This is a genomic window from Amycolatopsis sp. NPDC051045 (assembly GCF_040682955.1).
Lineage (GTDB): Bacteria > Actinomycetota > Actinomycetes > Mycobacteriales > Pseudonocardiaceae > Amycolatopsis.
Genome location: NZ_JBFBCC010000022.1, coordinates 57137 through 114417 on the forward strand (window position 1 = coordinate 57137; position 57281 = coordinate 114417).

At 72.0% G+C, this 57281-nt stretch carries 46 protein-coding genes and 1 pseudogene (2 of these 47 running past the window's edge); 25 read left to right on the plus strand and 22 right to left on the minus strand.

Annotation, left to right across the window (positions count from 1 at the left end; translation table 11 throughout):
• Both AB0M80_RS35970 and AB0M80_RS35975 read left to right on the plus strand, forming a co-directional pair.
• On the plus strand, positions 1-1883 hold the 3' portion of the coding sequence (locus tag AB0M80_RS35970; RefSeq protein ID WP_364573871.1) for a DUF87 domain-containing protein. It extends 1222 nt beyond the left edge of the window; 1883 of the gene's 3105 nt are visible here — the last part of the coding sequence; its start codon lies off the left edge, out of view; it ends in the stop codon at positions 1881-1883.
• A 224-nt stretch (positions 1884-2107) separates the two neighbouring features.
• Positions 2108-2293, plus strand: a complete 186-nt coding sequence (locus AB0M80_RS35975; protein ID WP_364573873.1) for a hypothetical protein — start codon at positions 2108-2110, stop codon at positions 2291-2293.
• Positions 2294-2336: 43 nt separating this feature from the next.
• Here the strand turns inward: AB0M80_RS35975 and AB0M80_RS35980 are convergent, their stop codons facing one another.
• From AB0M80_RS35980 to AB0M80_RS35995, 4 genes are all read right to left on the minus strand, one after another.
• Positions 2337-2945 carry an Asp23/Gls24 family envelope stress response protein gene (locus AB0M80_RS35980; RefSeq protein ID WP_364573875.1) on the minus strand — a complete coding sequence of 203 codons (609 nt, stop codon included), beginning with the start codon at positions 2943-2945 and terminating at the stop codon, positions 2337-2339.
• A 185-nt stretch (positions 2946-3130) separates the two neighbouring features.
• Complete coding sequence (locus tag AB0M80_RS35985; RefSeq protein WP_364573877.1) at positions 3131-4360, minus strand: SGNH/GDSL hydrolase family protein; 1230 nt, start codon at positions 4358-4360, stop codon at positions 3131-3133.
• Positions 4357-6654, minus strand: a complete 2298-nt coding sequence (locus AB0M80_RS35990; RefSeq protein ID WP_364573879.1) for a glycoside hydrolase family 3 N-terminal domain-containing protein — start codon at positions 6652-6654, stop codon at positions 4357-4359. Before AB0M80_RS35990 ends, AB0M80_RS35985 begins: the two co-directional genes overlap by 4 nt.
• Positions 6655-6703: 49 nt before the next feature.
• Positions 6704-7714, minus strand: coding sequence for a LacI family DNA-binding transcriptional regulator (locus AB0M80_RS35995; RefSeq protein WP_364573881.1), 1011 nt, complete (start codon positions 7712-7714; stop codon positions 6704-6706).
• Positions 7715-7848: 134 nt separating this feature from the next.
• On the opposite strand from AB0M80_RS35995, the gene AB0M80_RS36000 reads away from it, so the two are divergent.
• The 4 genes from AB0M80_RS36000 to AB0M80_RS36015 are packed head-to-tail and all read left to right on the plus strand — an operon-like array spanning position 7849 to position 14011.
• Positions 7849-9144, plus strand: coding sequence for an extracellular solute-binding protein (locus tag AB0M80_RS36000; protein ID WP_364573883.1), 1296 nt, complete (start codon positions 7849-7851; stop codon positions 9142-9144).
• Positions 9141-10112 carry a sugar ABC transporter permease gene (locus AB0M80_RS36005; RefSeq protein ID WP_364573885.1) on the plus strand — a complete coding sequence of 324 codons (972 nt, stop codon included), beginning with the start codon at positions 9141-9143 and terminating at the stop codon, positions 10110-10112. Before AB0M80_RS36000 ends, AB0M80_RS36005 begins: the two co-directional genes overlap by 4 nt.
• The gene (locus AB0M80_RS36010) at positions 10112-10936 is read left to right on the plus strand and encodes a carbohydrate ABC transporter permease (RefSeq protein WP_364573887.1); all 825 of its coding nucleotides are present in this window, start codon (positions 10112-10114) and stop codon (positions 10934-10936) included. The genes AB0M80_RS36005 and AB0M80_RS36010 overlap by 1 nt, the downstream gene beginning before the upstream one ends.
• A 15-nt stretch (positions 10937-10951) precedes the next feature.
• Complete coding sequence (locus AB0M80_RS36015; RefSeq protein WP_364573888.1) at positions 10952-14011, plus strand: glycosyl hydrolase 115 family protein; 3060 nt, start codon at positions 10952-10954, stop codon at positions 14009-14011.
• Positions 14012-14286: 275 nt separating this feature from the next.
• Here AB0M80_RS36015 and AB0M80_RS36020 read toward each other — a convergent pair whose 3' ends face one another.
• Complete coding sequence (locus tag AB0M80_RS36020) at positions 14287-15357, minus strand: LacI family DNA-binding transcriptional regulator (RefSeq protein ID WP_364573889.1); 1071 nt, start codon at positions 15355-15357, stop codon at positions 14287-14289.
• A 113-nt stretch (positions 15358-15470) separates the two neighbouring features.
• Between AB0M80_RS36020 and AB0M80_RS36025 the strand changes: the two genes are divergently transcribed.
• Positions 15471-16454, plus strand: coding sequence for an endo-1,4-beta-xylanase (locus AB0M80_RS36025; RefSeq protein ID WP_364573890.1), 984 nt, complete (start codon positions 15471-15473; stop codon positions 16452-16454).
• Here AB0M80_RS36025 and AB0M80_RS36030 read toward each other — a convergent pair.
• The 7 genes from AB0M80_RS36030 to AB0M80_RS36060 form a co-directional block, all read right to left on the minus strand.
• Positions 16444-17118 (minus strand): polysaccharide deacetylase family protein, encoded by a 675-nt coding sequence (locus AB0M80_RS36030; protein ID WP_364573892.1) that lies wholly within the window; start codon positions 17116-17118, stop codon positions 16444-16446. The two genes, AB0M80_RS36025 and AB0M80_RS36030, sit on opposite strands and share 11 nt — an antisense overlap.
• Positions 17067-18005: an acyl-CoA desaturase gene (locus AB0M80_RS36035; protein ID WP_364573894.1), complete on the minus strand. Its 939-nt coding sequence runs from the start codon at positions 18003-18005 to the stop codon at positions 17067-17069. Before AB0M80_RS36035 ends, AB0M80_RS36030 begins: the two co-directional genes overlap by 52 nt.
• A 286-nt stretch (positions 18006-18291) precedes the next feature.
• Complete coding sequence (locus AB0M80_RS36040) at positions 18292-18495, minus strand: cold-shock protein (RefSeq protein ID WP_072479091.1); 204 nt, start codon at positions 18493-18495, stop codon at positions 18292-18294.
• Between the two features lie 99 nt (positions 18496-18594).
• Positions 18595-19860: a class I SAM-dependent methyltransferase gene (locus tag AB0M80_RS36045; RefSeq protein WP_364573897.1), complete on the minus strand. Its 1266-nt coding sequence runs from the start codon at positions 19858-19860 to the stop codon at positions 18595-18597.
• An 11-nt stretch (positions 19861-19871) separates the two neighbouring features.
• Positions 19872-21278: an FAD-binding oxidoreductase gene (locus tag AB0M80_RS36050; protein ID WP_364573899.1), complete on the minus strand. Its 1407-nt coding sequence runs from the start codon at positions 21276-21278 to the stop codon at positions 19872-19874.
• A 201-nt stretch (positions 21279-21479) separates the two neighbouring features.
• On the minus strand, positions 21480-22019 hold the full coding sequence (locus tag AB0M80_RS36055) for a hypothetical protein (protein ID WP_364573901.1): 540 nt from the start codon (positions 22017-22019) through the stop codon (positions 21480-21482).
• Entirely contained in the window at positions 22016-22453 is a 438-nt protein-coding gene (locus AB0M80_RS36060; RefSeq protein ID WP_364573903.1) for a DUF6292 family protein, read from the minus strand. The genes AB0M80_RS36055 and AB0M80_RS36060 overlap by 4 nt, the downstream gene beginning before the upstream one ends.
• A gap of 196 nt (positions 22454-22649) precedes the next feature.
• Here AB0M80_RS36060 and AB0M80_RS36065 point away from each other — a divergent pair, with 196 nt between their 5' ends.
• From AB0M80_RS36065 to AB0M80_RS36085, 5 genes are all read left to right on the plus strand, one after another.
• Entirely contained in the window at positions 22650-23090 is a 441-nt protein-coding gene (locus AB0M80_RS36065; RefSeq protein ID WP_364573905.1) for a DUF6292 family protein, read from the plus strand.
• Between the two features lie 22 nt (positions 23091-23112).
• Positions 23113-25185 (plus strand): prolyl oligopeptidase family serine peptidase, encoded by a 2073-nt coding sequence (locus tag AB0M80_RS36070; RefSeq protein WP_364573907.1) that lies wholly within the window; start codon positions 23113-23115, stop codon positions 25183-25185.
• Positions 25186-25214: 29 nt separating this feature from the next.
• Positions 25215-26186 carry a magnesium transporter CorA family protein gene (locus AB0M80_RS36075; protein WP_364573909.1) on the plus strand — a complete coding sequence of 324 codons (972 nt, stop codon included), beginning with the start codon at positions 25215-25217 and terminating at the stop codon, positions 26184-26186.
• Between the two features lie 330 nt (positions 26187-26516).
• Positions 26517-31082, plus strand: a complete 4566-nt coding sequence (locus AB0M80_RS36080; RefSeq protein ID WP_364573964.1) for a HAMP domain-containing protein — start codon at positions 26517-26519, stop codon at positions 31080-31082.
• Positions 31079-33475 carry a SpoIIE family protein phosphatase gene (locus AB0M80_RS36085; RefSeq protein ID WP_364573911.1) on the plus strand — a complete coding sequence of 799 codons (2397 nt, stop codon included), beginning with the start codon at positions 31079-31081 and terminating at the stop codon, positions 33473-33475. Before AB0M80_RS36080 ends, AB0M80_RS36085 begins: the two co-directional genes overlap by 4 nt.
• 21 nt (positions 33476-33496) lie before the next feature.
• Here AB0M80_RS36085 and AB0M80_RS36090 read toward each other — a convergent pair whose 3' ends face one another.
• A complete protein-coding gene (locus AB0M80_RS36090; RefSeq protein ID WP_364573913.1) occupies positions 33497-34594 on the minus strand; it encodes an ionic transporter y4hA in 1098 nt (365 codons plus the stop codon).
• Positions 34595-34645: 51 nt separating this feature from the next.
• On the minus strand, positions 34646-35560 hold the full coding sequence (locus tag AB0M80_RS36095; protein WP_364573915.1) for a LysR family transcriptional regulator: 915 nt from the start codon (positions 35558-35560) through the stop codon (positions 34646-34648).
• Positions 35561-35630: 70 nt separating this feature from the next.
• Between AB0M80_RS36095 and AB0M80_RS36100 the strand changes: the two genes are divergently transcribed.
• On the plus strand, positions 35631-37364 hold the full coding sequence (locus AB0M80_RS36100) for a pyruvate dehydrogenase (protein ID WP_364573917.1): 1734 nt from the start codon (positions 35631-35633) through the stop codon (positions 37362-37364).
• 27 nt (positions 37365-37391) lie between these two features.
• On the opposite strand, the gene AB0M80_RS36105 is transcribed toward AB0M80_RS36100, so the two are convergent.
• A complete protein-coding gene (locus AB0M80_RS36105; protein WP_364573919.1) occupies positions 37392-38231 on the minus strand; it encodes an urea carboxylase-associated family protein in 840 nt (279 codons plus the stop codon).
• A 156-nt stretch (positions 38232-38387) separates the two neighbouring features.
• Between AB0M80_RS36105 and AB0M80_RS36110 the strand changes: the two genes are divergently transcribed.
• Together AB0M80_RS36110 and AB0M80_RS36115 are read left to right on the plus strand one after the other, a co-directional pair.
• Positions 38388-39233, plus strand: a complete 846-nt coding sequence (locus tag AB0M80_RS36110; protein ID WP_364573920.1) for a hypothetical protein — start codon at positions 38388-38390, stop codon at positions 39231-39233.
• 94 nt (positions 39234-39327) lie between these two features.
• Positions 39328-39993 carry an HNH endonuclease family protein gene (locus tag AB0M80_RS36115; RefSeq protein ID WP_364573922.1) on the plus strand — a complete coding sequence of 222 codons (666 nt, stop codon included), beginning with the start codon at positions 39328-39330 and terminating at the stop codon, positions 39991-39993.
• Here AB0M80_RS36115 and AB0M80_RS36120 read toward each other — a convergent pair.
• On the minus strand, positions 39990-40766 hold the full coding sequence (locus AB0M80_RS36120; RefSeq protein ID WP_364573924.1) for a fructosamine kinase family protein: 777 nt from the start codon (positions 40764-40766) through the stop codon (positions 39990-39992). The genes AB0M80_RS36115 and AB0M80_RS36120 overlap by 4 nt on opposite strands.
• 54 nt (positions 40767-40820) lie before the next feature.
• Here AB0M80_RS36120 and AB0M80_RS36125 point away from each other — a divergent pair, with 54 nt between their 5' ends.
• Complete coding sequence (locus AB0M80_RS36125; protein WP_364573926.1) at positions 40821-41177, plus strand: MmcQ/YjbR family DNA-binding protein; 357 nt, start codon at positions 40821-40823, stop codon at positions 41175-41177.
• Here AB0M80_RS36125 and AB0M80_RS36130 read toward each other — a convergent pair.
• Complete coding sequence (locus AB0M80_RS36130; protein ID WP_364573928.1) at positions 41102-41965, minus strand: GNAT family N-acetyltransferase; 864 nt, start codon at positions 41963-41965, stop codon at positions 41102-41104. The genes AB0M80_RS36125 and AB0M80_RS36130 overlap by 76 nt on opposite strands.
• 45 nt (positions 41966-42010) lie before the next feature.
• Positions 42011-44082: pseudogene (locus tag AB0M80_RS36135) on the minus strand (putative Ig domain-containing protein).
• Between the two features lie 218 nt (positions 44083-44300).
• Between AB0M80_RS36135 and AB0M80_RS36140 the strand changes: the two are divergent.
• Positions 44301-45503: a phospholipase D-like domain-containing protein gene (locus AB0M80_RS36140; RefSeq protein WP_364573930.1), complete on the plus strand. Its 1203-nt coding sequence runs from the start codon at positions 44301-44303 to the stop codon at positions 45501-45503.
• Positions 45504-45548: 45 nt separating this feature from the next.
• Here AB0M80_RS36140 and AB0M80_RS36145 read toward each other — a convergent pair whose 3' ends face one another.
• Entirely contained in the window at positions 45549-48539 is a 2991-nt protein-coding gene (locus AB0M80_RS36145; RefSeq protein WP_364573931.1) for a BTAD domain-containing putative transcriptional regulator, read from the minus strand.
• Positions 48540-48598: 59 nt separating this feature from the next.
• Here AB0M80_RS36145 and AB0M80_RS36150 point away from each other — a divergent pair, with 59 nt between their 5' ends.
• On the plus strand, positions 48599-48730 hold the full coding sequence (locus AB0M80_RS36150; protein ID WP_364573933.1) for a hypothetical protein: 132 nt from the start codon (positions 48599-48601) through the stop codon (positions 48728-48730).
• A gap of 143 nt (positions 48731-48873) precedes the next feature.
• Positions 48874-49236 carry a DUF488 family protein gene (locus tag AB0M80_RS36155; protein ID WP_364573935.1) on the plus strand — a complete coding sequence of 121 codons (363 nt, stop codon included), beginning with the start codon at positions 48874-48876 and terminating at the stop codon, positions 49234-49236.
• Between the two features lie 223 nt (positions 49237-49459).
• Here AB0M80_RS36155 and AB0M80_RS36160 read toward each other — a convergent pair whose 3' ends face one another.
• The 3 genes from AB0M80_RS36160 to AB0M80_RS36170 form a co-directional block, all read right to left on the minus strand.
• Positions 49460-49747, minus strand: a complete 288-nt coding sequence (locus AB0M80_RS36160; protein WP_364573937.1) for a glycoside hydrolase family 2 TIM barrel-domain containing protein — start codon at positions 49745-49747, stop codon at positions 49460-49462.
• Positions 49693-50595: a sugar-binding domain-containing protein gene (locus AB0M80_RS36165; RefSeq protein WP_364573939.1), complete on the minus strand. Its 903-nt coding sequence runs from the start codon at positions 50593-50595 to the stop codon at positions 49693-49695. The genes AB0M80_RS36160 and AB0M80_RS36165 overlap by 55 nt, the downstream gene beginning before the upstream one ends.
• Positions 50596-50672: 77 nt before the next feature.
• Positions 50673-51677, minus strand: a complete 1005-nt coding sequence (locus tag AB0M80_RS36170; protein ID WP_364573941.1) for a LacI family DNA-binding transcriptional regulator — start codon at positions 51675-51677, stop codon at positions 50673-50675.
• Positions 51678-51870: 193 nt separating this feature from the next.
• On the opposite strand from AB0M80_RS36170, the gene AB0M80_RS36175 reads away from it, so the two are divergent.
• The 6 genes in view from AB0M80_RS36175 to rhaI are tightly spaced (at most 55 nt apart) and all read left to right on the plus strand, a layout consistent with a single transcriptional unit that may run on beyond the window.
• On the plus strand, positions 51871-53388 hold the full coding sequence (locus AB0M80_RS36175) for a sugar ABC transporter ATP-binding protein (protein WP_364573943.1): 1518 nt from the start codon (positions 51871-51873) through the stop codon (positions 53386-53388).
• Positions 53385-54443, plus strand: coding sequence for an ABC transporter permease (locus AB0M80_RS36180; RefSeq protein ID WP_364573945.1), 1059 nt, complete (start codon positions 53385-53387; stop codon positions 54441-54443). Before AB0M80_RS36175 ends, AB0M80_RS36180 begins: the two co-directional genes overlap by 4 nt.
• On the plus strand, positions 54436-55443 hold the full coding sequence (locus AB0M80_RS36185; protein WP_364573947.1) for an ABC transporter permease: 1008 nt from the start codon (positions 54436-54438) through the stop codon (positions 55441-55443). The genes AB0M80_RS36180 and AB0M80_RS36185 overlap by 8 nt, the downstream gene beginning before the upstream one ends.
• Positions 55444-55448: 5 nt before the next feature.
• Complete coding sequence (gene rhaS / locus AB0M80_RS36190) at positions 55449-56510, plus strand: rhamnose ABC transporter substrate-binding protein (protein WP_364573949.1); 1062 nt, start codon at positions 55449-55451, stop codon at positions 56508-56510.
• Between the two features lie 55 nt (positions 56511-56565).
• The gene (locus AB0M80_RS36195; RefSeq protein WP_364573951.1) at positions 56566-56910 is read left to right on the plus strand and encodes an L-rhamnose mutarotase; all 345 of its coding nucleotides are present in this window, start codon (positions 56566-56568) and stop codon (positions 56908-56910) included.
• Positions 56907-57281, plus strand: the 5' portion of a protein-coding gene (gene rhaI / locus AB0M80_RS36200) for an L-rhamnose isomerase (protein WP_364573953.1). Its footprint extends 801 nt past the window's final position; the window shows 375 of its 1176 coding nt (coding positions 1-375); the start codon lies at positions 56907-56909; the stop codon falls past the right edge of the window. The genes AB0M80_RS36195 and rhaI overlap by 4 nt, the downstream gene beginning before the upstream one ends.

Consider the following 57281-nt stretch of genomic DNA (forward strand, 5'->3'; position numbering starts at 1 on the left):
TCGCCGAGCTGGACAGGGAGTTCGAGAAGCTCAAGGCGGAAGCCGAACCCGGGAAGCTGCTCACCGAGAAGACCGTGGACAAGGTGATGCCGGATCTTCTTTCCGCCGCCTTGCGCTGCTGGGTCACCGAAGTCGGGGACGACGAGCTGGAATGGTCGTGCGAGCGCCAGAACGGGCGGAGCGAGGTGCACGCCTGGCTCACCCGGACGCTCGACGAGACCGCGGACCTCCAGGAGCATTGGGCGTTCCGGGCCATCGCGGCCCGGGATCCGCGGGCCGCGCTGAGCCGGTTCCGCAAGGCCCGGTCCGCGGCGGGGCAGCGTCAGGGGGCGGACAACCGGCACCTCGTCATCCTGCGGGACGGCTGGCGGGGCGGGGTCAAAACCCGCGAAGAGGTCGAGAAGTTCACGGCCGCGGGCGGCAAGACGGTCCCGCCCGACCCGGCCGACGTCCGGACCTTCTGGGCCTTGGAGAAGATGCTCGGCACCGGCGGCCGCGAGCTGCACGAGTGGCTGATCGACCGGCGGCCCGCGAGCCGGTCGGATCTGCTGTCCGCCGTCCTGCCCGAGAAGCCGTCCGGGCAGCCGATCGTGTCGCCCGAGAAGCCGTCGGGGCAGCCCGCCGAGACGACCCACCCGCCGCCCGCTGACGGGGAAATCACGCTCGGCACTGTTGTCGGCTCGGGGGAGCCGGTGCGGATCGGGCTCTCCGCGCTGCGCAAGCACGCCGCCGTTTTCGCCGGGTCCGGTTCGGGGAAGACCGTGCTGCTCCGGCGGATCGTCGAGGAGTGTGCGCTGCTGGGCGTCTCCGCCATCGTCCTGGACCCGAACAACGACCTCGCCCGGCTCGGGGATGCCTGGCCGGCGCCGCCGGATGGCTGGGGGCCCGGTGACGCCGCGCTGGCCGCGCGGTACCTGGCCGGGACCGATGTCGTCGTCTGGACGCCGGGGCGGGCGACCGGGCGGCCGTTGGCGTTCCGGCCGCTGCCGGACTTCGCCGGTGTGCTCGACGACACCGACGAGTTCACCGCCGCGGTCGAGGTGGCCGTGGCGACGCTGGCCCCGCAGGTCCGGCTCACCGGCACCACGGCGAAGGCCAACATCGGGCTGGCCGTGCTCCGGCAGGCGGTCGTCCACCACGCGCGGACCGGGTCCCGCAGCCTGCCGGAGCTGGTCGAGCTGATGTCGGACCTGCCCGAGGAGGTCAGCAACCTCAACGACGCCAAGCGGATCGCGGCGGACCTCGCCGAAGTCCTCAAAGCCGCGATGGTCAACGACCCCCTCTTCGCGGGCGGCGGCGAGCCGGTCGACCCGGGAACGTTGCTCACGCCGGCGTCCGGCAAGCGGGCTCGCGTCTCCGTGATCAGCTTCGTGGGCTTGCCGGCGGAGGAGCAGCGGCAGAACTTCGTCAACCAGCTGCAGATGGAGCTGTTCGCCTGGGTCAAACGCCACCCGGCGGGCGACCGGCCGCTGGGCGCGTTGTTCGTGATGGACGAAGCCCAGACCTTGGCGGCGTCGGGTTCGCTGACGGCGAGCACGCGCAGCACGATCGTGCTCGCCTCGCAGGCCCGCAAGTACGGTCTGGGCCTGCTGTTCGCCACCCAAGCGCCCAAGGGGCTGCACAACCAGGTGGTCGGCAACGCGATGACGCAGTTCTTCGGGCGGCTCAACAGCCCGGCCCAGATCGCGGCGGCCAACGAGCTGGCCCGCGCGAAGGGCAGCCCGGTCGCGGACATCTCGCGGCTGGAGCGGGCGCAGTTCTACGTGGCGGGGGAGGCGTTCGGCTTCCGCCAGGTGGCGACGCCCCTGTGCCTGTCCCACCACCCGGCCAGCCCGCTGCGGCTGGAGGAGGTGATCGCCCGGGCCCGCGAAACCGGGGAGTGAGCGCGGTCGATCCGGCCGGGGTTCGTTCGACGCGTCGGTGAAGCCACCCCGACCCGCGGAGCCCCACCATGATCCGCCTGTACATGACGATGTCCCTCGACGGCTTCGTGGCGGGCCCGGACGATCGTCCGGGGTAGGAGCTGGGGCGCGCGGGCGGCCGGCTGTTCGACTGGCTGGACGACCGCCACGGCGACGGCCCCAGCGGCCGGATCTTCCGTGAGGCGATGGCGACGGGAGCGTTGATCTCGGGCCGCCGGACGTTCGAGCTGGCGGGCCGCTGGGGCGGCGACCACCACGACGGGGTGCCGATCCACGTGCTGACCCACCGGACGGCGCCGCACCCGGCACGCAGCTGCCGGATCGGGACGTGCTGTACCTGCGGTACGCCGTCCGCCGCTGATCCGTCCTGACGAGAGGGCCGATGCCCGGCCCAGGGCCGGGCATCGGCGCAGGTCAGTCCGCTTCCGGGAAGTGGATGTCGGTGACGTGGACGTCCACGACCTCCACGTCGAGCCCCAGGTACTGCTCGACGGCCTCGATCACCGCGACGCGCATCTTCTCGCCCAGTGCCTTGATCGCGTGGCCGAACTCGACCACCACGGGGATGGTGATCCACGCGACGTCGTCGGCGAGTTCGACCTTGATGCCGTTTTCGTCGAGGCTGTACACGCCGTCGGCCTGGGCGGCGATCCGCACGACGATCTTGCCGACCACCCCGTCGGCGATCGTGGTGCTGCCGCGGGTGCCCGCGGCCGGCCGGGCCGCGACCGGCGCAGGAGTGTCCTCGACGGAGTTCGGGTCCGTGTCGTCCACTTCGGAGTCCTCGGCGACCGCAACCTCGTCGGTGCCGGTGACGTCGACCGTGTCTTCTTCGGACTCTTCAGCCTGGTCGCTTTCGACGGCGGTTTCCGTTGCGGATTCGTGCTCCGGCGCGGAATCCGCTTCCTCGACGACGATGATCGCCTCGGCGACCTCGGGTTCGGGCTCGACGGCGCCGTACCCGACCGAGTCGGGGTTTTCGTTCTCGGTACGGCCGAAGGCGCTGTTCATGACGTCGGACATGGTTTCCCTTTCCGGGAGCGACGACTACCTGTGGGGACAGCAGACGGCGACATGATAGGGGGCGGCCCGTGACCGGCGTCACGGGCCCCCGCCTTCGAGACTCGCTTGTGTCCCAACGGATATCGACGTGATCACCCGAAGGAAAACCGCGTCCTGGAATTGTCTTCTTTTTGGGGCTTGACGTTTTACCGGTCGTTCCGGAACAGGCTCGCCGGAACGCTCGAACCGAGCGCCTGATATCCCGCCGGGTTGAGGTGCAGGTGGTCGCCGACGTCGTAAGCCGGCAGCAGCCGGGACGGCGCCGCCGGGTCGCGGGTCACCTTGTCGAAGTCCAGCAGCGCGTCGAAGTGGCCCGGCTGGCGGATCCACGCGTTCACCTGCTGCCGCGCCGCTTCGCGCTCCGGCACGTCGTAGGCCGTGTTGCCGCCGAACGGGGTGATCGTCGCGCCGTACACGCTGATGTCCTGGGCGTGGGCGCGGACCAGGATCTGGTCGTACGCGTCGATCAGCCGCGCCGCCACGTCCGCCGCGCCCTCCGGGGTGGCCGTGCCGATGTCGTTCACACCCTCGAACACGATCGCCCACGAAACCCCGCTCGTGGCCAGCAGGTCGCGGTCCAGGCGGGCCAGCACGTTCGGGCCCAGGCCGTCCTGCAGGACGCGGTTGCCGCCGGCGGCCTGGTTCACCACCGACACGCCGTGGAGGCGCGCGGCCAGCACGTTCGGCCAGCGGTCGTTCCCGTTCGTCGTCGAGCCCCGGCCGTCGGAGATGGAGTCGCCGATCACCGCCACCGCGGACGCCGGGGACAGCACCTCGACGCCACTGAGGAAGTACCAGTGGTCGACCGGGGTCGCGCCCGGCAGGTCACCGTCGGAAACGTGGTTGCCCGCCAGCAGGTAGGACGTCGTGCGCGAACCGGGGTGCGAGGTGATCGACGTGGAAGCCTGCCCGTGGGCCAGGTACGCGGTCACGGTGATGTTCTCCAAGGGCCGCACCGGGAAGGGCAGCGGGTCCGACACCACCTGCGCGCCCTGCGGGACCACCGTCGACGGCTTGCCGTGGAAGGTCACCGGCACGACACTGCCTGCGACCACGGCGGAAACCCCGGCCGCGCCGGCGACCGGGCGCGCCACCGACACCGCGGTCAGGGGCAGCGGCGCCCCGCCGAAGGCGTTGGAAAACCGCAACCGGATCCGGGGCCCACCGGCCGTCACCTGCGCCGTCTCGCGCAGGGACGCGTTGTCGAGCACGCGATCGGTCCCCGTGAAGGGCGCCGGCGGCAGGTTGCCCGGCTCGGTCAGCTGGGGCATCGACGTCCACGTCGCCACCCAGTGCGCAGGCGCGGGGCGGGCGGACGCGCCCACGAAGAGAACGGTCAGGACGGCCAGGAAGAAGATCACCAGAGGGCGTCTCATAACGAGAACTCCGGGGTCAGGACCCGGTCGACGCCGACGAGACGGCGCGGCCCGGTCAGGGTGCAGTGCAGGGTCGTGACGATCTGCTCGCTCGAGGTTCCCACCCGCAGTTCGACGTCGCCCGGATCGACCTGGCGGAGCCCCGCGCGGCCGGTGTAGGACGTCAGGTCCGCGTGCAGGCCGATTTCCAGGACCGCGGTTTCGCCCGGAGCCAGGGAAACCCGGCGGGCCGCGATGAGCTGGCGCTCCGGGCGGGCCACCTCGGCCACCGGGTCGTGCAGGTAGACCTGGACGACTTCGGACGCCTCGCGCTGGTGGTCGTTGCGCAGCGTCACCCGCACCCGGCAGACGCCGTCGGTCGGCCAGAGCGAGCCCGTCGCGCTGACGTCCAGCCAGGTCGCCGGCGCGTAGGACAGCCCGTGCCCGAACGGGAACAGCGGCGAAGGATCCACTGTGGACACCTCGCTGCGCCGGCCGAGCGGTGCGGCCAGGTACGTCGAGGGCTGGCTCGCACCGGCCGCCGGGAAGCTCACCGGCAGCCGGCCGGCCGGGTTGATCCGTCCACTGAGGACGCCCTCGAGCGCGGCCGCGCCTTCCTCGCCGGGGTAGAACCCGCACACCACGGCGGCCAGCCGGGGCAGCTGCCGGGACAGCTCGTACGGACGTCCGGACAGCAGGACGAGGACCACCGGCTTGCCCGTGTCCAGCAGGGCGTCGAGCAGTTCCTCCTGGCGGCCCGGCAGCCGCAGGTCGGGCGCGTCGCAGCCTTCGCCGGACGTCCCGCCGCCGAACAGCCCGGCCCGGTCGCCCAGCACGGCCACGCACACCGACGCGTCCGCGCACGCCGACACGGCCTGCGCGATCCCGTCGTCATCGCCGCCCGTGACCGGGCAGCCCAGGGCGTAGGCGACGTCGTAGGACGAGCGCAGCGCTTCCAGCAACGTCGGCACCGAGACACCGAACGGGACGTCGGGGTGGTGCACGCCGACGTGCAGCGGGAAGGAGTAGCAGCCGAGCATCGCGCCGGGCGTGTCCGCGCGCGGGCCGGCCACGGCGATCTTCGCCCCGGGCGCGAGCGGGAGCGTCCCGTCGTTGTGCAGCAGCACGATCGAGCGCTCGGCCACCTCGCGGGCCAGCGCCCGCGACTCCGCGTCGTCGAGGTCGATCTCCTCGGGCACCTCCGGCGCCCACCCGGCGTCGAGCAGGCCCAGTTCGCACTTCTGCCGGAGTACCCGCTCGAGGGCGCGGTCGACGGCGGCGGCGTCGACCGCGCCCTCTTCCACCGCGGCGAGCAGCGGCTCGCCGTAGCAGTCCATGGTCGGCAGTTCCACGTCGATGCCCGCGGTGAGCGCTTGGCGGGCGGCGTCGGCGCGGTCGGCCGCGACGCCGTGCAGGCGGTGCAGGAACGCCACCGAGAAGTAGTCGGAGACCACCGTGCCGTCGAAGCCGTAGGTGTCCCGCAGCAGATCCGTCAACAGCGACGGGTCGGCGGCCCCCGGAACGCCGTCGATGTCGGTGTAGGTGTTCATCACCGACCGGGCGCCGGCGCGCAGCGCGTGCTCGAACGGCGGGAGCAGGACGTCGGCCATTTCGCGCGGGCCCACCGAAACCGGCGCCAGGTTGCGCCCGGCGCGCGAGGCGGAATACCCGACGAAGTGCTTGAGCGTGGCGACCACACCGGCCGACTCGAGGCCGGCGACGTAGGCGCTGCCGATCGTCCCGACCAGGTGGGGGTCCTCGCCGATGGTCTCCTCGACCCGCCCCCAGCGCAGGTCGCGGGCCACGTCGAGAACCGGCGCGAGCCCCTGGTGCACGCCCAGCCCGCGCATGGTCCGCCCGATGCGCGCAGCCATCCGGCGCACCAGGTCCGGGTCGAAGGTCGCGCCCCACGACAGCGGCGCCGGGTAGATCGTCGCCTGCCACGCGGCCAGCCCGGTCAGGCACTCCTCGTGCACCACCGCGGGGATCCCGAACCGGCTGCTGGTGATGATCTGCCGCTGGGTGCGCGCGAGGCTGCGTGCCCCGATCACCGGGTCGACCGGCCGGGTGCCGAAGGCGCGGGTCAGCTGCCCGATGCCGTGGCGGACCAGGTCGTCGAAGTCGACCGCCGCGTCGACGAAGTCGTGCTGGTGCGGCGCCATTTCGCCGCCGGTGTCGATGCCGACCCAGACCCCGTAGAGCTGGGCGAGCTTCTCGCGCAGGGTCATCCGGGCCATCAGGGCCCGGACGCGTTCGCCCGGGTCGGCCGCGGGGTCGCGCCACGGCTCTCCGGCCGTGGTGGGCTGCGTGGTCAAGGCTTTCCGCCCTTCGTCTGCGGAGGAGTTTTCGGGGGGAGGGGACGGCTCAGGGGAGTGCGCGGGTCGAGTGCCGCACCACCAGGCCGGTGTCGAGGGTGACGTGGGTCTTCCCGACCTCGTCACCGTTGATGAGCGCGATGAGCATGCGGATCGCCCGGTGGCCCATCTCGCGGATCGGCTGGTCCACAGTGGTCAGTGGCGGGGTGCAGAGCGCGGACTCGGGCACGTTGTCGAAACCCACCACGGACAGGTCGCCGGGCACCGACAGACCGAGCTCGCGGGCCGCGCCGACGGTCGCGATGGCCGAGATGTCGTTCGCGGCGAACACCGCGGTCGGCCGGTCCGGGCCGGTCAGCAGGTCGCGGGCCGAGGCCGCGGAGATCTCCGGATCGTAGGCGCCGTCGCGGATCAGGGCTTCGTCCGGCGTGATGCCCGCGGCCGTCAACGCCCGCAGGTACCCGGTTTTCCGCAGTTCGGCCGACTGCAGGTCGGGCCGGCCGGTGAGGAACGCGATCCGCCGGTGGCCCAGCTCCAGCAGGTGCTCGGTGGCCAGCTGCGCACCGCGCAGGTTGTCGGAGTCGATCGTGGGCAGGTGCGACGGCCCGGTGTGCGGGTCGACCGCGACGACCGGCGTGCCGGGCACGGCTTCCAGGGAGACGGCGGGCGTGACCAGCACGGCGCCGTCGACGAGGGTGCCGCTCAGCCGGGACAGGTAACGCTTTTCCCAGCCCACCGGGTCGCCGGTGCGCCCGCCCGCGGAGTAGACGACGAGCTCGAAGCCACTGCCGCGGATGGCGTCCGCGGCTCCCTTGAGCAGCTCGGTGGAGAACGGTTCGAGGTCGGCGACCAGGATGCCGATGACGTTCGTCCGGTGGTTTCTCAGGCTCTGCGCCACGAGGCTGGCCTCGTAGCCGAGTTCTTCGATCACGGCGCGGACCCGCGCGAGCGTCGCGGCGGAGACGCCGTAGCGCTCGTTGATCACCTTGGAAACCGTGGCCACCGAGACGCCGGCCCGGGCGGCGACGTCACGGATGGTCACCCTGGAACTGGGCTGCATCGGCTCAGACTAGCCATAGAAAACGTTATCGACAACGATTGACATCGCATTTGTCCCGGGAGCAGACTCTTCGCCAACCCGGGCGCTGAGTCGCCCCGTCCAACTCGGCCGAAGTCGTCAGGAGTGGACCCACGATGTTTGTGAAACGCCGGATCACCGTTCTCGCCGCCATGGCGGCCGTTGTCCCGCTCGCGCTGGCCGCGTGCAGCGGGGGGAACGAAACCCCCGCGCAGCCGAGTGGCCCGGTCACCCTGACCTGGTGGCACAACGGCACCACCGACCCGATCAAGTCGATCTGGGAGAAGGTCGTCACCGACTACCACCAGGCGCACCCCGACGTCACGATCAAGGCCCAGCCGCTGCAGAACGAGGACTTCAGCACCAAGGTGCCTCTCGGCCTGCAGTCGGCCGAGCCCCCGGACATCTACCAGTCCTGGGGCGCCGGTGACCTGGCTTCGCAGCTGACCTCGGGCAAGGTCGCCGACATCACCGACGCCACGAAGCCGTGGATCACCCAGACCACCGGCAAGTTCGGCGAGAACTGGCAGGTCGACGGCAAGCAGTACGGCGTGCCGTTCGAGCAGCACTTCGTCGGCTTCTGGTACCGCAAGGACCTGTTCCAGCAGGCGGGGATCACCACGCCGCCGAAGACCATGGACGAGCTGAACGCCGCCGTCACGCAGCTGAAGGCCAAGGGCATCGCGCCGGTCTCCGTCGGGGGCAAGGACCGCTGGCCGGATGCCTTCTACTACAACTACTTCGCCGTCCGCGAATGCTCCATCGACGTGCTCAAGCAGTCGGTGAAGGCGGTCAAGCTCGAAGACCCGTGCTGGACGAAGGCCGGGCAGGACCTCAAGAACTTCCTGGCCACGCAGCCGTTCCAGACCGGGTTCGCGGGCACCCCGGCCCAGCAGGGCGCGGGCAGTTCGGCCGGCCTGGTGGCCAACGGCAAGGCGGCGATGGAACTGCAGGGCGACTGGGAGCCCGGAACGATGTCGTCGCTGACCGAGGACAAGCAGCTGGACTCCAAGGTCGGCTGGTTCCCGTTCCCGTCCGTCGCGGGTGGTCAGGGTGACCCGAACGCGGTGCTCGGCGGCGGCGACGGCTTCGCCTGCACCACCCGCGCGTCGAAGGCGTGCGCGGACTTCCTGCAGTACCTGGGCAGCGAGCCGGTGCAGACACAGCTCGCCGCGCAGGGCGCCGGCCTGCCCGTGAACACCGTCGCCGCGAAGGCGCTGAAGACCGACACGCTGAAGGCCGTCTACGACTACGGCACGAAGGCGCCCTACCTGCAGATGTACTTCGACCGGGCGTTCCCGACGGCGGTCGGCGCCGCGCTGAACGACGCGGTGGCCAACATGTTCGCCGGCCAGGGCACCCCCGAAGGCATCGTGGCCGCCGTCAACCAGGCCGCGGCGGGCAACAAGTGACCACGGCGACGACCCCGGTGCGGACGGCGACGCGGCCGTCCGCACCGGCGGTCACCGCCCGGAAGCACCGGCCCGGCCTGCGCAAGCGGCTCGAGCTGACACTGCTGCTCGGGCCCGCCCTGCTGCTGTTCACCGGGTTCGTCCTGGTGCCGATCGGGATCGCCGCGTTCTACAGCCTGTTCAAGTGGAACGGCTTCGGCCCGCTGGACGACTTCATCGGCTTCGACAACTACGCCGATGCCTTCGGCGGCACGGTGTTCCAGAGCGCCATCGTCCACAACCTGATCATCGCCGGGCTGTCGATCGTGGTGCAGCTGCCGCTGTCGATCGGGCTGGCGCTGCTGCTCAACCGGAAGCTGCGGGGGCGCGCGGTGCTGCGCGCCCTGGTGTTCGCCCCGTACGTCCTCTCCGAGGCGATCACCGCGGTCATCTGGGCGCTGATGCTGCAGCCGAACGGCTTCGCCGACCAGGTGCTCAAGAGCGCCGGGCTCGGCGGGCTGATCCACAACTGGCTGGCCGACCCGGGCATCGTGCTCTACACGCTGTTCGCGGTGATCACCTGGAAGTACGTCGGCTTCGGCATCATCCTGCTGCTCGCCGGCCTGCAGGGCGTGCCTGCCGAACTGCGCGAAGCCGCGGCGCTCGATGGTGCTTCGGCGTGGCAGACCACCCGGCACGTCGTGTTGCCGCTGCTTGGGCCGACCATCCGGATCTGGATCTTCCTGTCGGTGATCGGCTCGCTCCAGCTGTTCGACGTCGTCTGGATCATGACGCTGGGCGGCCCGGCGAACGCGTCGACGACGATGGCGACCTACCTGATCGACCACGGCTTCAAGCGCTACGAGTTCGGGTTCGGCTCCGCGGTGGCGGTGATCCTGTTCGTCATCTGCTTCGTGTTCGCCCTGCTGTACCAGCGGTTCGCGCTCCGCCGTGACACCCAGGGCGCCCTGACGAGGATGGTGGGCTGATGCGCTCCGGCAAGTTCGGCCTGTCGATGGGCTACCTCGCGGCGATCGTGGTGGTCGGCGTGACCGTCGTGCCGCTGCTGTTCGTGGCGCTGGGCGGGTTCCGCACCAACGCGCAGATCAACACCGACCCGGCCGGGCTGCCGGGGCCGTGGGTGTTCGACAACTACGCCTCGGTGCTCGGTTCGAGCGCGTTCTGGACGTTCCTCGGCAACAGCGCGCTGATCGCGGTGATCGCCACCGCACTGGCCGTCGGGCTCGGCTCGATGGCCGGGTATGCGCTTTCGCGCTACCAGTTCAAGGGCCGGGAGGCGTTCTACACGCTGTTCACGCTCGGCCTGCTCTTCCCGATCGGCGTCGCGACGCTGCCGCTGTACCTGTGGCTGCGCCAGCTCGGCCTGCTCGAAAGCTTCTGGGGCGTGGCGATCCCGGAGGCGGCGTTCTCGCTGCCGGTGACGATCGTGATCCTCCGGCCGTTCATGCACGCGATCCCCGGCGAAATCGAGGACGCGGCCGTGCTCGACGGCGCCACCAGGATCGGCTTCTTCTGGCGGATCCTGCTGCCGCTCTCGACGCCGGCGCTCACCACGGTCGCCGTGCTCGCCTTCGTCACCAGCTGGAACACCTACCTCCTGCCCCTGCTGGTGTTCAACGACTCCGGGCACTTCACGCTCCCGCTCGGCGTCGCGATGTTCCAGTCCGCGTTCTCCCAGGACACCGCCCGGGTGCTGGCGTTCACCGCGTTGTCGGCGATCCCCGCGCTCGCGTTCTTCGTGCTCGCCGAACGGCGCATCGTCGGCGGGCTGACCGGATCCGTGAAGGGCTGATTCAGGAGGTCTGCCGTGCAGTCCGAGGTCCACCGTCGTGCCTTCCTGCAGTTGCTCGCCCTGGCCGGGGCGGGTTCCATGGCCCTCCCGGGCCTTGCCGAAGCCGGGACCGGCTTCCCGTTGGTGTCGCGGGGGAAGGCCGCGACGATCGTGGTCGGCTCGGGCGACCTGCCCGGCGTGCGGCGGGTCGTGGGCGACCTGGCCGCCGACGTCGAACGCGTCACGGGCGTGCGGCCCGCGGTGTCGTTCGACGTCGTCCCCGCCCACGGGCCGGTGGTGCTGGTCGGCACCCTGGGCCACAGCCCGCTGGTCGACGAGCTGGTCGCGGCCGGGAAGCTCGACGTCACCGGGATCGCCGGGAAGTGGGAGACGTCGCTGAGCCAGGTCGTCGACGGACGCCTGGTGCTCACCGGCAGTGACCAGCGTGGCGTGATCTACGGCGTCTACGAGGTCTCGCGGCGCATCGGCGTTTCGCCCTGGTACTGGTGGGCGGACGTGCCGCCGCGGCGCAGCGCCGAGCTGCACCTGCCAGGGGAGCGGTTCAGCCTGGGTACCCCGCACGTGAAGTACCGCGGGTTCTTCATCAACGACGAAAATCCGGCGCTCGGCACCTGGGCCCCGGCCTACTTCGGGCCGGGAAAGGCGCCCGGTTTTCCCAACGGCTTCAACCACCTGTTCTTCGCCAAGGTCTTCGAAACCATGCTGCGGCTGCGGGCCAACTACCTGTGGCCGGCGGTGTGGGGCCGCGCGTTCGCCGAGGACGACCCGCTCAACCACGCCACGGCCAAGGAATACGGCATCGTCATGGGCACCTCGCACGAGGCGCCGATGATGCGCGGGATCGAGGAGTGGAACCGGCACGCGGTGCCCGCGGTCCGCGACGCGGCCGGGAACATCACCACGCCGGGGCACGACCCGTACGGCGGCACGGGGGAGTGGAGCTTCCGCCGCAACGGCGAGGCGATCAAGGCCTACTGGACCGACGGGATCCGCCGGATGGTCCGCGAGGACTTCGAGGGCGTCGTCACGCTCGGCATGCGCGGCAACGGCGACGTCGGCCTGCCCGACGGCGACGGCATCGAGCTGATGCGCGAGATCATCGCCACCGAACGGGAGATCCTCGCCCGCGAAACCGGCCGGGACCTCACCACGGTGCCGCAGGTCTGGACGCTGTACAAGGAAGTGCAGCGGTACTGGGCGAAAGGCCTGCGCCCGCCGGACGACGTCATCGTGGTGTTCACCGACGACAACTGGGGCAACATCCGGAAGGTGCCCGACCGGTCGCTGCCGCCGCACCCCGGCGGGTACGGGCTCTACTACCACTTCGACTACGTCGGCGGCGGCCGCAACTACAAGTGGGTCGACACCGCCCTGCTCGCGAACACCTGGGAGCAGCTGCACCAGGCCACCGCCTACGGCAACGACCGCCTGTGGGTGGCCAACGTCGGGGACATGAAGGGCAACGAGCTGCCGCTGCAGTTCTTCCTGGACTACGCCTGGGATCCCGCGGCCCTGCCGGTCGAGCGGCTGTCCACGTGGGAGCGTCAGTTCGCGGAGACGAACTTCGGCGCGGCGACCGCGTCGGCGATCGCGGGCGTCCTGCACGACTACGGGCGGCTGCAGTCCCGCCGCAAGCCGGAGCTGCTCAACCGGCGGATCACCGTCGACCCGGCGAAGGACCCGGCCACCGCCGCGGCGATCTCGTACGACGACCAGATGACGCCGTTCAGCCTGGTCAACTACCGCGAGCTGGACACGGTCACGCAGGAGTGGCAGGACCTGGCGGCACGGGCTTCGAAAATCGCGGCGCGGATCCCGGCCGCGTACCGGGACGCCTTCTACGAACTCGTGCTCTACGAGGTCCAGGCCTCGGCGAACCTGTACGCGCTGCGGCGCGCCGAGTTCACCAACCTGCTGTACGCGGCCCAGGGCCGGGCCGCGGCGAACGGCCTCGCCGCCGTCACGGAAGCCCGGTTCGCCGACGACCTGGCGTTGGCGGAGAAGTACAACACCGGCATCGCGGGCGGGAAGTGGAAGGGGTTCCAGACCCAGCCGCACATCGACTACGGCGACGTCGCCCGGTACGGCCCGAACGCGCCCTGGCAGCAGCCGGAGAAGGACAACGTCGCGCTGCCGGACGTCATCTTCCCCGCGGTGAAACGCCTCGAGCTGCCGTCCGCGGCCGAACTGGGGGTCGCCGTCGACGGGTCGGAGCAGTGGTGGCCGGCGGCGCCGGGGCGCCCGGCGCTGCCGGAGTTCAGCCCTTACCAGAGTGCGCCGCCGCAGTACATCGACGTCTTCAACCGCGGCCGGACGCCGTTCCGCTGCCATGTTTCCGCCGGTGCGCCGTGGGTGCTGGTCGAGCCGCGCGGCGGCCGGGTCACCGAGGAGCTGCGGATGACCGTGCGGATCGACTGGGCCCGGGCCCCGAAGGGCACCACGACGGTGCCGATCACGGTGGCGGGCGCGGATCGTTCGGTGGTGGTGGACGCCGTCGTGCGCAACCCCGAGCTGCCGCGGTCGTGGCGGCGCGGGTTCGTCGAGGCCGGCGGGTACGTGTCGATGGAGGCCGAGCACTGCACCGCCGACGTCGGCACGGCGGAGGTCGCGTGGCGGCGGATCCCGGACATCGGGCGGACCGGGGCGGGGATGACGCCGTTCCCGGTGACCGCGGCGAGCCGGGCGCCGGGCGCGGGACCGCAGCTGGAGTACCGGATGACGCTGTTCACGACCGGGCCGGTGACGGTGTGGGCGTACCTGTCCCCGCGCAGCAACGTGCTCGCGGGCGACGGGCTGCGGTACGCGGTCTCGTTCGACGACGCGGACCCGCAGGTCGTGAACATCACCAAGGCGACGGGTGCGGACGACACGTCCATGAACCGCCAGTGGGAGCGGACCACGTCGGACAACGTGAACCTGACCTCGACGCGGCACGTGATCGACGCGCCGGGCCCGCACGTGCTGAAGTTCTGGATGGTCGACCCGGCGGTGATCGTGCAGAAGCTGGTGGTCGACACCGGCGGCTTGCGGGCGAGTTATCTGGGCCCGCCGGAGAGCATGCGATGGCCGTGGTGAGGGAGGGACCGGCGGGCCGGCGGCCGCGCGTGGCGGCCGGTGTGTCCGACGTCGGGCGCCTTGTGGCTGGGCGGCTTGCGGCTGGGCGGCCTGCGGTCGGGCGGCTTCCGGCCGCGCGACTTGCGGCTGGGCGCCCTGCGGCCGGCCCGCGACTTCAGTGGGCTGCGGCCGATCCGGTCGCGCCGGTGGGCGAGCTCCGGCCGTCTGCCGCAGGGCGCGCCCGCCGGCCGGCGCCGCGGCCGCCGGCCGTTGGTTCGCCCCGGTCGGGTGCCGGGTCAGCTCGCTCCGCGGGTGAGCACCCGGTAGCCCTGGTGGGCCGGGGCCGCCGTGCTGTGGCGGACGACCAGGCTCGTCGCCAGCTCCAGCCGGTGGCTCTCCGGAACCACTCCGCGGGCCAGGGAGATCGCCAGCCGCGCGCCAGCTGCCGCCATCTCCTGCAGGGGCTGGCGGACCGTCGTCAGCTCCGGGGTCAGCCAGCGGGCGATCGGCAGGTCGTCGAAGCCCACCACGCTCAGGTCGTCCGGGATCCGCAGCCCCGCGTCGCGCGCCGCCTCGTAAACGCCGAGTGCCTGCAGGTCGCTGCCGGCGAACACCGCCGTCGGGCGGTCGGGGAGGGTGAGCAGTGAAGCCAGTTCGCGGTACCCGGCCCGGACGTGGAAGTCGCCGCGGCGCACCAGCGCCGGGTCGAACGCCAGCCCGGCCGTCTCCAGTGCCGTGCGGTAGCCGTCGATCCGGGCCCGGCTGCACAGCACTCCTTCCGGTCCGCCGATCACCGCGATCCGGCGGTGGCCCAGCTCCACGAGGTGCCGGGTGGCGGTCAGCCCGCCCTGCCAGTTCGTGGCCCCGATCGAGGGCGTCTCCGGACCGGGCGCGCCGGCCGGGTCGACCACGACCAGCGGGATGTCACGGGCGCGGAGCTTCGCCAGCTGCCCGCCGGTGAAGTCGGAGCACACCGAAACGATGCCGACCGGCCGCCGGGCGAGCACGCTCTCCAGCCAGCTCTGCCCGGGGGTGTGCCGGCCGGAAGATTCGGCCAGCACGACCGCCATCCCGTTTTCGCGGGCGACGTACTCGACCCCGCGGATGATTTCCAGCGCCCACGTGCTTTCGAGTTCGTGGAACATCAATTCCAGCAACCGGGAACGGCGTGAACGTTCGTCGGAGCGGCGCCGGTAACCGTATTTCCCGATGACCGCTTCGACGCGGGCGCGGGTGGTTTCGGCGACGTCGGGGCGGCCGTTCAGGACTTTCGAAACTGTCGGGACGGAGACACCGGTCTCGGCGGCGATCCGGGCGATGGTCACCCGGGACTCGGACGGCTCGAGATCGTCAGACTTCGTTGTCATGAAGGAGATTCTAGGTCATCGAAACCCGATTTGAAACGGTTGGAAACTTTCGGAGCACCATTGTCTCACGGAGGATGAAGATGTCGGGAAGAATCCCTAAGAAACGCGTCCTGATGGCGGTTGCGGCCCTCATGGGTATTGCTGTGTGGCAGGCGCCCGCGGCTTCGGCGACGGTGCCGCTGCAATACACCACGAATCGTTACGTCGGCAGTGCGGTGGCCGCGGCGTACCTGGCTTCGGAAACCGATTACCGGGCGGTGCTCACGCGGGAATTCGACAACGTGACGCCCGAGAACGAGATGAAGTGGGGCACGGTCGAGGCCGTCCGGGGCCAGTACGACTGGTCGGGCGCGGACGCGATCGTCCGGTACGCGCAAACGCACCACAAGACCGTCCGCGGCCACACCCTGGTCTGGCACTCCCAGCTCCCGGACTGGGTCGCGGCGCTGCCCGCCGACGAGCTCCGGCGGGTCCTGCGCGACCACATCACGACGGAGGTGAAGCGGTACAAGGAGAAGATCCGCGCCTGGGACGTCGTCAACGAGCTCTTCAACGAGGACGGCACCCGGCGCGACACGGTCTTCCGGCAAAAGCTCGGGGACGGCTTCGTCGCCGACGTCTTCCGCTGGGCCCACGCGGCCGACCCCGCGGCGAAGCTGTACATCAACGACTACAACATCGAAGGGGTCAACGCGAAGAGCGACGCGGTGTACGACCTGGTGAAGACGCTGCGGCGCCAAGGTGTGCCGATCAGCGGCGTCGGCATCCAGGGGCACCTGTCGATCCAGTACGGCTTCCCGGGTCAGTACCGCGAGAACCTGGCCCGCTTCGCCAAGCTCGGCGTGGAGACCGCGATCACCGAGGCGGACGTCCGGATCCCGACCCCGCCGGACGCGGCCAAGCTCGCCACCCAGGCCGACTACTTCGGACAGCTGTGGGACGGCTGCCACGCCGTCCGCAAGTGCGTCGAGTTCACGACCTGGGGCTTCACGGACCGGCACTCGTGGGTCCCGGACGTCTTCCCGGGCGAAGGGGCGGCCTGCCTCTTCGACGAAAACCTGCGCCCGAAGCCGGCCTACTTCCGGCTCAACCCCTGACCGGACCGGGACGCAGACCGCGCGCGGCGAGCGCGGCGAGGATGCGGGGGACCGCATCGAGGGTGGCCGGGCGGCCTTCGTGCATCAGCACGATGCCGCCCGGCTGCGCCCGGCCGGCCGCGGCGACGATCTCGTCCGCGGAGCAGCCCGCCCAGTCGCGGGTGTCGACGCTCCACAGCACTTCGGTGAGCCCCTGGCCGGCCAGCGTTTCCGCCACCGCCGAGTCCGTGTCGCCGTAAGGCGGCCGGAAGAGGACCGGGCGGATCCCGGTCAACCGGGTCAGGAGGTCCTGCGTGCGCCGGACCTCCTGCTCGCGGGCGGCCGCGGGCAGGGTGGGCAGCCGCGGGTGCGTCCACGTGTGGTTGCCGATGGTGTGCCCGGCCGCGGCGATCGCCCGGACCAGGTCCGGGTGCGCCGCGGCGTGCTCGCCCCACAGGAAGAACGTCGCGCGCGTGCCGCCGAGCGCGGCCAGCAGCGCCGGGGTCGTCTCGGGGTACGGGCCGTCGTCGAAGGTCAGCGCGACCGTGTCCATCGTTCCAAGATCACCGGGCCGGATCGCGGCGGCAAGGACTTTCGCCCGGGTTTCGCCGGCGGCCCGGGCAGGCAGCGGGGTCAGCGGGCCAGCGCCGCCAGCCGCTTCGCCGTCGGCCAGCGCACGTTCCACGCCCAGCCCAGCTTTTCGAACACCCAGATCACCCGGGCGGAGATGTCGAGCTGGCCGCGCTGCGCGCCGTGGCGGGCCGACGTCGGGTCCGCGTGGTGGGTGTTGTGCCAGGACTCGCCCATCGACAGGATGGCCAGCGGCCAGAAGTTGGCCGAGCGGTCGCGGCTGGCGAACGGGCGTTCGCCGATCATGTGGCAGACCGAGTTCACCGACCACGTCACGTGGTGCTGGAAGGAGATCCGGGCCAGGCCCGCCCACAGGAACGCGGTCAGCGCGCCCCACCACGACAGCGTGATCAGCCCGCCGAGCAGCGGCGGGAGCAGCAGGCTGACCAGCACCCACAGCGGGAAGAGCCGGTCGACGACGCGCAGGTCGCGGTCGGCCGCCAGATCCGGGGCGAACCGCTCGACGTTGGTTTTGTCGCGGCCGAAGAGCCAGCCCATGTGGGCGTGCCAGAAGCCGCGGGCCAGTGCGACCGGGGAGGTGCCGAACAGCCACGGCGAGTGCGGGTCGCCGTCCCGGTCGGAAAAGGCGTGGTGGCGGCGGTGGTCGGCGACCCAGCCGATCACCGGGCCCTGCGCCGCGAGGCCGCCGGCGACGGCGAGCGCGATCCGCAAGGCCCGCTTCGCGCGGAACGAGCCGTGGGTGAAGTAGCGGTGGTAGCCGACGGTCACCCCAAGCGTCGACACCACGAAGAACGCGCCGCCGATCGTGAGGTCGAGCCAGCTGACGCCCCAGCCCCAGAACACCGGGATGGCGGCGCCGAGGGCGAGGAACGGGACGAGCAGGAAGGCGCGGATGGTGATCAGCTCGGGCAGCGTCTGCCGGCCGGAGAGCACCGGCTTCGGCGCCGGACGCGCGAGTTTGACCGGGGTGGAGGTGGTCATGCACTCTCGTTTCGAAGTCTTCGCCGCGCCGGGCCGAGCCGCGCGGGACGCCGGGGAAGGGGAACACCCGGCGGTCAGTGGTCTGCGGGTGGCCCGGGCGCGTCACCGCTCCTGCCGGTGATCTGCCTCTGGGGCCACGGGGCGAGAGTGAGGCCGGCGGGACGCCGGTATACGAGGTGCTCTCGACTTCTCTCAGGATACCTGATCGGGGTGAACCCGCCGTGTGACCGAACGAGTAAGGCCCCCGCCCCCGGTGGGGGACGAGGGCCTTAGGGTGCCTCGTGGCTCAGATGACGCTCACGCGCTGGGCCTGGGGGCCCTTCTGGCCCTGGCCGATTTCGAACTCCACCCGCTGGCCCTCGTCGAGAGACTTGAAGCCGTTGCCCTGGATTTCGGAGTAGTGGACGAACACGTCCGGTCCCCCGCCGTCCTGAGCGATGAAGCCGAAGCCCTTTTCACCGTTGAACCACTTGACACTACCCTGAGCCATACCAATACCTACTCTTTGTTAGTGAGCCTGGACGCCCCGTTCGGACCTCCGGTCTCGCTCCCCATTGTTCCATATCCTCCGCGGTCTGCACATCGGTGGTCACACTCCCCAGTCGGGACGCAGCGGCATGCCCATCCCACCCTCGCTGTCGGTCCGCACGCCGAGGATGTGGTGCAGTTCGATCTCGCGCCGTTCGAAGGCCAGCCGGCAGGCGGCGAGGTACAGCGCCCACACCCGGCTGCGCCCGGCCCCGGCCTCGGCGACCGCCTCGTCCCAGTGCTCGTCGAGGTTGCGGCACCACCCGGCCAGCGTCGTCGCGTAGTGCTCGCGCAGGTTCTCCGAGTGCCGCACCTCCAGCCCGGCGTCGTGCATGGCCGTGACGAGCTCGCCGGGCGCCTCCAGTTCGCCGTCCGGGAAGACGTAGCGGTCGATGAAGCCCCGCGACCGGTGGGCGACGCTGGTGTCCGGGTTGGTGATGCAGTGGTTGAGCAGGCGCCCGTGCGGCTTGAGCTTGCCGGCCAGGAACCGGAAGTAGCCGGGCACGTTGCGCGCCCCGATGTGCTCGGTCAGGCCGATCGACGAGATCGCGTCGAACCCGGTCTCGGTGACGTCCCGGTAGTCGAGGTGGCGGATCTCGGCGCGGTCCGCGAGCCCCAGCGCGACGATGTTCTTCTGCGCCCACTGGGCCTGTTCACGCGAAAGGGTGACGCCGATGGCCTCGACGCCGTAGTGCCGGACGGCGTGCGCGACCATGCCGCCCCAGCCGCAGCCGACGTCGAGCAGCCGCATCCCCGGCTTGAGGCCGAGCTTCCGGCAGACCAGGTCGAACTTGTTCGCCTGCGCCTCCTCCAGCGAGGCACCCTCGTGCGGGAACACCGCGCAGGTGTAGGCCATCGACGGGCCGAGGACCAGCTCGTAGAACCGGTTGGACACGTCGTAGTGGCTGGCGATGGCCTCGCTGTCGCGCTGCTTCGAGTGCCGCAGCGCGGTCATCCCGCGCCGGAACCGGCTCGGGTGCTCCTCGGCCGGCGGCTTGACCGGCCGCAGGTGACGCGGGCCGAGCTTGCGCAGCAGCCACAGCCGGTCGGCCGGGGTGAGCTGGTCGACCTGCGTCGAGAGGGCGCGCAGCGCGGTGTAGAGGTCCCCGGTGACGTCCAGCGCGCCGGCGACGTACGCGCGGGCGAGGCCGAGGTCGCCGGGGGAGGACATCAGGTAGTCCAGCGCCAGCGGCGAGCGCACCTCGATGGCCACCGGCGCGTCGGCCGGCCCGCTGCGGCTGCCGTCGTAGGCGGTGATCGACACCTCGGCGCGGGGGCCGAGCAGCCGCTCGAAGACGGCGCCGACCGGGATGCTTTCCTGGTTCACGTTCGTTCCTTTCACCGTCGGCGGACGCATTTTTCGTAGAGGCCGAGCAGTCGCTCGCCCGGGTCGTAGGCCCGCTTGAGCTCCCGGTAGGCGTCGCCGTTGTAGAGCCGCCAGAACTCGTCCTCGGTGTAGAAGCTGTCCGAGTAGAGCGACTTGTGCCCGCCGAGCCGGGTGACCTCGGCTTCCACCATCCGGTTGTGCACGCCGTCGCGCTCACCCGGGTCCAGCGGCACGGAAGACCAGAAGCCGAAGTTGACGTAGAGCTCGGCCGGGTCCAGCTCGTAGAGCGGCCAGCGCACGTCACCCGGCCGCTGCCGCAGCGGGCAGATCCACACCGGGCTGATCGGGATCTCCCGCTCGAAGAACTCGAGGAATTCCGCTGCGCGGGCGAGCGGGACCTCGATGTCCTGCACGATCGTCTCCTCGGGCGGCAGGCGCCGCAGCCGCAGGAGCCGCTCGGCGATCCGGAACCGGCGGTCCAGCGCGACGGCCTTCCAGTACACCGAGGACCGCAGGAACCGGCGGCCGAGCAGCAGCCGGGGCAGCCGGTGCTGGACCCCGAACGCGCGGGAGCACCAGAACCAGTCGGTGTCCCAGCGCCAGAGGTAGTCGCGGACGGTCAGGTGGTCGGTCGCGCGCTGCCGGATGGAGCGGTAGTAGATGTCCAGCCAGGTGTAGTCGCTCGTCGCGGGCGCGGTGTCGGTGAACGTCCCGAGCGTCAGGTACAGCTCGTCCGGGCCGAACACCGTACCGTCGACGAAATCGACGTGCTCGCCGTCGTGTTCGCTCTTCGCGCAGATCTCGCCCAGCGCCGCGAAGTACTCCTCGCGGTCGTGGTGGCGGACGTGGCGCAGCTTCACGAACGGCTTCACCGGCTCCAGGAGGATCCGCAGCCGCAGCGCGTAGCCGAGGGTGCCGTAGGAGTTGGGGAAGCCGTGGAACAGGGCGCGGTGCTCGTTGTCCGGCGTGGCGACGACGATCCGGCCGTCGCCGGTGAGCACCTCGAGCTCCCGCACCGATTCGTGCGGCATGCCGTTGCGGAACGACGAGGACTCGATGCCGAGGCCGGTCACCGCGCCGCCGAGGGTGATCGTCTTCAGCTGCGGCACGACCAGCGGCATCAGGCCGTGCGGCAGGGTGGCGTCGACGAGCTGCTCGTAGGTGACCATGCCTTCGACGTCGGCGGTGTGCGTGTCCGGGTCGACCCGCAGGACGTGGGTGAACCCGGAAACGTCCAAGCCGGGGTGCTTCGCCGCGGTGCGGGAGCGGAAGAGGTTCGACGTCCGCTTCGCCAGCCGGACGGTGGTTTCGCCGCCGATCGCCGTGAGCTGCCGTCTCAGGGCGTCGACGCGGGCTTCGTGCTCGGGGAAAGCCGGGCCCGAACGGGCTTCCGGCACCCCGGCCTGATCGATGGTCACGCATCTGATCCTGCCTCACCGGAGGCCCCGATGGCTCACCGAACGTCGTGAATGCCTCAATCCCGTCGATCGACGGCGGCACCGGGGGCGGAGTTCCGGCCCGTTCGCCCCGCCCGCCCCGGTGCGTGCTGCTCCGGACGAGTGATTCGGGAGGTGGGTTCCGTCCCGCCGCACGGGCACGACGGTGCCGGGGCTCTCGGGTCAGGCGACCGCGCGGAGCGGGGCTTGCTCGTCCAGGAGCGATTCGGCGTCGGCGAGGAAGGCGTCGATCTGCCGCAGCCGGTCGGCGGTGCGCCGCTCGATCGACGCCAGCCGGTCGGCGCGGCGCCGGGCATCGTCGACGATCCGGTAGGCGTGCGCGCGGGCGTCGGCGGTGCGCCGGTCCGCGGCCGCCTCGGCTTCCCGGACGATCGCGGCGGCGCGCTCCCGGGCCGTCGCGACGATCCCGTCCGCTTCGGCGTGCGCCAGCCCGAGCAGGTGCCGGACCCGGTCGCTCACCGCGGCCGGGTCGGCCGGGGTGTGGCACAGCCGGTCGATGCGGGCGCTCAGCTCGGCGTGTTCGGCGCGGGCCCGTTCCAGCCGCCGCGCCAGGTTCTCGGCCTCGGTGACGGCCGCGTCACGGTCGGCCGTCAGCAGGCGGATTTCGGCGAGGAGCTCGTCGATCCGCTCGTCGACCTGTTCGCGGTCGTAGCCGCGCCACGTCAGCGCGAAGCTCTCGGGCAGGGGCAGCGGCGCCGTCATCGGGCCACGGCCGGCCGGCGCAGCAGCGCGGCGAGCGCGTCGGCGTCGTCCGCGGCCCGGAGTTTTACGGGATCGGGCCGTCCGACGGTGTGGTCGTCTTCGTGCAGGGCGGTGACGAACCGCGCGACCCGGTGCGGCGCCGGGGCGACGGTGGGGCCGCCCAGGTAGCGCAGGACGATGAGGTCCTCGCCGGAGTGCGTCTCGATCGCCGCCGCCCAGCCGCGTTCCTCGTCCCACAGCAGGGCCACGTCGCGGTCGGGGTAGTGCGGCAGCCGGGTGTCGAGGGCGACGTAGGCCGAAACCGGGCTGTCGTGGTCGAGGGTGCACGACTCGAGGCCGACGCCCAGCTCGGCGGTGACGTCGCGGAGGTAGCCGAGCAGCGCGGGGACGGCGGGGTGCTGGTAACCGGTCGGGAGTTCGATCGATGCGGTCACGGTGCAGCGAGGCCTTTCTCGGACGAGGTGGTCAGGCGCGTCCGTTCTAACATGTCATCGAAACGATGACAAGCGGGATGTCGCCGGATTGACGACAGCCCATGCCCAGTTTGCCGGGATTGAGCAGCGTGGCGCCGGGGTACCCGATCGGGGGACCGCGGAGGATCCCGCGGCGGGACGGGGAAGCGAGGCGGCGTTGAGCATTCTGATCGACTTCGAGCGCGACACGGAGTTCTCGTTCGAGCGGCGGTTGCGGGGGTACCTGGCCGCGGTGGCCCGGGCGGTGGGGGTGGGACTGGAGTCCTGCACGCTCGACGCGGGAACGCCCGCGGCGGCCTACATCGCCCTGGACTGGCGCTTGTCCCGGTTCCCCGGTCACGACCTGGCCCTGGTCTGGGACGAAACCCACGGCTGGGCGGCCGCGATCGAAGACGCCACCGGCGAGGCGGCGACCGTCCTGGCCTACCTCGGCGGCGAGGTCTTCCCGGAACCGCGCGCGGTGGTCCGCTTCCTGGCCGCGGTGCGCGCGGACGACCCGGACGCGGGCACGCTGGAGGCCCCGGTCCTGCGCGAGGCGGGGGACCACGACCAGCTGCTGGCCATGGTCCCGGAGGTGGCGCCCGCCGGCCGCGGGTGAAAGCCTGCGGCACACTGGGGCCATGGGGCAGCTGACGGCGGAAGCCGTGGTCGACCGGATCGTGCCGCGGACGCCGCGTCCCTCCCCGGACGGCCGGTGGGTGGTGTTCGCCAGTGCCCCGATGGGGAAGCAATCGGACAGCGGTCTGTGGCTCGTCCCCGCCGACGGCGCAGAGCCGGCCCGCGAACTCGCGCCGGCCGCGGCGGAGGACCGTGAGCCACGCTGGTCGCCGGATTCCCGGTGGGTCTACTTCCTTTCCGGCCGCGGTGGGCGCGGAACCGCGCAGTTGTACCGGGTGGGCCGCGAGGGCGGTGCGCCGGAGCAGCTGACGGACCGGCGCACCGGGGTTCGGAACCACGTGCCGATGCCGGACGGCGGTGGGGTGGTGCTCATCGCGCCGGACGAGACGGAGTGGTCGGCGGATCCCCGGGTCCGGGTGGTCCGGCTGGCTGGTGGGCCTGCGGCCCGGCTGGCTGGTGGGTATGCGGCCCGGCTGGCTGGTGGGCCTGCGGTGGTCCGGCTGGCTGGTGGGCCTGCGGCCCGGCCGGCTGGTGGGCCTGCGGCGGTCCGGCCGGTGGAGGCGGTGGCCGATCGGTTCGCCGCCACCGCGGACCCGGCGGGCGAAGCCGGCCTCGGCTCCCCCGGTCGACCCACCTGGGACACCGTCGCGCGCCCCGATCGGCTCTGGTTGCTCGACCCGGCCGGCCGCGCCGTCCACCCCCTCGGCGACTTCGGCCGAAGGCACGTCGTGGAGGTCGCGCCCCGGCCGGACGGCACCGCCCTCGCCGTCCTCACCTGGTCCGTGGCCGATCGGGAGCCCGGCCTGTTCGAACCCGGCCTCCACCTCCTCGACCTCGCCACCGGCGCCCTGCGCGACCTCGGCGCTCCGGCGCTGGAGGCGTCGTCGCTCACCTGGTGGCGCGGCGAAACCGGCTTTCACCTGGGCTACCTCGGCCTCACCCCGCCGGGGCTGGTCGGCGGCCGGGCCGTGTTCGAGGTCACCGGCCGTGGGGAGCACCGGAACCTCACCTCCGGGATGGACGTCTGCCCGATCGAACTGGCCGGTACCGGCGGTGGGCCGCCGCTGGCGTTGTTCGCCGAAGGGCTGGACACCACCGTCCGGCGGCTCGAGCCCGCCACAGCAACCTTCGCCGAACTGACCCACGCCCCCGGCAGCCTGCAGTTCCTGGCCGTGGGCGGCGAGAGAGTCGCCGTCGTCGCGAGCACCGCGGCCGAGCCCGGCGCCGTCCACGCCGGACCGCCGGAAGGCCCGCTCACCCGGCTCGGCGAACCGCCGCTGCCCGGAATCCGCTGGGGCCGCCAGGAACGCCTCTCCTACCACGCCGAAGACGGCCTGGAGCTTGACGGCCTCCTGATCCTCCCACCCGGCCGGACCCGCGAAGACGGCCCCTTCCCGCTGGTCACGGCGGTCCACGGCGGCCCGCACGACCGCTACGCCGACGGGTTCAACCTGAACTGGGCCCTCTCGGGCCAGTGGCTGGCGACCGCCGGGTTCGCGGTGTTCCTGCCGAACCCACGGGGCGGCCTCGGCCACGGGCACGCTTTCGCCGCGAGCGTCGCGGGGGCCGTCGGCGGCGCGGAGTTCACCGACCTCCTCGCCGGGATCGACCTGCTCGTCGAGGCGGGGGTCGCCGAAGAAGGCCGGCTCGGGATCGGTGGCTGGAGCCACGGCGGGTTCATGGCGGCGTGGGCGGTCTCGCAGACCGATCGCTTCGCCGCGGCGCTCGTCGGCGCGGGCGTCATCGACTGGCCCCTGCTCGCGGCCACCGGCGAGCACACCCGGTTCGAAGCGGCCCTCGGCGGCCGGGAGAACAGCCCGATCGCGCACGCGGACCGCATCCGGACCCCCGTGCTCATCCTGCACGGCGAGGACGACACGAACGTCCCGCTCTCGCAGGGCGAACTCCTGCACCGCGCCCTCCGGGACCGGGAGCACGAGTACGTCGTCTACCGGGGGGAGAACCACTCGATCCGCGACCGCGGCCACCAGCTCGACGTCCTGCACCGCACGCGGGAGTGGTTCACCCGGTGGCTCACACCCGTTCCCCGGCTCGAACGCCGCGGTCTCGTGTGAACGGCCGGCGCGCCGGGTAACTTCCCTGGATGACCAGAACCCGGGTGTACCGCGACGGCGTGCTGCAGAAGGAAGACTTCCCCGTCGAGGACGTGTCCGAGTTCCTGGCCGAACCGGGGACCGCGGTGTGGGTGGACCTCTGCGCGCCGACCGAAGCGGATCTGGCCGAGCTCGCCGGCGAACTCGGGTTGCACCGGCTCGCCGTGGAGGACGCGGTCTCCGAACACCAGCGGCCCAAGCTCGACCGCTACGACGGCCACGCCTTCCTGGCCGCCTACGCCGTCCGGTTCGACGCGCGGACCGGCCGCGTCACCACCGCCGAGCTGGGCGCCTTCGTCACCCCACGGGCGCTGGTGACCGTCCGCAAGGACGACGGCTTCGACATCGAGCCGGTCCTGCGCCGGTGGGACCAAGCGACGGAGCTGGCGAAGTCCGGCGTGCCGTTCCTGCTGCACGGCTTGCTCGACCACGTCGTCGACGGGCACTTCGAAGCCGTGCAGGCGCTCGACGACGAGGTCGAAGCCCTGGAGGACCTGGTCTTCGACGACCGCCCGGACTCCTCGGAGCTGCAGCGCCGGTCGTTCCGGCTGCGCAAGAGCCTGACCGCGCTGCGCCGCGTGGTGCTGCCGATGCGCGAGGTGATCAGCGCCCTGATGCGGCCGGACCTGCAGCTGGCCGACGAGCTGACCCGACCGTACTTCGAGGACGTCCACGACCACGCCCGCCAGGCCGCGGAGCAGACCGAGGCGCTGCGGGAGCTGATCGCCACCGTCCGGGAGACCCAGCTGAACCTGCAGGGCAACCGGCTGAACCTGATCATGAAGAAGGTCACCGGCTGGGCCGCGGTGATCGCGGTGCCCACCGCGGTGACGGGGTTCTACGGCCAGAACGTGCCGTACCCCGGCAACGGCGCGCCGAGCGGGTTCTGGTCCTCCACGGTCGCCGTGCTCGTGCTTTCGGTGGGGTTGTACGCGTTGTTCAAACGCAAGGACTGGCTCTGAGCCGTTCCACAGTGGAACATCCGCAATGGAGTGTCCACATCGGACACCATCCGGGCGCGCCGAAGCGCGGCGACGGCGCCGGAGCGCATACCGCCGAACCCCTGAGCGGCGTTCAGCCGAACGGGTCAATGCGGCCGGATGGCCTGGGAGGCAAGGGAAGGCTTTCGAGCACCGCCTGGGAGCGCGCGTGGACACGGGCGCGGCTGGTTGCTCAACCGTTGCCGCTCAGCTTAGTGCAGCTGCACTATGCTGAGCCATCCGGTGTGCACACGGCGGCACGGCGCCGGGACGGGCGACGAACGAAGGAACGGGTGTCGGATGGGTGGGGCAATGGTCGACGGCGTGCGCCCGGGCGCGGGGACGGACCCTTCGGGCGTGGGCGGCGTGGGCGTTGGCGAGGCGGGGGAGCAGGAGCTGCGGCGGCTGCTGGCCGGCCTGACCGCGGTCCGCGACGGCGACTTCGGCATCCGGCTGCCCGGCGGGGCCGACGGCCTGCTCGGCGAGATCGCCACGGTCTTCAACGGCATGGCCGACCAGCTGTCGCTGTTCACCTCCGAGGTCACCCGCGTCGCGCGGGAGGTCGGCAGCGAGGGGCAGCTCGGCGGGCAGGCGAAGGTCCCCGGCGTGTCCGGCACGTGGAAGGACCTCACCGATTCGGTGAACGCTATGGCCGGCAACCTGACCACCCAGGTCCGCGACATCGCCCAGGTCGCCACCGCGGTGGCGAAGGGCGATCTCTCGCAGAAGATCGACGTCGACGCCCGCGGCGAGATCCTCGAGCTGAAGGACACCGTCAACACGATGGTGGACCAGCTGTCGTCGTTCGCGGACGAGGTCACCCGGGTGGCGCGCGAGGTGGGCAGCGAAGGCCGCCTCGGCGGGCAGGCGCAGGTGCCCGGGGTCGGCGGCGTGTGGCGCGACCTCACCGACTCGGTGAACTTCATGGCCGGGAACCTGACCGACCAGGTCCGCAACATCGCCCAGGTGACGACGGCGGTGGCGAAGGGCGATCTCTCGCAGAAGATCACCGTCGACGCCCGCGGCGAAATCCTCGAACTCAAGAACACGATCAACACGATGGTGGACCAGCTGTCGTCGTTCGCGGACGAGGTCACGAGAGTGGCCCGCGAGGTGGGTACCGAGGGGCGGCTGGGCGGCCAGGCCGACGTCAAGGGCGTCTCCGGCACCTGGCGCGACCTCACCGACTCGGTGAACTTCATGGCCGGCAACCTCACCGACCAGGTCCGCAACATCGCCCAGGTCGCCACCGCGGTGGCGAGCGGCGATCTCTCGCAGAAGATCAACGTCACCGCCCGCGGCGAGGTCCTGGAGCTCAAGGACACGCTGAACACGATGGTGGATCAGCTGTCCGCGTTCGCGGACGAGGTCACGAGAGTGGCCCGCGAGGTGGGTACCGAGGGGCGGCTGGGCGGCCAGGCCGACGTCAAGGGCGTCTCCGGCACCTGGAAGGACCTCACCGAGTCGGTCAACGTCATGGCCGACAACCTCACCGCGCAGGTCCGCTCGATCGCCCAGGTCACCACCGCGGTCGCCCGCGGCGACCTGTCGCAGAAGATCCGGGTCGACGCCCGCGGCGAAATCCTCGAACTCAAGGACACCATCAACACGATGGTGGATCAGCTGTCCGCGTTCGCGGACGAGGTCACCCGGGTGGCGCGCGAGGTCGGCACCGAGGGCAACCTCGGCGGCCAGGCGACCGTCCGCGGCGTGTCCGGGACGTGGAAGAACCTCACCGACAACGTCAACGTCATGGCGTCCAACCTGACCGGCCAGGTGCGCTCGATCGCGCAGGTCGCCACCGCGGTCGCGCGCGGCGACCTGTCGGGCAAGATCACCGTCGAGGCCAAGGGCGAGGTCGCGGCGCTGGCCGACGTCATCAACACGATGGTCGACACGCTGTCGGCGTTCGCGGACGAGGTCACCCGGGTGGCGCGCGAGGTCGGCACCGAGGGCATGCTCGGCGGGCAGGCGCGGGTGCCGAACGTCGCCGGGACGTGGAAGGACCTCACCGACAACGTCAACTCGATGGCGAACAACCTCACCGGGCAGGTCCGCAACATCGCCCAGGTGACCACCGCCGTCGCCCAAGGCGACCTGACCCGCAAGATCGACGTCGACGCCCGCGGCGAGATCCTGGAGCTCAAGACCACGATCAACACGATGGTCGACCAGCTCTCGGCGTTCGCCGCGGAGGTCACGCGCGTGGCGCGCGAGGTCGGCAGCGAGGGCCGCCTCGGCGGGCAGGCCGAGGTCGAAGGCGTGTCCGGCACGTGGAAGCGGCTCACCGAGAACGTCAACGAGCTGGCCGGGAACCTCACCCGGCAGGTCCGCGCGATCGCCGAGGTGACCAGCGCGGTCGCCGAGGGCGACCTGACCCGCTCGATCACCGTCGACGCCTCCGGCGAGGTCGCCGAGCTGAAGGACAACATCAACTCGATGGTGGAGTCGCTGCGCGAGACGACGCGGGCGAACCAGGAGCAGGACTGGCTGAAGTCGAACCTGGCCACCATCACCGGGCTGATGCAGGGCCGTCGCGACCTCGCCGTCGTCGCGGCCGCGGTGATGGACGAGCTCGTCCCGCTGGTCAACGCCCAGTACGGCGCGTTCTACCTGGCCGACGACACCGCCGAAGTCCCGGAGCTGCGGCTGGTCGGCGCGTACGGCCACCCGGACGACGGTGACGGCCCCGCCGTACGGTTCCGGGTCGGCCAGTCGCTGGTCGGGCAGGCCGCGCGCAGCCGCCGCCCGATCGCGGTCGACGACGTGCCGCCCGGCTACGCCACGATCTCCTCCGGGCTCGGCAGCACCGTCCCGGCCAGCCTGATCGTGCTGCCGATCGTGGTCGAGGACCAGGTGCTCGGCGTGCTCGAACTGGCGTCGGTGCACGGGTTCACCGCGGTGCACCGGGCGTTCCTCGAACTGCTGATGGAGCAGATCGGCGTCAACGTCAACAGCATCGTCGCCAACGCCCGCACCGACGAGCTGCTCGGCGAGTCGCAGCGGCTGACCGCGGAGCTGCAGGCGCGTTCGGAAGAACTGCAGGCGCGGCAGGAAGAACTCCAGTCCTCCAACGCCGAACTGGAGGAGAAGGCGGCGCTGCTGGTCACGCAGAACCGCGACATCGAGACCAAGAACCTGGAGATCGAGCAGGCGCGGCAGGAACTGGAGGCCCGCGCCCAGCAGCTGACCCTGGCGTCGAAGTACAAGTCGGAGTTCCTGGCCAACATGAGCCACGAGCTGCGCACCCCGCTCAACAGCCTGCTGATCCTGGCCCAGCTGCTCGCGCAGAACCCGACCCGCAACCTCACCGCGAAGCAGGTCGAGTACGCCGGCATCATCCACTCCGCGGGCTCGGACCTGCTGCAGCTGATCAACGACATCCTCGACCTGTCGAAGGTCGAGGCCGGGAAGATGGACGTCACCCCGGAACAGGTGTCGCTGCGCGGGCTGCTGGACTACGTCGAGGCGACGTTCCGGCCGATGACCTCGCAGCGGAACCTGGACTTCCGGATCACCGTCGCGCCCGGCTCGCCGGCCGAGCTGCTCACCGACGACTCGCGGCTGCGGCAGGTGCTGCGCAACCTGCTGTCCAACGCGGTCAAGTTCACCGAGATCGGCGGGATCGAGCTGCACATCGAACCGGTGGACCCCGACCGGCTGCCCCGGCCGCTGCGCGTGCACGGGCCCGCGGTCGCGTTCCGGGTCACCGACACCGGCATCGGGATCGCCGAGCACCAGCTCGAATCGATCTTCGGCGCGTTCCAGCAGGCCGACGGCACCACGAGCCGCAAGTACGGCGGCACCGGGCTCGGCCTGTCGATCAGCCGGGAGATCGCCCAGCTGCTCGGCGGCGTCATCACCGCCGAAAGCACCCTGGGCGAGGGCAGCACGTTCACCTTCGCGCTGCCGGTCGCCCGCCCGGACTTCGCGCCGCTGCCGGCGGGGGAGCACCCCGGCACCGCCGTCGCGACGACCGAGCCCGGTGCGCTCGTCCCCTCCTCGGGGCCGCGGCCGTACCGGCGGCTGCTGGTCGTCGAGGAACGCCAGCACGGGCTGCTGACGCTCGTCGCCGAGAGCGCGGCGGCGGACCTGGCCGACAGCCGGGACATCGGCCTTTCGCCCGCCGACGTCGAAGTCGTGACGGCGGTCGGCACGCAGGAGGCCGCGGCCGCGCTCGCCACCGACGCCTACCACTGCGTGGTGCTCGACCTGGATCTGCCGGACCGGACCGCCTTCACCTTCCTCGACGCGATGCAGGGCGACAGCGCGCTGCGGCTGGTGCCGGTGCTCGCGCACAACAGCCGCCGGCTCGACGTCGAGCTCGAACAGCTGGTGCAGTCCCGCGCGGACGTGCAGTCCCTGGAGGTGCTGTCCGGGCTGGACGAGCTGCGCGAGCGGATCGCACTGCACTTGTCGGCGGAGGAGCCCGGCGCGGTGCTGCCGCTGGTCCGCCCGGACGAGCCGGCCGCGCCGCTGCCGGCGGCCGACGTCGACACCACCCTGGCCGGGCGGACGGTGCTGATCGTCGACGACGACCCGCGCAACGTCTACGCGCTGACCGGGATCCTGGAGCTGCACGGGATGCACGTGCTGCACGCCGAAGACGGCCGCAAGGGCGTCGAGACGGTCGCTTCGCACCCCGGCATCGACCTGATCCTGATGGACGTGATGATGCCGGAGATGGACGGTTACACCGCGACCGCGAAGATCCGCGCGATGCCCGAGCACGCCGGGATCCCGATCGTCGCGGTGACGGCGAAGGCGATGCCGGGCGACCGGGAGAAGAGCCTCGCGTCGGGCGCGACCGACTACGTCACCAAACCGGTCGATGCGGACGACCTGATCGCCCGCATCAAGCGGCACGTGACGGCGTGACCGGGGACGAGCGGTTGCCCGCCGAGAACCGGGACGGCCCCGTGCTGCCGCCGCCGGCCGAGGTGTCGGCCAACCTCGCCCGGCTCGCCGACACCGTCGCCCGCCTGCGCGGCGAGGTCGACCACGCGCACGCCGTCGCCGACGGCCGCGGGCTGATCGAGCTGGCCAAGGGCGTGCTGATGGAACGCCTGCACTGCACGCCGCCGGACGCGGCGAAGCAGCTGGAGACGCTGGCCGAACGCGCCGGGATGACACCGTTGGAGTTCGCCGCGGACGTCGTCGGCGAGGCGGCCGAGGACCGCATCACCGAGGTGACGCAGGAATTCCTGGCCCGCGCGGAGGGCGAAGAGTCCGTCGCGGTCCGGCTGCGGACCGCCGAGAGCGGCGTGCTCGCGGCGGGGGACACCCAGCGCGTGGCGGAGTCCATCCTGGAGCACGCGCTGCGGCCGCTCGGCGCGACGGCCGTCGCGGTGTGGCTGGCCGGGCCGGACGGTTCGCTGACGCTGGCGGGTTCGGCCGGGTTCTCCGCCGAGGAGGCGACCCGCTGGTGCTACGTCCCGCCCGGTGTGGCCACGCCCGCCCGCAGCGCGCTGATCGAGCGAGACCTCGTCTGGTTCCCCACGCTCGCGGGCGGCGGGCTGCCGTCGATCGGGCAGCACACGCTGTCCGGCGGCGGGCGGGTCACGGTCCCGACCGGCACCGGCGGGCGGATCATCGGCGTCGTCGAGATGTGCTGGCCGGAGCCGCTGCCCGCGGAACCGGGGCGCCAGCGCCGTCAGCTGGAGGCACTGGCCGAGCTGTGCGCGCACACCCTCGACACCTGGGACGGCGTGATCGCGCCGGTGGCCGCGGACGGCTCCGGCGACTTCCTCGGCGAGCTCGTCGACTTCATCGACGGCCTGCACGACCCGGCCGTGCTGCTCTCGCCGTGCCTCGACGGCGGCGACCGGCTGAGCGACTTCCGCATCCACCACGCCAACGTCCGGTTCGCCGACCCGGGCGGGCGGCCGCGCAGCCGGATCGTCGGCACCCGGCTGCTGGAGGCGTACCCGCTCGCGGCCGAGGAGAGCGGGCTGCTCGACAAGATCCAGCGCGTCTACGCCACCGGCGAGCCGTTCCGGGCCGAGAGCATGGCGATCACCACGCTGGTCGACCAGGTCCCGCTGACCGTGCTCACCGACGTCAGTGTGACGCGCTTCGCCGGGAACGTGCTGCTGATCCTGCGCATCCAGGACGACGCGGCGAAGCTGGCGGTGCTGCTGCAGCACGCCCAGCGGCTCGGGCGCATCGGCGGCTTCGAGGAGAACGTGGTCACCGGGGTGATCACCTGGAACACCGAGCTGTTCTCGTTGTACGGCCTGCCGCCGAACGCCGCGCCGCTGTCGCTGCACGAACTGGCCACGCACGCGCACAGCGACGACGCGCCGGCCATCGGCCGGTTCCTGCGGGCGGTGCTGCACCACAAGCGTCCGTCGTCGACGGCGTTCCGGCTGCAGCGCTCCGACGGCGTCGCCCGGCACATCCGGGTGGTCGCCGAGCCGGTCGTCGACGCCCGGGGCGAGCTGGTCGCCGTCCGCGGCGCCTACCAGGACGTTTCGTCGCAGCACTGGACCGAGGTGGCGCTGGCCGCGACGCGGGACAGGCTGGCCGAGACCGAGCAGGAGGCGATCGAGCGGAACCGGCTCGCGCTGCAGCTGCAGCGCGCGATCATGCCGCCGGCCAAGGGACCGATCGACATGCCGGGCCTGCGCGCCGCGGTCCGGTACCGGCCCGCGGAGAAGGAGCACCTGGTCGGCGGCGACTGGTACGACGCGGTCGCCCTGCCGACCGGCGAGGTGCTGCTGTGCGTCGGCGACGTCGCCGGGCACGGCATCGACGCGGCGACCGGGATGGTGAGCCTGCGCAACGCGCTGCGCGGCCTCGCGGCGACCGGCGCCGGGCCCGCCCAGCTGCTCACGTGGCTGAACCTGGTGGCCTACCACCTCACCGACCACGTGACCGCGACCGCGGTCGCGGCGATCTACGACCCGGCGAGCCGGAAGCTGCGGTGGGCCAGGGCCGGGCACCTCCCGCCGATCGTCCGCCACCGCGACGGCACGGCGACGACGCTGCCCCTGATCCGCGGCTCGCTCCTCGGCGCCGTCCGCGACGTCACCTACCAGGAGGAGGAGCTGCAGCTCGCGGAGGGCGACATCCTGCTGATCTACACCGACGGCCTGATCGAGCGCCGCGACCGCCCGGTGCAGGATTCGGTGTCCCGCCTGGTCACCCTGGTCGACGGCCACAACGGTGGCCTCGAGCACCAGCTGGACCGCCTGCTGACGTACAGCACGGCGGACACCGACGACGACACGTGCGTGGTCGGCATCGAGGTCACCACCCAGAGCCCGTGAACGCCACCTTCACGGACCTGGTCAGGGGTTGATGGCCAAGACCAGGAAGCCGGCCAGCAGCACCAGGTGCACGCCGCCCTGGAGGCGGGTGGCGCGGCCGGGTACCACCGTCAGGACGCTCACCACCACCGTCAGCGCCAGCAGCACGATCTGCGTCGAACCCAGGCCCAGCAGCAGCTGACCGGGCAGCCACAGCGACGCCAGCGCGATCGCCGGGATGGTCAGGCCGATGCTGGCGATCGCCGAGCCGTACGCCAGGTTGAGGCTGATCTGCATCCGGTCGCGCTGGGCCGCGCGGGTGGCGGCCAGCGTCTCCGGCAGCAGGACGAGCAACGCGATCACCACCCCGACGAACGACTGCGGGAACCCGGCGGCGTGCACCCCGGCTTCGATCGCCGGTGATTCCACCTTCGCCAGCCCGACCACCGCGATCAGCGCCACGAGCAGGAGCGCCAGGCTCCCCAGCGCTTCGCGGTTCGACGGCGGTTCGGCGTGGTCGTCTTCCTTGACCGCGCCGTCGGCCGCCACCGGGAGGAAGAAGTCGCGGTGCCGGACCGTCTGCGTCAGCACGAACGTCCCGTACAGCGCCAGGGACGCCAGCGCCGCGAACGTCAGCTGCGTGGGGGAGAACGCCGGCCCGGGCGTGCTGGAGGTGAACGCCGGCAGCACCAGGCTCAGCGTGGCCAGCGTTGCGACCGTCGCCAGCGCGGCCCCGCTGCCCTCCGGGTTGAACCGCGTCGAGCCGTAGCGCCGGGCGCCCACGAACAGCGAGATGCCGACGATGCCGTTGGTGGTGATCATGACGGCGGCGAACACGGTGTCCCGCGCGAGCGAGCCGGCTTCCGGGCCGCCGGAGGCCATCATCGTGACGATCAGCGCGACCTCGATGACCGTGACCGCCACCGCGAGCACGAGCGAGCCGAACGGTTCCCCGACGCGGTGGGCGACGACCTCCGCGTGGTGCACCGCGGCCAGCACGGTCGCCCCCAGCGCAACGGCGACGACGGCCACGAAGACCGGGCCGAGGTCGCGGCCCCAGGCGACGGCCAGCACCAACACGCCGAGCACCGGGGTGACGGAGGTCCAGGACAGCAGGAAGGATCTCAGCGCGGCGACCATGCCTCCACCCTCGCACACCACCGCGGGTTTCGCGGACCCGTACGGCCTGTCTCACACAGTCCCTTGTGGACTGTCGAAGCCGGCGGGCACCAGCAGCGGCGCGGCGGCGGCGACGTGCCGGCGGAAGGTTTCGCTGAGCGGCGGGAGTTTCCGGCCCGCCGCCCAGGCGAGGCCGATGTCGCGAGCAGCGTCCACATCGGTCAGTTCGAGGTGCGGTGCCGGGAACGCCGCCGTGTGGGGCAGCGGAAGCACGGACACGCCGAGCCCGGCGGTGACGAGGCCGCGCAGCGTCTCGACCTCGTCGCCCTCGAACCCGACGCGCGGGGCGAACCCGGCCTCGGCGCACAGCCGCTCGGTCGTCTCGCGCAGGGCGTAACCCGGCCGCAGGAGGATGAAGGTTTCGTCCGCGACGTCGGCGAGGCGGACGCGGTCGCGCCCGGCCAGCCGGTGGCGCGGGGGGACCGCGAGCCGCAGCGGCTCGACGAGCAGCCGGGACCAGTGCAGCTGGGGGTGCCCGGGGTCGCCGCTGGTGATGACGAGGTCCGCGGTGCCGTCGAGCAGTTCCGCCTCGAGCCCGGCTTCGCCGTGCTGCCGCAGTTCGAAGCGGGCGCCGGGGTGCTCGCGCAGGAAGCCGCTCAGCACGGCGGGCACGAGCCAGGTGCCGAATGTGTGCAGGAACGCCAGGGGGACGACCCCGGTACCCGGCGCGACGATCTCGCCGACCTCGCGCAGTCCCTGGTCGAGCTGATCGAGCACGAGATCGACGTGGCGCTTGAACGCGTGCCCGGCCGGCGTCAGCCGCAACACCCGCCCGGACCGGCGGAACAGTTCGGCGCCGGCGTCGTGTTCGAGACGCCGGAGGGCCCGTGACAGGGCGGGCTGGGTGAGGTGCCCCCGCGCGGCGGTCTCCGTGACGGTGGCGCCGGCGGCGACCTCCCGGAAGAGCCGGAGCGTCTGGACGTCCATGCCGTCAGTGTATGGAATTTCAGCCGATCAGGCATTGGACGCATCGGTCGCCGCGGGCCAGGCTGGAGGTATGGCTACCGTGGCAGAACAACTGGTCAGGACCCTGCGCGACGCGGGTGTCGAACGCATCTACGGCATCGTCGGCGACAGCCTGAACCCGATCGTCGACGCGGTCCGCCGCACCGACGGCATCGAGTGGGTCCACGTGCGCCACGAAGAGACCGCCGCCTTCGCCGCGGCGGCCGAAGCACAGGTCACCGGCAAGCTCGCCGTCTGCGCGGGCAGCTGCGGACCGGGCAACCTGCACCTGATCAACGGCCTGTTCGACGCCCACCGCTCCGGCGCGCCGGTGCTGGCGATCGCGTCGCACATCCCGTCGAACCAGATCGGCACCGGGTTCTTCCAGGAAACCCACCCGGACCGGCTCTTCGCCGAATGCAGCCACTTCAGCGAGCTGGTCGCCGAGCCGGCGCAGCTGCCGCGCCTGCTGCGGATCGCCACGCAGACCGCCGTCGGCAAGGGCGGCGTCGCGGTGCTGACCATCCCCGGCGACCTCGCCGACCGCAAGGCCACCGGCCCGCTCACCGAGCGGCTCCCGCTGGTCACGCCGTCGCCCGCGGTGCCGGCGCCGGAGGTCGTCCAGGAGCTGGCCGACCTGCTGAACTCGGGCGAGAAGGTGATGCTGTTCGCCGGCGCGGGGGTCCGCGGCGCCCACGACGAGGTCATGGCGGTGGCGGAGAAGCTCGCCGCGCCGGTCGGGCACTCGCTCGGCGGCAAGGAGTGGATCCAGTACGACAACCCGTTCGACGTCGGCATGAGCGGCCTGCTCGGCTACGGCGCCTGCTACGACGCGATGCACGAAGCCGACCGGATCGTGCTGCTGGGCACGGACTTCCCGTACGACAACTTCCTCCCGCAGGCCCGCACGATCCAGCTCGACCACGACCCGGCCCGCCTCGGCCGCCGCACCCCGCTGGAGCTGGCCGTGCACGGCGACGTGAAGGAGACGCTGCGCGCCCTGCTCCCGCTGCTGCGCCCGCGCACCGACCGGGCGTTCCTCGACAAGATGCTGCGCGAGCACGTGCGGAAGCTGGAAAAGGTCGTCGGCGCCTACACGGCGAAGATCGAGCACCGGCGCCCGATCCACCCGGAGTACGTCGCTTCGGTGCTCGACGAGGTCGCCGCCGACGACGCGGTGTTCACCGTCGACACCGGCATGGGCAACGTCTGGGCCGCCCGCTACCTGACGCCCAACGGCCGCCGCCGCGTGCTGGGCTCGTTCCGGCACGGCAGCATGGCGAACGCGCTGCCGCACGCGATCGGCGCGCAGCTGGCCCAGCCGGGCCGCCAGGTCGTGTCGCTGTCGGGTGACGGCGGGCTCGCCATGCTGATGGGCGACCTGCTGACGCTGCCCGCCTACGACGTCCCGGTCAAGGTCGTGGTGTTCAACAACGCCACGCTGGGCATGGTGAAGCTGGAGATGCTCGTCGACGGCCTCCCGGACTTCGGCACCGACCACGCACCGGTGAACTTCGCGGCGATCGCGGCCGCTTGCGGCGTGTTCTCGGAGCGGGTCGAGGACCCGGCCGACGTGCGCGGCGCGCTGGAGAAGGCGTTCGCCCACCCCGGCCCGGCGGTGATCGAGGTGGTCACCGACCCGAACGCGCTGTCGATCCCCCCGCGCATCACGGGTGAAATGGTGCGTGGCTTCGCCATCGGCGCCACGAAGACGGTCCTCAACGGCGGCGTCGGCAAGATGGTCGACCTGGCGCGCACCAACCTGCGCAACACCCCGCGGCCGTAGCGGACGTGTCCACTGTGGCCCCCGGCGTTACGGCGCTTCCCCGGTCCACTCCGGCAGCCGGACGCCGTGCAGGCCGCGGTAAGCCGCGCGCTCGGGTGGGCGCCAGTTCGCCAGGAGTTCCGCCCGCGGCTTGAAGACCTCGACGCCGAGCGGGTGGCAGGTGCCGATCGGGTCGCGGGCGTCCGGGCCCCACAGCGGTACCGACAGGTCGCCGCCCGGGCAGGTGGACAGTGCGCACAGCAGGTCGACCTCGGCGAAGAACTCGAAGTGGTCGCCGGGGCGGGCGGGGCTGGCCTTCATGAAGTAGCGGTCGTCGTCGTTGAGGCCGGTGCGCTGGAACACGTTGAGGACGTCGTGCACGTCGAACTCGGTGAGCCCGAACGGCGCGACCGCGCGGACCAGGTTCGAGTGGCAGTGGAAGTCGAAGTCCTCGCCGGTGAGCATCCGGTTCACGTACGGGTCGCAGCGGGTGCCGAGCAGGTCGTGGACGCGGCCGCCGTCGGTGTCGGCGCCGTGATCGGCGAGGGTGTCGGCGGTGATCGTGGCCAGCGGGCGCAGGAACGGCAGGGTCGACCACAGGCGGTCGAAGGTGCTGACGTGGGCGCGCTGCAGCTGGCGGGTGCGCGCCGCCCAGAACCGCTCGCGCGGGTCGTCGGCGTGCCACAGGTTGAGGTCGCCGACCTGCGGTCCCTCGACGGTCCGCAGGCGGCACAGGTGCCCGCGCGGCACCCGCCACGCGCGTCCCGAGCGGATCGGGACCTCGAACGCCTCGACGAGTGCGCGGCCGTCCTCTCCGGCGAGCCGCCGGTAGAAGGGCCGGTCAACGTCGAGGGCGCGGCCTCGGTACGCGGCTGGGGGTGAAGCCATCGGCGGTCTCCCTGGTCGGTGGGCTGGTGCCGCTCCAGGATGCCTCGGCTACGCACGGTGGTGATCGACCACTCGTTCGGCTGCTGGGGCAGGGGTGGGTCCAACTCTTACCGTCGAGGGGGCGCTCGCCGTCTCGTCGTGGGAGGTGTGACCGGCGTGCTCGTGGCCCTCCAGCGCACCGGCGAAGACCGGCCGCTCCCCGCGGCGGTGGCGCATTTGGTGGAACTGCTGCGATCGTGGGGCCCGGGGCCGGATCACCTGGCGGGACTGGCGCTGGCGGGTATCACCCTGCCGGGCCGGCGAGGCCCCTGGTTCGTGGACGCGCTGGTGTTCACGCCCTGCGGAGTGGTGGTGATCGCGGCGCACGAACCGGGCCCGCCGGACTGGCCGGGCCCCGGCAACCGGACCGGAGCGGCGGTGGCGGCGGCGAAGGGCGCGCTCGCCGGCCACGAAGGAGGCCGGTACGTGACGGGCCTGGTCGCCCTCGTCCCACCGGTGGCGGGCTCGCCGGAAGCGACGGGGGAGGTGGTGGAACCGCATCACCGCGCGCTCCAGTGGCGCGAACCGGAGGCCGTGCCCGGCGTCGCGGTCGTCCGCGCCGACCCCCGCGGCCTGCGGCGGATCATCGGGCAGCACAACCGGTGGCGGACGGTTTGGTCGGCCGACGACATCCTCGACGCCTGCTACACGCTCTCCCTCGCGCACCTGGCTCCCCCGCGGGCGGCTCTGATCGCCGACGGGTTCCCGGTGCGGCTTCCGGTGCTCTCGCGGCTGCCGGAACGGCCCGCCGTGCTCCCCGTGCGCCCGGAACCGCCGCCGCCTGCGGCCGACGACGAACCGGCTCCGTGGATCCCGTCGGCGCGCGGGCCCGGTTCGGCCGTTTTCCCCCGGCCGCGGCCGATCCGGCAGGTTCCCTGGGGCCTGGTCTTCGTGCTCACGGTGCTCGTCACCGTCGGCGTCGTGGCCGCCGTCTTCGTCGCCCAGGTCTTCCACGGCTCCTGACCTGCCACGATCGGTTCGCGTCAGCCAGGCCATCTGCACCGTTTCCCCGAGGCGTCGCCTGGGCACCTCCCGGTAGACGTGAAAGGGGCTCACGATGCCGCGCACCCGAGCGCTTGTCCTGCTGGCCGTCCTCGCGGGTTCGTCCCTCACCGGGTGCAAGCTCGCCGACGAACTGGCGGCCGGACCCGCCGCGACCCAGGCGCCGGGGACGGTCGCCGCCCCGCGGGTCCCGCCCGCCGAGGCGCGGACCCAGCTGGCGGCACTGAAGGTCGCCGTGCGCGGCACCATGGACGGCTACAGCCGTGACGAGTTCCCGCACTGGGACAAGGTCGACGCGAACTGCGACGTCCGCGAGCAGGTCCTCAAGCGCGACGGCCAGGACGTCAAGACCGACGCGCAGTGCGCCGCGAAGTCCGGCACCTGGGTGAGCCCCTACGACGGCGAGACGTGGCACAAGGCGTCCGATGTGGACATCGACCACATGGTGCCGCTGGGGCAGGCCTGGATCAGCGGCGCCAAGTCGTGGACGCGGGAACGGCGCGAGCAGTTCGCGAACGACCTGGTCCGCCCGCAGCTGAGGGCGGTCACCGACAACCTCAACGTGCAGAAGAGCGACAAGGCCCCGGACGCGTGGAAACCGCCGCTGGTGTCGTACTGGTGCGCCTACGCCACCGACTGGATCGTCGTGAAGGGCAACTACGGCCTGACGATCACCGTCCCCGAGAAGAAGGCGCTGGAAACCATGCTCGGCCACTGCTAGAACGAGCGGGCCGCTACCACCGCCTGCCCGGCGTAGGACTGTCCGAACAGGACGGTGTGCACGAGCAGCGGGAACAGCTGGTGCAGCCCGATCCGGTCGCGCCGGCCGTCCGCCAGGGGCGTCGCCTCTTCGTAGGCGGCGATGACCCGATCGAGGTGCGGGCAGCCGAACAGGTGGAGCATCGCCAGGTCCGTCTCGCGGTGCCCGCCGTGGGCGGCCGGGTCGATCAGCCACGCCTCGCGACCGTCCCACAGGACGTTCCCGTTCCAGAGGTCGCCGTGCAGCCGCGCGGGCGGCTCGGCCGAGGCCGGGATCCGCGCGCAAGCACGCTCGAACAACGCTGCTTCGGACGGCTCGAACGTCCCCGCGTCCACCGCCAGCCGCACGTAGGGCAGCACGCGGTCGGACGCGTACCAGGACGCCCAGTCCCCGGCCGGGACGTTGGCCATCGGCGCCCGGCCGATCCACGCGTCCGAAAGTCCGTCCGGCGGCGGCGCGCCGAACGCCGGGGCGCCCGCGGTGTGCAACCCGGCCAGCCCGCGGCCGAAGCGTTCCGCCGCCGAGGCCGACGGACGACCGGCCGGGACGCGGTCGATGACCAGCCGGTGCCGGTCGTGGCTGTGCACGGCGGGCACCGGCACCGTGCCCGCCGAAGCCAGCCAGCGCAGGCCCGCCGCCTCGGCCACCGTCGCGCCGGGAGCGTGGCCCCGCTTGATCACCACCTCGCGGCCGTCGTCGAGGACGGCTTCGCGGACGGCGACGGGCTCGCTCATGTCGGCCACGGTACCGGCGCGCTACGGTGGTCGCCGGAGACAGGGGGAACGACGGTGGCGGTGCAGGTCCGGGAACTCGAACAGCTGCTCGGTGCGCTGGCGGAGGTCCAGCGGTCGGAAGCGCGCGACTATTCGTCGTTCAGCGTGCGCGGCAAGCGGTTCGGCTACTTCTGGCCGCGGACCCGGACCGTCGGCCTGAAGCAGACCGTTTCCGAGCAGCTGGCGCTGGTGTCGGAACGGCCGGACGTGTTCGAGGTGCAGTTCACCGCCGGCGGGTTCGGCTGGGTGGTGGTGTACCTCGACGGCATCGACGTAGACGAGCTCACCGAGCTCGTCTACGAGGCCTGGCGGCTCTCCGCGCCGGAGGACCTCGTCGCGGAGGTGCCCTTCACCAGGATCGCCCGGGCGTAGAGCAGGTCGAACCCTTGCCGCTGGGCGTTCTGCTGCGACTTCGACCCGGGCAGCGTGGTGACGATGGCCAGGTCGCACCCGGCTGCGGTGGCCGCGGCGAGACGGGTGCGCAGCAGGGCCGTTTGGACGCCGCGGCGGCGGTGGACGGGCACGGTCGCGGCGCCGGCGAACTGCGCGATCCCGTCGGTGACCCGGAAGCTCGCGCCGCCGGCGAACTCGCCGTTCCGTTCCGCGGTGTACCGCCGGACCCCGGCCATGTCCCGCAGCGCGGCCACGATGATTTCGCGGGTGAGGTCCTCGTGCGAAGGCAGGCCTTCGGTGTCGGTGACCGTGGAGGCGTCGGCGATGGCGGTCAGCCAGGTCTCCAGCTCGTCGTCCCGGCACGGCCGGACCTCGCCGGTGGCCTCTTCCACGGGCCCGCCGAGGCGCCGGCCGAGTACGTTCTCGTACGACTCCAGCCGGTAGCCGCGCGCGGTCAGGAACGCCCCGACCGAGGGATCGGCCAGGTGACACAGCTCGACTTGCACCGGCGCGCCCAGCTCGGCGAAGGCCTCCTCGACCTCGTCGAGGTCTTCGGGTAGGCCGGCGAAGCCGAGGCCCGCGACCTTGTTGAACGGCGAGTCCGCCTCGGCGAAGGCGGCGACGCCCCCGGCGAGCGGGCGCGTGAACCCGGCGGTGCCGCCCCGCCGGGCCCGCGCCGCGTCGCTGCACGCGGCGACGAACCGCGCTTCCGCGTGTTCGATGCGCCGGGCCAAGCCGACGTCACAGAAAAGCCGTTCCCCGTCCACGTCCTCACAGTGGCGGACGCGGACGGGGAACTCCAACCGGTTTTCTCAGCCCTCCACGCGGTGGGCCGCCCAGAACGACGTCAGGTCGGTCGACCCGGCCGCCGCCTGCGCCGCGGCCTTGAACTCCGCCGTGGTCGACACGCCGTACCAGTGCGACTGCGCGTACGACTTCAGCAGGTTCGCCATCGCCGTGTCGCCGATCAGCCGCCGCAGGTCGTGCAGCGTGCACTTGCCGTAGTTGTAGACCACCGTGGAGTACCGGGACGAATGCGCGTCCCAGTAGGCCATGGAGTTGGTCAGCTTCTCCGCGCTCGACTGCCACGTGATGCCGCAGCCGCTGCCGGTGATCCCGCGGTAGAGGTCGGTGGCGTAGTCGGTGAAGCTCTCGTCGAGCCACGGGGAGGTGTACTCGTCGTCGCCGACGATCCCGTAGAACCACTGGTGGGCCAGCTCGTGCGGGAGCGCGGTGGTCGACACGAGGTCGAGCACGAAGCCCGGGTACTCCATGCCGCCGAACCAGAAGTTGTTGTCCAGCACCACGTCCACCTCACCGTACGGGTAGTCGCCGAAGCGGCCCGAGTGGACGTCGATGGAGTCGGCGGCCAGGGTCAGCATCTGGTTGGCGCTGCTGGTGGAGATCCCGCTGACCGAGTAGACGTTCACCCGCACGCCCTTCCCGGACGTGGTCGTGATCTTCGCGAACGGCCCGGCGGCCCACGCGAAGTCCCGCACCTTGCCGGCCACGGCGTGCGTGGTGGTCGTGCTGCCGCTGGTCGTCTCGGTCGAGCTGCCGGTGGCCGGGGTCAGCAGGGCCGACGGGTGCACGAGCGTGACGTCGAAGTCGCTGATCACCGTGTAGAACGACTCGCCGTTGTTCGTGTACGGGTCGAGGTGCCAGCCCGCACCGTCGCGGACGGCCAGCACCGGCAGCGCGTTGCCGATCATGTTGTACGCGCCGTCGTGGCCGAACCGGTCGGCGCCGCTGGGCACGACGATCTTCAGGTCGAACCCGATGGTGCCCGACTGGCCCTGGGCGAGCGGGGCGGGCAGCGTGATCTTCAGCGCGGTGCAGTTCACGCTCAGCGCGGACGGCGTGCCGCCGGTGACGTTCGTGACCGTGATCGGCGTGCTCGGGCAGCTGCCGTGGTAGTTGTCCCAGAGCCGCAGGTACACCTCGGGCAGCGCGGTCGCCGAGCCGTTGGTGAAGCTGACGCTCTGGTGCCCGGTCCAGGTGTCGCCCGCGGTGTTCGAGGTCAGGTTCACCGTGTAGGCCGGGTTGACCGGCGTGCGCGTCGAATCGGCGGGTGCGGCCGAGATCGTCCAGGGGAACGTGGCGCTCCCGCTGTTGCCGGCCGGGTCCTTCGCCGTCACGGTCACCGAGGACGTGCCCGCCGTCGTCGGCGTGCCGGTGATCTTGCCCGTGCTCGCGCCGATCGCGAGGCCCGCGGGCAGGCCGGTCGCGCTGTAGGTGAGCGCGTCGCCCTGCGGGTCGCTCGCCTGGATCTGCAGCGACGCGGCCTGGCCGACGGCACCGGCCTGAGCGCCCGGCGAGGTGACGACCGGCGACTGCGGGTTGCTCGTCCCGGCCGTGGTCAGCGAGAAGTCGTCGAGGAGGAAGTTGGTGGCCAGGCTGGCATCCTCGGTGCCGGTGATCTTCAGCGTCACGGTCTGGCCGAGGTAGCGCGAGACGTCCACGGTGCGCTGGACGTACCCGGTGTTCTTGTCGAGGTTCGAATAGCTCGCAAGGGTGTCGGAACCGGCCTGCACCACCAGCTTGTCGTAGGCGGTGCCGGTCGTCGTCTCCTTGGTGTCGACGTGCGCCCACCAGGACAGCGACGCCGAAGCGCAGCCGGCGGGGAGCGTCAGCGACTGGGACAGGGTGTCGGTGTGCGCACTGCCGTAGCCGTCCAGCCAGGCGTCCATCGTCCCGCCGTGCGCGGGTTCCGCGGTGGTGGCGGCGGAAATGACGCCGCTGGTCTGGGTCCACGGCGTGGTGCCGCTCTCGAACCCGCCGTTGCCGACGATCTGGTCACCGCAAACCGCGGCGGCCTGGGCCGGCGCGGCGGTGACGACGGTACCCAGCAGGCCGGTGCCACGCCGAGCGCGGCGGAAAGCACCCTCGATCTCATGGAGGTCGTCCTTTCGCGGCTCCGCCCGTGGGAGCCAGGAGAAGCGTCCTCTCCGGTCCGGACAGGCGGAACCCGCCATGAGTCGGGTTCCGCCTGCCCGGACGGGAGGTACCTGACCCTTTCGTCGGGTATGCGCGGCAACGTCCGGGTGTACGGATCTTGTACACCGCATTGCGAACGTGGGGCCGGACACCGGGAGGAAGACCATGGTCCCCAAGATCAAGGCAGTCGCCGCGGCCGTCGGCGCTCTGCTCGCGCTGGCCGGCAGCGGGATCGCGCACGCCCCGCCGGCGGCGGCCGCCGAAGCCGCCGGCATGGAAGCGATCTTCAACAACCCGCCCGAGAACGGCGACCGCGACCACTCGATCGAAACCCGGCTGGTCGAGCTGGTCAACGGGGCTCCGGCCGGGTCGGAGATCCACATCTCGCTCTTCAGCTGGACCCGTCCCGCGCTCGCCGAAGCGATCAAGGCCGCGCAGGCCCGCGGGGTCAAGGTGCGGATCGCGCTCGACGGCGCCGCGGACGACGACCCGGCCAACACCGCGATGCCGATCCTCAAGTCCGCCGGGCTCACCCAGCTGGTCTTCTGCGGCACCGGCGGGATCAACACCGGGTGCATCGCCCACGACGGCAGCCCGCACTCGATCAACCACGACAAGCTGTGGATGTTCTCCGAGACCGAGGGCAAGAAGGACGTCGTCGTCATCGGCTCGTACAACCTGACCACCGTGCAGGGCAACATGTTCAACAACGCCCTGCTCACCTACGGCGACGCCGACCTGTACGGCTTCTACCGCGGCCACGTGCAGAAGATGCTGGCGCAGAAGAAGGACAACAACTACTACGACAACGCCGGCTACCACAAGACGCTGACCAGCATGGTCACCAGCTACCTTTCGCCGCGCGCCGACTCGAAGGGCGGCACCTCGGAGGAGTTCGCCACCGACACGTGGGCGCAGCTGCTGAAGTACATCACCAAGTACGAAGCCGGCTGTTCGCTGAACGTCGTGCAGGCGAACATCGCCGACTCGCGCACGCCGGTCGTCACCGAGCTGGTCCGGATCGCCAAGCTGGGCTGCAAGGTCCGGATCGTCTACGACGACCTGGGCACCGCGGCGCTGGCCGCCCTCAAGGGCAAGGCGAACGTGACGCTCAAGCGGTTCAGCACGATCGCGAACGACCGTGAGATCACCGTGCACTCGAAGTACATGCTCTACACGGGCAACTACAGCGAGAAGGCCGGCCGGTCCCTCGTCTTCACCGGCTCGCACAACATCTCCGGCGCGGCCCTGCGCGACAACGACGAGATCCTGATCAAGGTGGAGAACGCGGCGATCAGCGCCGCCTACCAGGACAATTTCAGCACCATCCTGGCGCGCGCGAAGTGCTCGGCGCCCGCCACCTGCTGAAAGGCCGTGAATGCCACCTTGACGCCAAGTCCCTCAAGGTGGCATTCACGGAATTTCGCGGACGGGGGCGGCGAGGATGCGGGCGACCCGGGTTTCGAGGGGCCGGTAGCCCGCCTGGGCGGCCAGCTTGATCGCCGCTTCGGCGTGGGTGCGCGCCAGAACGGCGTCACCCACGGCGAACGCCGCTTCGGCGAGACCGGTCAGCGCCGCGGCTTCGCACCACGTGAAGCTCGTTTCGCGGGCGATGTCCAGCGCCGCCGTCAGGTGTACGACCGCGTCCGCCGCGCGGTTCAGCCGGAGGCAGGTTTCGCCGAGCGAGGCCAGCGCGGACGCTTCGGTGCCCCGGTCGCCGATGCGGCGGGTCAGCTCCACCGCGTCGGCCGCGTCCGCGAGCGCGCGCGTGCCGTCGCCGGCCCGGGCCTCCATGACCGCCCGGCCGGACAGCGCCGCCGCTTCGCCGTACTGGTAGCCGAGTTCCCGGTTGGCGGTCAGGGCCCGCTCGTAGAACTCGGCCGCGACGGCGTTCCCGAGGTCGCGGTGGACGTGCCCGAGGTCGACCAGCAGCACGGCCACGCTGAACCGCGCGTTGTCGCGTTCGGCGATCTCCAGCGCGCGGCCGAAGTGGCCGAGCGCGGCGGCGAAGTCGCCGACCTGGCCGCAGGCGAACCCGAGGTTGGCCAGCGCCATCGTGATGGCCGGCATGCCGGTCTCTTCGCACAGCCGCAGCGCCTCGAGGCCGCACGTGATCGCCTCGTGCGCGTCGCCGAGGCGCTGGTGCACGGCGCTCAGGTTGTTGAGAGCCGCGGCGCGCCCGGTGGGCCAGTCCGCCGCCAGCCCGTCGGCCAGTACCGTCGTCAGGTGCGCGCGAGCTTCGGTGTAGCGGCCGCTGTTGACCCCGGCGAGCGCGATGGACAGCCGCATCGCCGCCTGCGCTTGCCGATCGCCGTCGGCCTGCGCGGCGGTCAGCGCCATCGTGGCCGTGTCGATCCACTCCGTGTGGTGGCCGCGGTGGTGGAAGAACGCCCGCAGCGCGTCGGCCAGGTGCCACGCGTACTCGTGCGGGCCGTGCGCCGCCGCGTGCTCGACGGCGGCGGCGAGGTTCGGCCACTCCGTGTCCAGCCAGGCCAGCGCGTCTTCGGTGCCCTCGAACACCTGCTCCGGGCCGGGCCGGGGCAGCCGGAGGAAGTGGGGGATCAGCAGGCGCCCCGCCGCGTCGGCCGTCGCGAGGTAGTGCTCGAACAGCCGCCGCCGCGCCGCCTCCGCCTCGGCGGCGGGGTCGTCGGCCGTGACCCGCCCGCCCGCGTAGCTGCGCAGCAGGTCGTGGAAGCGATAACGGCCGGGCAGGTGCCGTTCGACGAGGTTGGCCGCGGCGAGGGCCTTGAGCTGCTGCCCGGCGCGGCCTTCGGCGACCGCGGCCAGCTGCGCGGCCACCGGCGCGGTGAACGTCTGGCCCGGCACCAGCGCGAGCCGCCGGAACAGCAGGCGGTGCGCGGCGGGCAGCGCCCGGTACGACACGGAGAACGCCGTCGTGACGGCGCTTTCCTCGGCGCCGTCGACACTCAGCCCGGCGAGGGGATCGCCGTCGGCCAGCTCCCGAGCCAGCTCCGCGATCCCGGACGCTTCGCCGGCGCCGAGGTTCGCCGCGGCCAGCCGCAGCGCCAGCGGGAGGTGCCCGCACAGCCGGGCCAGCTCCGCCGCCGCGGCCGGCTCGGCGGCGACCGCGGGCGGCCCGAGCACGGTTTCCAGCAGCTGCCGCGAGTCCTCGGCCGGCAGCACCGACAGCGGCACCGCCCGCGCGCCGGTGCGGGCGATGAGGTCGCCGAGCCGCTGGCGGCTGGTGACCAGCACCGTGCCCGACGGCGGCAGCAGCGGCGTCACCTGCGCGCTGTCACGCGCGTTGTCGAGCAGGACCAGCACCTGCCGGTCGGCCAGCAGCGAGCGCCACAGCGCGGTGCGGCCGTCCGGGTCCGGCGGGATCGCGCGCGGGTCGGTGCCCAGCGCCCGCAGCAGCTGCGCGGCCGCGACGGCCGGGGTGAGCGGCTCGTGGTCCGGGTCGAACCCGCGCAGGTCGAGGTAGAGCTGGCCGTCACCGAACCGGTCGCGGACGCGGTGCGCCCAGCGGACGGCGAGCGCGGTCTTGCCGACGCCCGCGGTGCCGGTGATCACGCGGATGTCCGGCCCGGGGCCGTCGCCGGCCGGTTCGTCGAGCCGGGCGAGCTCGGTGGCGCGGCCGCTGAAGCCGCGGACGTCGTGGGGCAGCTGGGCCGGGCGCACCGGTTCGGGCGGCGGCTCCGGCGCGGGCTCCAGGGCCGGGTCGGCGGCGAGGATCGCGGCTTCCAGGCGGGTCAGCTCCGGCGCCGGGTCGAGCCCGAGGCCGGTGGCGAGCCGGGCGCGCAAGCCGCGGAAGGCGGCGAGGGCGGCGTCGGTGCGGCCTTCGCGGTGCAGGGCGAGCATCAGCTGGCCGACGAACCGCTGCCGCAGCGGGTGCGCGGCGACCAGCGTCGTCAGCTCGGCGAGCACGTCGCGGCCCCGGCCGAGCCGCAGTTGCGCGTCGATGCGGTCTTCCAGGGCGCTCCAGTGGGCTTCGTTCAGCCCGGCGAGGAGCCGCTCGGCGACCTCGGGGGACGCGGTGCCGGCCAGGGCATCGCCCCGCCACAGCGCGAGGGCCTCGTCGAGCAGCGCGACAGCGGTCTCGTCGCCGGCCGCACGGGCCCGGCGGACGAGGGCGGTGAAGCGGTGGGCGTCGACGGTGTCCGGGTCGGCGCGCAGGACGTAGCCGTGCCCTTCGGTGACGAGCTCGGGGCCGCCGGCGGCGCGGAACACCGCACGCAACCGCGAGATCAGCGCCTGGACGGTGTTGCGCGCGCTGGCCGGGGGATCGTCGGGCCAGAGGAGGTCCACGAGCCGGTCCATGCCGACCGGCCGGCCGGCTTCGAGGAGCAGAACGGCGAGGACCAGGCGCTGCTTGCGGGAGCCGAGATCGACCGGGGCGCCGTCCGCCGCCGCCTCGACGGTGCCGAGGACGCGGAACTCCACCCGGTCACCTCCGCTTTCGTTCACCCGGTCGTGGCCAGGCGTGCAAGCGTACTGCAAGCGTGGTGCAGCCCCGATCCGCCATCCTGGCCGGGCTGCAGGACATGATCCCGATGATGTCCACAGTCGGCTCGGCCGCCGGGGAACCGGCGGATTCGGCTGTCGTTTCCACGGGCGGCACGGGCTGGGGGTAGGACCACCACGGCGATCCCTCCACGGTCGCCGTGGTGGCCCTTTTTCGGTTCCTGCCCGGTGCAGCTTCCGCCGGGTGCGGCAGCTGTCCCGGCCTGGCCGTGCTCCGGTGGCGGCGCGGGCGGCCTCGACGCAGAATGCGCGCATGCAGCCCACGGTCGTCCGGGTGGCGCGCCTGTCCGACCCGGCCGGGCCCGCCGACGGCGTCCGCGTGCTCGTGGAACGGCTCTGGCCGCGCGGCACCGCCCGCGCGAGTGTCGTCCTCGACGGCTGGTACCGCGGGCTCGCCCCCTCCGACGAGCTGCGCACCTGGTACGGCCACGATCCCGAGCGCTTCGCGGAGTTCGCCGAGCGGTACCGCGCCGAGCTGCGAGCGCCCGACCGGGTGGCGGCGCTGGAGCGGTTGCGCGCGCTGGCCGGCGACGGCCCGGTGACGCTGCTGACGGCGAGCGGGTCACCGGCGATCAGCCAGGCGGCCGTGCTCGCGGCGGTGCTCACCGGGGAGTGAGGTGGCCCGTCGCGCGGCCGGGTTCAGGAGTGTGCCGGGACGTGAGCCCTGCCCGGCGGGCCGCGGCCGCTCCGCCGGTTCAGGAGCGTGCGGGGTCGGTCGTGACCCTGACCGTCGCGGTTGCGGAGCCGAGTGTCTCGTGCCGGGCGGTGAGGGTGAGTGTGCCCGGTGGGCCGGGGAACGGCCGTAGTCACGCCGCCGGTTCAGGAGCATGCGGGTTCGGTCATGAGCAGCCCGCAGTAGCGGTCGTCGGCGGCGGCCAGGTCGTGGGCCTTCGCGTGCAGCTCCGCCTGCTGCTGCCGGTGTAGCCGTTGTAGGCCAGGACCTCGACGTCGCCGCCGGCGAAGCGGGCGCCCGTGGCGCTGGCCAGCGCGCCGCTGGTCGGCCGGGACGGGTCGAGCTGCCGGGCGAGCCGCCCGGTCCGCTGGTACGTCGCCGTCGTGCCGTCGGCTTCGTTCACCCGCGTGCCCCAGACGACGACGCTCGCGTGGTTGCGGTCGCGTACGACCATCCCCGCGACGTCCGCCAGGTTCCGCCGCTGCCAGGCGTCGTCCCCGAGGTGGCCCCAGCCCGAGCCGGACCCCGCCGAGCCCGCGCACGTCGAACTCGACGGTCGTGCCGCGCACCGGGGCGGCGCCGTGCGCCAGTTCGCGGCCCGCTTGGCGCACCGACGCGGGTCACCTGTCCCGCGGCGGGCGCGTCGAGCGTGCACGTCAGGTGCCGCGACCGGCCGGGGGAGAGGACATCGATGGGCCGGGCGAAGACGTCGGTCAGCCGGATCCGCCGCACCGCGCCGATCGTGGCCGGGCGGTAGATCCCGGCCGGCTGGTAGAAGTCGATCACCGACGGCCCCGCGCCGCGCGGGAGGTTGGGCGGGACGTCCAGCCGCCACCGCCCGTCGACGACCACGGCGAGGACGTTGTCGCCCGGCACCACCCCGGGCAATTCCACCTCGAAGGGGAGGTAGCCGCCTTCGTGGGCGGCGAGGAGCCTGCCGTTGAGGTGCACCTCGGCGTTCGTCATGACGCCGTCGAAGCGGGCGGTGTGGCGCTCGGCGGTCGTCACCGTGAAGTGCTTGCGGTAGATCCACCGGTCCTGCCAGGACGCCGGGTCCCAGCCGGTCCACGAAAGCGGCGTCACGCAATGGGGCAGCTGCACCGGCGCGAGGTCGATCTCGTCGAAGCCGAGGGCGGTGCAGCCGTCGTCGTACCGCCCGAACAACCAGAAATCGCCCAGCCCCGGGGTTTCCGGGCCGGGCGCGGCGTGTCGGGCCGATCCGGCGACGGCGGCGCCGAGCAGCGCGGCCCCGCCGGCGGCCAGGAACCCGCGCCGGGACAGCCGCGGGTGCGAGTCGGCCATCGACGACCTCCGTGCTCGGGCTCTCCCGGAGTTATCGCTGGTGGCCGGTGAGACGTCACAACCGGGCAGCGGGTTGCTCAGCGCAGGGTCGAGGCGCGGACCACCAGCTCCGGGGTGAACACGACCTTCCGGTGTTCGTGCCCGGTTCCGGTGGTTTCCGCCAGCAGGAGCTCCGCGGCGGTGCGGCCGATGTCGGCCCGCGGCTGGCGGACCGACGTCAGCGGGACCGCGGCCGCCGCGGCGAACTCGATGTCGTCGTAGCCCACGATCGCCAGGTCCTCCGGGACGCGCATGCGCAGGTTCGCGCAGGTCTGCAGCAGGCCGAGCGCGACGAGGTCGTTGGCGCAGAACGCGGCGGACGGGCGGACCGACGCCGGCAGTCCCGCCAGCCGCTCGCCCGCGCCGCGGCCGTCGGCCACGGTCAGCGCCGCCGTCGTCAGGTCGACGAGGTGGTCCGGGCCGAGCCCGGCGGCTTCCAGGGCCCGCAGGGCACCGAGCCGCCGGTCGCGGACCTGGCCGACCGCCGTGTGGTTGCCGATGAAGGCGATCCGCTCGTGGCCCTGTTCGACCAGGTGCCGCACGGCGATCTCGCCGCCGTAGACGTCGTCGACCGCGACCGAGCAGTGCGTGGTGCCCGCCGGGGTGCGGTCGACGATGACCACCGGCGTGCCGCGGCGCGCGATCTCGCCCAGCAGCGGGGCGTCCGGGTCGACCGGCGTGATGAGGATGCCCTGGACGCGCTGCTGTTCGAGGCGCCCGAGGTAGGCCGCCTCCCGCGACGGCTGGTGCGCGCTGTTGCAGAGGAACAGGGAGAGGTCGCCCTCACCGGCGGCGTCCGCAGCGTCTTCCATGCCGGCCGCGACGTCGGTGAAGAACGGGTTGCTGCCGTCGAGCATCACGTAGGCCAGCACCCGGCTGCGCCCGGCCCGCAGCTGCCGCGCGGATTCGTTGCGCACGAAGCGGAGTTCGGCCATCGCGGCCTCGACCTTGGCCCGGGTCGCCGGGCTGACCCGGTCGGGCCGGTTGAGCACGTTGGACACCGTGCCGAGGGAGACGCCGGCGGCCAGCGCAACGTCCTTCATGCCTGCCGTCCTCGGCTCGGCACCGGGCTCCCTGACCACCAATCGAACCCCCTCGTTGAAACGTAACATCACCGCGAACCATCCACCGGAGAAGCTGTTTGGCCACGGCTGCGCCGATGCATTGACTTGTTCTTCCGCCGCATAGTAGCGTCACCGCGCCAGGTTTGTGAAACCTTTCAATCCGGAGGTCGCGATGACGCGGCAGGACCCGGGCCGGGCCCCTCTGCTGGAGGTGCGCGGCGTGACGAAGTCGTTCGGCGCGGTCGCGGCCGTCGCCGGCGTGAGCTTCGGCCTGCACGCCGGGGAGGCCCACGCGCTGGTCGGGGAGAACGGCGCCGGCAAATCCACGATCGTCAAGATGCTCGCCGGGGTGCACAAACCCGACGACGGCACGCTGCTCATGGGCGGCGAGCCCGTCGAGTTCGGCTCGCCCGCCGACGCCAAGGCGGCCGGCATCGCGGTGATCTACCAGGAACCCACGCTGTTCCCCGACTTGAGCGTCGCGGAGAACATCGTGATGGGCCGCCACCCGCGCAAGAGCCTCGGCCGGATCGACCGGGCGGCGATCCGCGCGGAGGCCGAGCGGCTCTTCGCCCGCCTGGGCGTCCGGATCGACCCGGCCCGCCCGGCCCGCGGGCTGTCGATCGCCGACCAGCAGATCGTCGAGATCGCGAAGGCGCTCAGCGCCGACGCCCGGGTGCTGGTGATGGACGAGCCGACCGCCGCGCTGAGCCGCGTCGAGGTCGAGCGGCTCTTCACCGTCGCCAGGACGCTGCGCCAGGAAGGCGCGGCGATCATGTTCATCTCCCACCGCTTCGAGGAGATCACCGAGCTCTGCCAGCGCGTGACGATCATGCGCGACGGGCGGCACGTCTCCACTGACGCGATCGCCGAGGTCACCGTCGAGGAGATGGTCAAGCGCATGGTCGGCCGCGACCTGGACGCGTTGTTCCCGAAGCAGGACGTCGAACCCGGCGCGGTCGTGCTGGAGGTCGAAGGCCTCGCCCGGGAGGGCGAATTCCGTGACATCTCCTTCTCCGTGCGGGCCGGGGAGATCGTCGCGTTCGCCGGGCTCGTCGGGTCCGGCCGCTCGGAGGTCGTCCAAGCGGTCTTCGGCGTCGACGAGCGGGACGCGGGAGTCGTGAAGGTGAGCGGGAAGAAGCTCAAGCCGCATTCGTCGCGGGCCGCGATGGCCGCCGGGATGGCGCTGGTGCCCGAAGACCGGCGCCAGCAGGGCCTGATCATGGACCTCTCGATCGAACGGAACGTGACGTTGCCGCGGTCGCGCGCCCTGGCGAAGCTCGGCTTCCTGACCGGCGCGAGCGAACGGCAGGAGGCGCGGCACTGGACCGAGCGGCTGCGCACCAAGTACCGCCGCCTCGGCGACCCCGTCGGCACGCTCTCGGGCGGGAACCAGCAGAAGGTCGTGCTGGCCAAGTGGCTGGCGATGGCGCCGAAGGTGCTGATCGTGGACGAGCCGACGCGCGGGATCGACGTCGGCACGAAGGCCGAGGTGCACCGGCTGATGTCGGCGCTGGCCGCCGAAGGCGTCGCGATCGTCATGGTGTCCTCGGAACTGCCGGAGGTGCTGGGCATGGCCGACCGCGTGCTGGTGATGCGGGAGGGCCGGATCGTGGCCGAGCTCCCGCGCGCCGAGGCGACCGAGGACTCGGTCATGTTCGCCGCGATGGGCCAGGGAGCCGCCGCATGACCGTGACCGAGGAGGCCCGCGTGACCGGGGAGCCGACCGTCCCTTCGCGACGGTCGTGGACCGCGAACGTGCTGAAGGCCCGCGAATCCGGCATCGTCCTCGCCCTGATCGTCCTGGTCGCGTTCACCGCGACGCAGAACTCCCGGTTCCTGTCCGGGCAGAGCATCCGGGACATCCTGCTCGGCACGGCCATCCTGGCGGTGCTCGCGGTCGGGCAGGCGATCGTGATGATCACCCGCAACATCGACCTCTCGGTCGGCTCGGTGCTCGGCCTGGCGGCGTTCGCCGTCGGCACGCTGATGAAGGACCACCCGGGCCTGCCGGTGATCGTCGCGATCCTCGTCGGGCTCGGCGTCGGCGCGGTGTGCGGGCTGGTCAACGGCGCACTGGTGCGCTTCGGCCAGGTGCCCGCGCTGGTCGTCACGCTCGGCACCCTCTACGCCTACCGCGGCGTCAGCTACTTCTGGGCCGGCGGCCAGCAGATCAACGCCGACAAGCTGCCCGCGTCCTTCCTGGACTTCGGCACGGCCTCGGTGCTCGGCGTGCCGTGGCTGGTCCTCATCGCGCTGCTGGTCCTGGTCGTCGCCGGGATCGTGCTGCGGAGCTACCGCGCCGGGCGCGAGCTGTACGCGATGGGGTCGAGCCCGCAGGCCGCGCAGCTGGCCGGCATCCGCGTCGGCCGCAACACCAGCGCGGCGTTCCTGGTCAGCGGCGCGCTCGCCGGCCTGGCCGGGATGCTGTTCGCCGCCCGGTTCGGCACCGTGGACGCGGCCGCCGGCACCGGCTACGAGCTCAACGTCGTCGCCGCGGCCGTCGTCGGCGGGGTCGCGGTGTTCGGCGGCAGCGGCTCGGTCTGGGGCGCGGGCCTCGGCGCGCTCCTGCTGACGGTGATCGGCAGCGCCCTGGCCGTGCTCGACATCAACCAGTTCTGGCAGCAGGCGATCGTCGGCGCGCTGATCCTGCTCGCCATCGGCGCCGACCGGCTGGTCGCCGTCCGGATCGAGAAAACACTGCGAAGGCGCTCGGCGACGCAGGAGAGGGATTCCCATGTCTGACCGGGGAAACCGGCTCGGCCGGCTGCTCAGCTGGGACGCCGCCGTCGTCCTCGTGACGGTCGTCGTGCTGATCGTCGCCTCCGGTGCCGTCGAGAACTTCGGCACCAGCCGCAACTTCACCTTCCTGCTGCTCGACCTGCTGCCGATCGCGCTGGTCGCGCTGCCGATGACGTTCATCATCGTCACCGGCGAGATCGACCTCTCGGTGGCGAGCACGCTCGGCCTGACCTCGGCGGTGATGGGCTCGCTGTGGAACGCCGGCTTGACGATCGAGCTGATCATCCCGCTCTGCGTCGTCCTCGGCGTGGTCCTCGGCGCGCTGAACGGCTTCTTCGTCACCGTGCTGAGGCTGCCGTCCCTCGCGGTCACCATCGGCACCCTGGCGCTCTACCGCGGCCTGGCCTTCGTCGTGCTCGGCGACGGCGCGGTCGCCGACTTCCCGCGTGACTACACGACTTGGGTCACCGGGACGATCGGCGACGGACCGGTCCCGAACGTCCTCGTCCCGCTGATCGTCGTGGCCCTGCTCTTCGGCGTCGTGCTGCACGCGACGCCGATCGGCCGCGGGGTGTTCGCCGCGGGCGCCGGGGAGCAGGCGGCCCGGTTCGCCGGGATCCGCACCGGGCGGCTCAAGTTCTGGCTGTACGTCGTGAGCGGCGCGGTCGCCGGCCTGGCCGGGGTGCTGTGGACGCTGCGGTACTCCAGCGCCCGCGCCGACAACGGATTCGGCCTCGAACTGGCCGTCGTGGCCGCCGTGCTGCTCGGCGGCGTGTCCATCTTCGGCGGCAAGGGCACGCTGCCCGGCGTGCTCGCCGGGGTGGTCCTGCTCGCCTCGCTGCAGAACGCCCTGCGTTTGCAGGACGTCTCGAACGAGGCCCTCAACATCGTGACCGGCGTGCTCCTCATCGTGTCGGTCCTGCTCCCCAACATCGTGTCCTCGGCCCGAACGGCGCTCCGGCGCCGCCATCGAGCTGCCAGCGCGGTTTCCCCAGAAAGGTGACGAAGATGTCCCGACGGTTCCTCACCGGCGCAGTGTCGGCCGGGCTGGTACTGGTCCTGGCCGCCTGCAGCGGCACGACCAAGAACGACAACGCCGGCTCCGGCGCCCAGCAGTCCACCGCCGCGGCGAACCCGAACGCCGCGGCCAAGGAGGGCGTCAAGATGGCCTTCCTGCCCAAGCAGCTGAACAACCCCTACAGCGACATCGAGGTCAGCGGCGGCAAGGCCGCGCTGGGTGAGCTGAAGGGCGAGTACAAGCTGGTCGGGCCGAACGACGCGAGCGCGTCGTCGCAGGTCAGCTACATCAACACGCTGATCCAGCAGCAGCAGGACGTGATCGGCATCGCCGCGAACGACCCGAACGCGGTGTGCCCGTCGCTCAACCAGGCCCGCGGCGCCGGGATCAAGGTCGTCGCGTTCGACTCCGACGCGGCCAAGGACTGCCGCGACGTCTTCATCAACCAGGCCACCACCCAGGGCATCGGCGAGGCGCTGGCCAAGCAGGCCAAGGACCTCTCGGGCGGTTCCGGCGAGATCGCGGTGCTGTCCGCGACGCCGAACGCCACGAACCAGAACGCCTGGATCGAGGTGCTCAAGAAGGAGCTGGCCAAGCCGGAGTACGCGAACCTGAAGCTCGACAAGGTCGCCTACGGCAACGACGACGACCAGAAGTCGTTCCAGGAGGCCCAGGGCCTGCTGCAGTCGTTCCCGAACCTCAAGGTGATCGTCTCGCCGACCACGGTCGGCATCGCGGCCGCCGCGCGGTACGTCAGCTCGTCGAGCTACAAGGGCAAGGTCGCGGTGACCGGCCTCGGCACGCCGAACCAGATGCGCGCCTTCGTCAAGGACGGCACGGTCAAGCAGTTCGCGCTGTGGAACCCGGCGGACATCGGCTACCTCGCCGCCTACGCCGGCGTCGCGCTCAAGTCCGGCCAGATCACCGGCAAGGAAGGCGAGAAGTTCAAGGCGGGCAAGCTCGGCGACTACACCATCGGCGCCGGTGGCGAGATCGTGCTCGGCCCGCCGACGACGTTCGACGCGAACAACATCGACAAGTTCAACTTCTGAGTCTCCCGGCCGGGTCGCGACGGGCGGCCCGGCCGGGTTCTGCAAAGGACGGACTTTGCCCCGATACTGCTTCAGCCTGCAGGTCAAGCCCGACCGGCTGGCCGAGTACGCCGAGCGTCACCGCGCCGTCTGGCCCGAGATGCAGCAGGCGCTGCGCGACACCGGCTGGCGCGACTATTCGCTGTTCCTGCGCGAAGACGGCCTGCTGATCGGGTACGTCGAGGCCGACGACCTGGCCGCCGCGCAGGCCGCGATGGCGAAGACCGAGGTCAACGCCCGCTGGCAGGCGGAGATGGCCGGGTTCTTCACCGGCCTCGACGGCGGCCCGCCCGACGAGGGCTTCCAGCTCCTAGATGAGGTCTTCCACCTCGAACCCCCTACCGTCGCGGAAGGACAGTGATCACCGTGGGCGACTTGACGGCCGTGAAGCAGGCTCTGCGAGCTCAGCGCATCGAAACGCCGTCGTGGGCGTACGCGAACTCGGGCACCCGGTTCAAGGTGTTCCCGCAACCCGGGGTGCCGCGCACGCCGGAGGAGAAAATCGCCGACGCCGCGACCGTGCACCGGTTCACCGGGGTGGCGCCGAGCGTCGCGCTGCACATCCCCTGGGACAAGGTCGACGACTACGGCGCCTTGACCGCCTACGCGCGTGACCTCGGTGTCGAGGTCGGCGCGATCAACACCAACGTCTTCCAGGACGAGGACTACAAGCTCGGCTCGGTGACCAACCCCGACCCGGGCATCCGCCGCAAGGCGACCGACCACCTGCTC

What these genes read in the sequence shown, in the direction of transcription:
- AB0M80_RS35975 (WP_364573873.1), top strand. Translation starts at nt 2,108, where the DNA reads ATGGCGACGGGAGCGTTGATCTCGGGCCGCCGGACGTTCGAGCTGGCG.
- AB0M80_RS35980 (WP_364573875.1), bottom strand. Translation starts at nt 2,945, where the DNA reads ATGTCCGACGTCATGAACAGCGCCTTCGGCCGTACCGAGAACGAAAAC.
- AB0M80_RS35985 (WP_364573877.1), bottom strand. Translation starts at nt 4,360, where the DNA reads ATGAGACGCCCTCTGGTGATCTTCTTCCTGGCCGTCCTGACCGTTCTC.
- AB0M80_RS35995 (WP_364573881.1), bottom strand. Translation starts at nt 7,714, where the DNA reads ATGCAGCCCAGTTCCAGGGTGACCATCCGTGACGTCGCCGCCCGGGCC.
- AB0M80_RS36000 (WP_364573883.1), top strand. Translation starts at nt 7,849, where the DNA reads ATGTTTGTGAAACGCCGGATCACCGTTCTCGCCGCCATGGCGGCCGTT.
- AB0M80_RS36010 (WP_364573887.1), top strand. Translation starts at nt 10,112, where the DNA reads ATGCGCTCCGGCAAGTTCGGCCTGTCGATGGGCTACCTCGCGGCGATC.
- AB0M80_RS36020 (WP_364573889.1), bottom strand. Translation starts at nt 15,357, where the DNA reads ATGACAACGAAGTCTGACGATCTCGAGCCGTCCGAGTCCCGGGTGACC.
- AB0M80_RS36025 (WP_364573890.1), top strand. Translation starts at nt 15,471, where the DNA reads ATGGCGGTTGCGGCCCTCATGGGTATTGCTGTGTGGCAGGCGCCCGCG.
- AB0M80_RS36035 (WP_364573894.1), bottom strand. Translation starts at nt 18,005, where the DNA reads ATGACCACCTCCACCCCGGTCAAACTCGCGCGTCCGGCGCCGAAGCCG.
- AB0M80_RS36040 (WP_072479091.1), bottom strand. Translation starts at nt 18,495, where the DNA reads ATGGCTCAGGGTAGTGTCAAGTGGTTCAACGGTGAAAAGGGCTTCGGC.
- AB0M80_RS36055 (WP_364573901.1), bottom strand. Translation starts at nt 22,019, where the DNA reads ATGACGGCGCCGCTGCCCCTGCCCGAGAGCTTCGCGCTGACGTGGCGC.
- AB0M80_RS36070 (WP_364573907.1), top strand. Translation starts at nt 23,113, where the DNA reads ATGGGGCAGCTGACGGCGGAAGCCGTGGTCGACCGGATCGTGCCGCGG.
- AB0M80_RS36075 (WP_364573909.1), top strand. Translation starts at nt 25,215, where the DNA reads ATGACCAGAACCCGGGTGTACCGCGACGGCGTGCTGCAGAAGGAAGAC.
- AB0M80_RS36080 (WP_364573964.1), top strand. Translation starts at nt 26,517, where the DNA reads ATGGTCGACGGCGTGCGCCCGGGCGCGGGGACGGACCCTTCGGGCGTG.
- AB0M80_RS36090 (WP_364573913.1), bottom strand. Translation starts at nt 34,594, where the DNA reads ATGGTCGCCGCGCTGAGATCCTTCCTGCTGTCCTGGACCTCCGTCACC.
- AB0M80_RS36095 (WP_364573915.1), bottom strand. Translation starts at nt 35,560, where the DNA reads ATGGACGTCCAGACGCTCCGGCTCTTCCGGGAGGTCGCCGCCGGCGCC.
- AB0M80_RS36100 (WP_364573917.1), top strand. Translation starts at nt 35,631, where the DNA reads ATGGCTACCGTGGCAGAACAACTGGTCAGGACCCTGCGCGACGCGGGT.
- AB0M80_RS36105 (WP_364573919.1), bottom strand. Translation starts at nt 38,231, where the DNA reads ATGGCTTCACCCCCAGCCGCGTACCGAGGCCGCGCCCTCGACGTTGAC.
- AB0M80_RS36115 (WP_364573922.1), top strand. Translation starts at nt 39,328, where the DNA reads ATGCCGCGCACCCGAGCGCTTGTCCTGCTGGCCGTCCTCGCGGGTTCG.
- AB0M80_RS36120 (WP_364573924.1), bottom strand. Translation starts at nt 40,766, where the DNA reads ATGAGCGAGCCCGTCGCCGTCCGCGAAGCCGTCCTCGACGACGGCCGC.
- AB0M80_RS36140 (WP_364573930.1), top strand. Translation starts at nt 44,301, where the DNA reads ATGGTCCCCAAGATCAAGGCAGTCGCCGCGGCCGTCGGCGCTCTGCTC.
- AB0M80_RS36155 (WP_364573935.1), top strand. Translation starts at nt 48,874, where the DNA reads ATGCAGCCCACGGTCGTCCGGGTGGCGCGCCTGTCCGACCCGGCCGGG.
- AB0M80_RS36160 (WP_364573937.1), bottom strand. Translation starts at nt 49,747, where the DNA reads ATGGTCGTACGCGACCGCAACCACGCGAGCGTCGTCGTCTGGGGCACG.
- AB0M80_RS36165 (WP_364573939.1), bottom strand. Translation starts at nt 50,595, where the DNA reads ATGGCCGACTCGCACCCGCGGCTGTCCCGGCGCGGGTTCCTGGCCGCC.
- AB0M80_RS36170 (WP_364573941.1), bottom strand. Translation starts at nt 51,677, where the DNA reads ATGAAGGACGTTGCGCTGGCCGCCGGCGTCTCCCTCGGCACGGTGTCC.
- AB0M80_RS36175 (WP_364573943.1), top strand. Translation starts at nt 51,871, where the DNA reads ATGACGCGGCAGGACCCGGGCCGGGCCCCTCTGCTGGAGGTGCGCGGC.
- AB0M80_RS36180 (WP_364573945.1), top strand. Translation starts at nt 53,385, where the DNA reads ATGACCGTGACCGAGGAGGCCCGCGTGACCGGGGAGCCGACCGTCCCT.
- AB0M80_RS36185 (WP_364573947.1), top strand. Translation starts at nt 54,436, where the DNA reads ATGTCTGACCGGGGAAACCGGCTCGGCCGGCTGCTCAGCTGGGACGCC.
- rhaS (WP_364573949.1), top strand. Translation starts at nt 55,449, where the DNA reads ATGTCCCGACGGTTCCTCACCGGCGCAGTGTCGGCCGGGCTGGTACTG.